At 44.2% G+C, this 57,671-nt stretch carries 51 protein-coding genes (2 of these 51 cut by a window edge); 41 read left to right on the forward strand and 10 right to left on the reverse strand.

Going from position 1 to position 57,671, the window contains the following annotated elements:
* A protein-coding gene (locus tag IPM44_00310) for a leucine-rich repeat protein (protein QQS27014.1) crosses the window boundary here: on the forward strand, positions 1 to 1,110 show its 3' portion. Its footprint begins 1,029 nt before the window's first position; only the last 1,110 of its 2,139 coding nucleotides appear in the window; the start codon falls outside the window, past its left edge; it ends in the stop codon at positions 1,108 to 1,110.
* A 156-nt stretch (positions 1,111 to 1,266) separates the two neighbouring features.
* Here IPM44_00310 and IPM44_00315 read toward each other — a convergent pair whose 3' ends face one another.
* Positions 1,267 to 2,028 carry a hypothetical protein gene (locus tag IPM44_00315; protein ID QQS27015.1) on the reverse strand — a complete coding sequence of 254 codons (762 nt, stop codon included), beginning with the start codon at positions 2,026 to 2,028 and terminating at the stop codon, positions 1,267 to 1,269.
* A gap of 60 nt (positions 2,029 to 2,088) precedes the next feature.
* On the opposite strand from IPM44_00315, the gene IPM44_00320 reads away from it, so the two are divergent.
* The 4 genes from IPM44_00320 to IPM44_00335 all read left to right on the forward strand — a co-directional run bounded on the left by IPM44_00320 (position 2,089) and on the right by IPM44_00335 (position 4,439).
* Positions 2,089 to 2,739 (forward strand): maleylpyruvate isomerase family mycothiol-dependent enzyme, encoded by a 651-nt coding sequence (locus tag IPM44_00320; protein QQS27016.1) that lies wholly within the window; start codon positions 2,089 to 2,091, stop codon positions 2,737 to 2,739.
* Positions 2,740 to 2,809: 70 nt separating this feature from the next.
* Positions 2,810 to 3,310: a hypothetical protein gene (locus tag IPM44_00325; protein QQS27017.1), complete on the forward strand. Its 501-nt coding sequence runs from the start codon at positions 2,810 to 2,812 to the stop codon at positions 3,308 to 3,310.
* Between the two features lie 17 nt (positions 3,311 to 3,327).
* Positions 3,328 to 3,642, forward strand: a complete 315-nt coding sequence (locus tag IPM44_00330; GenBank protein QQS27018.1) for a hypothetical protein — start codon at positions 3,328 to 3,330, stop codon at positions 3,640 to 3,642.
* A gap of 77 nt (positions 3,643 to 3,719) precedes the next feature.
* Positions 3,720 to 4,439, forward strand: a complete 720-nt coding sequence (locus tag IPM44_00335) for a DNA alkylation repair protein (GenBank protein QQS27019.1) — start codon at positions 3,720 to 3,722, stop codon at positions 4,437 to 4,439.
* Between the two features lie 87 nt (positions 4,440 to 4,526).
* Here IPM44_00335 and IPM44_00340 read toward each other — a convergent pair whose 3' ends face one another.
* Positions 4,527 to 5,708 carry a replication-associated recombination protein A gene (locus IPM44_00340; GenBank protein ID QQS27360.1) on the reverse strand — a complete coding sequence of 394 codons (1,182 nt, stop codon included), beginning with the start codon at positions 5,706 to 5,708 and terminating at the stop codon, positions 4,527 to 4,529.
* A 103-nt stretch (positions 5,709 to 5,811) separates the two neighbouring features.
* Between IPM44_00340 and IPM44_00345 the strand changes: the two genes are divergently transcribed.
* Positions 5,812 to 5,979 carry a hypothetical protein gene (locus tag IPM44_00345; protein ID QQS27020.1) on the forward strand — a complete coding sequence of 56 codons (168 nt, stop codon included), beginning with the start codon at positions 5,812 to 5,814 and terminating at the stop codon, positions 5,977 to 5,979.
* Here the strand turns inward: IPM44_00345 and IPM44_00350 are convergent.
* Both IPM44_00350 and IPM44_00355 read right to left on the reverse strand, forming a co-directional pair.
* Complete coding sequence (locus IPM44_00350; GenBank protein QQS27021.1) at positions 5,976 to 7,370, reverse strand: LCP family protein; 1,395 nt, start codon at positions 7,368 to 7,370, stop codon at positions 5,976 to 5,978. The genes IPM44_00345 and IPM44_00350 overlap by 4 nt on opposite strands.
* Positions 7,371 to 7,479: 109 nt before the next feature.
* On the reverse strand, positions 7,480 to 8,058 hold the full coding sequence (locus IPM44_00355) for a hypothetical protein (GenBank protein QQS27022.1): 579 nt from the start codon (positions 8,056 to 8,058) through the stop codon (positions 7,480 to 7,482).
* Positions 8,059 to 8,394: 336 nt separating this feature from the next.
* On the opposite strand from IPM44_00355, the gene IPM44_00360 reads away from it, so the two are divergent.
* The 3 genes from IPM44_00360 to IPM44_00370 all read left to right on the forward strand — a co-directional run bounded on the left by IPM44_00360 (position 8,395) and on the right by IPM44_00370 (position 9,897).
* On the forward strand, positions 8,395 to 9,042 hold the full coding sequence (locus IPM44_00360) for a GNAT family N-acetyltransferase (protein ID QQS27023.1): 648 nt from the start codon (positions 8,395 to 8,397) through the stop codon (positions 9,040 to 9,042).
* Between the two features lie 154 nt (positions 9,043 to 9,196).
* Positions 9,197 to 9,448 (forward strand): hypothetical protein, encoded by a 252-nt coding sequence (locus tag IPM44_00365; GenBank protein QQS27024.1) that lies wholly within the window; start codon positions 9,197 to 9,199, stop codon positions 9,446 to 9,448.
* 17 nt (positions 9,449 to 9,465) lie between these two features.
* On the forward strand, positions 9,466 to 9,897 hold the full coding sequence (locus tag IPM44_00370; GenBank protein ID QQS27025.1) for a hypothetical protein: 432 nt from the start codon (positions 9,466 to 9,468) through the stop codon (positions 9,895 to 9,897).
* Here the strand turns inward: IPM44_00370 and murE are convergent.
* Positions 9,875 to 11,206, reverse strand: coding sequence for a UDP-N-acetylmuramyl-tripeptide synthetase (murE, locus tag IPM44_00375; GenBank protein ID QQS27026.1), 1,332 nt, complete (start codon positions 11,204 to 11,206; stop codon positions 9,875 to 9,877). The genes IPM44_00370 and murE overlap by 23 nt on opposite strands.
* Positions 11,207 to 11,277: 71 nt before the next feature.
* Between murE and IPM44_00380 the strand changes: the two genes are divergently transcribed.
* Genes IPM44_00380 through rpoD form a run of 7 tightly spaced genes read left to right on the forward strand, consistent with a single transcriptional unit; the run spans position 11,278 to position 18,224 of the window.
* Positions 11,278 to 12,183: an arginase family protein gene (locus IPM44_00380; protein ID QQS27027.1), complete on the forward strand. Its 906-nt coding sequence runs from the start codon at positions 11,278 to 11,280 to the stop codon at positions 12,181 to 12,183.
* Complete coding sequence (locus tag IPM44_00385; GenBank protein ID QQS27028.1) at positions 12,183 to 12,785, forward strand: hypothetical protein; 603 nt, start codon at positions 12,183 to 12,185, stop codon at positions 12,783 to 12,785. Before IPM44_00380 ends, IPM44_00385 begins: the two co-directional genes overlap by 1 nt.
* 59 nt (positions 12,786 to 12,844) lie before the next feature.
* Entirely contained in the window at positions 12,845 to 14,011 is a 1,167-nt protein-coding gene (locus IPM44_00390; GenBank protein ID QQS27029.1) for a hypothetical protein, read from the forward strand.
* A 15-nt stretch (positions 14,012 to 14,026) separates the two neighbouring features.
* On the forward strand, positions 14,027 to 14,683 hold the full coding sequence (locus IPM44_00395; GenBank protein ID QQS27030.1) for a hypothetical protein: 657 nt from the start codon (positions 14,027 to 14,029) through the stop codon (positions 14,681 to 14,683).
* Entirely contained in the window at positions 14,671 to 15,237 is a 567-nt protein-coding gene (locus IPM44_00400) for an alpha/beta hydrolase (protein ID QQS27031.1), read from the forward strand. The genes IPM44_00395 and IPM44_00400 overlap by 13 nt, the downstream gene beginning before the upstream one ends.
* A 57-nt stretch (positions 15,238 to 15,294) precedes the next feature.
* Entirely contained in the window at positions 15,295 to 17,058 is a 1,764-nt protein-coding gene (locus IPM44_00405; GenBank protein ID QQS27032.1) for a DNA primase, read from the forward strand.
* A gap of 44 nt (positions 17,059 to 17,102) precedes the next feature.
* The gene (gene rpoD / locus IPM44_00410) at positions 17,103 to 18,224 is read left to right on the forward strand and encodes an RNA polymerase sigma factor RpoD (protein QQS27033.1); all 1,122 of its coding nucleotides are present in this window, start codon (positions 17,103 to 17,105) and stop codon (positions 18,222 to 18,224) included.
* A gap of 26 nt (positions 18,225 to 18,250) precedes the next feature.
* Here the strand turns inward: rpoD and IPM44_00415 are convergent, their stop codons facing one another.
* The gene (locus tag IPM44_00415; protein ID QQS27034.1) at positions 18,251 to 18,604 is read right to left on the reverse strand and encodes a hypothetical protein; all 354 of its coding nucleotides are present in this window, start codon (positions 18,602 to 18,604) and stop codon (positions 18,251 to 18,253) included.
* 53 nt (positions 18,605 to 18,657) lie between these two features.
* Here IPM44_00415 and polA point away from each other — a divergent pair, with 53 nt between their 5' ends.
* Genes polA through holA form a run of 4 tightly spaced genes read left to right on the forward strand, consistent with a single transcriptional unit; the run spans position 18,658 to position 23,694 of the window.
* Positions 18,658 to 21,420, forward strand: a complete 2,763-nt coding sequence (polA, locus tag IPM44_00420; GenBank protein QQS27035.1) for a DNA polymerase I — start codon at positions 18,658 to 18,660, stop codon at positions 21,418 to 21,420.
* Positions 21,407 to 21,856 carry an HAD-IA family hydrolase gene (locus tag IPM44_00425; protein ID QQS27036.1) on the forward strand — a complete coding sequence of 150 codons (450 nt, stop codon included), beginning with the start codon at positions 21,407 to 21,409 and terminating at the stop codon, positions 21,854 to 21,856. Before polA ends, IPM44_00425 begins: the two co-directional genes overlap by 14 nt.
* Positions 21,857 to 21,898: 42 nt before the next feature.
* Positions 21,899 to 22,777 carry a bifunctional DNA-formamidopyrimidine glycosylase/DNA-(apurinic or apyrimidinic site) lyase gene (mutM, locus tag IPM44_00430; protein ID QQS27037.1) on the forward strand — a complete coding sequence of 293 codons (879 nt, stop codon included), beginning with the start codon at positions 21,899 to 21,901 and terminating at the stop codon, positions 22,775 to 22,777.
* Entirely contained in the window at positions 22,777 to 23,694 is a 918-nt protein-coding gene (gene holA, locus IPM44_00435; protein QQS27038.1) for a DNA polymerase III subunit delta, read from the forward strand. The genes mutM and holA overlap by 1 nt, the downstream gene beginning before the upstream one ends.
* A 4-nt stretch (positions 23,695 to 23,698) precedes the next feature.
* Here holA and rpsT read toward each other — a convergent pair whose 3' ends face one another.
* Positions 23,699 to 24,064: a 30S ribosomal protein S20 gene (gene rpsT / locus IPM44_00440; protein QQS27039.1), complete on the reverse strand. Its 366-nt coding sequence runs from the start codon at positions 24,062 to 24,064 to the stop codon at positions 23,699 to 23,701.
* Between the two features lie 186 nt (positions 24,065 to 24,250).
* Here rpsT and IPM44_00445 point away from each other — a divergent pair, with 186 nt between their 5' ends.
* The 7 genes from IPM44_00445 to IPM44_00475 all read left to right on the forward strand — a co-directional run bounded on the left by IPM44_00445 (position 24,251) and on the right by IPM44_00475 (position 32,713).
* Entirely contained in the window at positions 24,251 to 25,195 is a 945-nt protein-coding gene (locus IPM44_00445) for a DHH family phosphoesterase (protein ID QQS27040.1), read from the forward strand.
* 43 nt (positions 25,196 to 25,238) lie between these two features.
* Entirely contained in the window at positions 25,239 to 25,904 is a 666-nt protein-coding gene (gene truB / locus IPM44_00450) for a tRNA pseudouridine(55) synthase TruB (protein ID QQS27041.1), read from the forward strand.
* Between the two features lie 18 nt (positions 25,905 to 25,922).
* A complete protein-coding gene (gene rpsO, locus IPM44_00455) occupies positions 25,923 to 26,201 on the forward strand; it encodes a 30S ribosomal protein S15 (GenBank protein ID QQS27042.1) in 279 nt (92 codons plus the stop codon).
* A gap of 253 nt (positions 26,202 to 26,454) precedes the next feature.
* On the forward strand, positions 26,455 to 28,593 hold the full coding sequence (locus tag IPM44_00460; protein QQS27361.1) for a polyribonucleotide nucleotidyltransferase: 2,139 nt from the start codon (positions 26,455 to 26,457) through the stop codon (positions 28,591 to 28,593).
* Between the two features lie 13 nt (positions 28,594 to 28,606).
* Positions 28,607 to 29,209, forward strand: a complete 603-nt coding sequence (locus tag IPM44_00465; GenBank protein ID QQS27043.1) for a uracil-DNA glycosylase — start codon at positions 28,607 to 28,609, stop codon at positions 29,207 to 29,209.
* 96 nt (positions 29,210 to 29,305) lie between these two features.
* Positions 29,306 to 31,357, forward strand: coding sequence for a ribonuclease J (locus tag IPM44_00470; protein QQS27044.1), 2,052 nt, complete (start codon positions 29,306 to 29,308; stop codon positions 31,355 to 31,357).
* A 108-nt stretch (positions 31,358 to 31,465) separates the two neighbouring features.
* Positions 31,466 to 32,713, forward strand: coding sequence for a glycosyltransferase family 2 protein (locus IPM44_00475; protein ID QQS27045.1), 1,248 nt, complete (start codon positions 31,466 to 31,468; stop codon positions 32,711 to 32,713).
* Positions 32,714 to 32,813: 100 nt separating this feature from the next.
* On the opposite strand, the gene IPM44_00480 is transcribed toward IPM44_00475, so the two are convergent.
* Positions 32,814 to 34,562: an ABC transporter ATP-binding protein gene (locus IPM44_00480; protein ID QQS27046.1), complete on the reverse strand. Its 1,749-nt coding sequence runs from the start codon at positions 34,560 to 34,562 to the stop codon at positions 32,814 to 32,816.
* 166 nt (positions 34,563 to 34,728) lie between these two features.
* Between IPM44_00480 and IPM44_00485 the strand changes: the two genes are divergently transcribed.
* The 5 genes from IPM44_00485 to IPM44_00505 all read left to right on the forward strand — a co-directional run bounded on the left by IPM44_00485 (position 34,729) and on the right by IPM44_00505 (position 40,239).
* A complete protein-coding gene (locus IPM44_00485; GenBank protein ID QQS27047.1) occupies positions 34,729 to 36,900 on the forward strand; it encodes a DNA translocase FtsK 4TM domain-containing protein in 2,172 nt (723 codons plus the stop codon).
* Positions 36,893 to 37,918, forward strand: coding sequence for a helix-turn-helix domain-containing protein (locus IPM44_00490; GenBank protein ID QQS27048.1), 1,026 nt, complete (start codon positions 36,893 to 36,895; stop codon positions 37,916 to 37,918). Before IPM44_00485 ends, IPM44_00490 begins: the two co-directional genes overlap by 8 nt.
* Positions 37,919 to 37,926: 8 nt before the next feature.
* Entirely contained in the window at positions 37,927 to 38,424 is a 498-nt protein-coding gene (locus IPM44_00495) for a YajQ family cyclic di-GMP-binding protein (protein ID QQS27049.1), read from the forward strand.
* 106 nt (positions 38,425 to 38,530) lie between these two features.
* Positions 38,531 to 39,619 (forward strand): recombinase RecA, encoded by a 1,089-nt coding sequence (recA, locus tag IPM44_00500; GenBank protein ID QQS27050.1) that lies wholly within the window; start codon positions 38,531 to 38,533, stop codon positions 39,617 to 39,619.
* Between the two features lie 26 nt (positions 39,620 to 39,645).
* Positions 39,646 to 40,239 (forward strand): RecX family transcriptional regulator, encoded by a 594-nt coding sequence (locus IPM44_00505; protein ID QQS27051.1) that lies wholly within the window; start codon positions 39,646 to 39,648, stop codon positions 40,237 to 40,239.
* Between the two features lie 179 nt (positions 40,240 to 40,418).
* Here the strand turns inward: IPM44_00505 and IPM44_00510 are convergent, their stop codons facing one another.
* The gene (locus IPM44_00510; GenBank protein ID QQS27052.1) at positions 40,419 to 40,958 is read right to left on the reverse strand and encodes a hypothetical protein; all 540 of its coding nucleotides are present in this window, start codon (positions 40,956 to 40,958) and stop codon (positions 40,419 to 40,421) included.
* Between the two features lie 162 nt (positions 40,959 to 41,120).
* Between IPM44_00510 and rpsF the strand changes: the two genes are divergently transcribed.
* The 4 genes from rpsF (at position 41,121) to IPM44_00530 (ending at position 42,871) form a co-directional block, all read left to right on the forward strand.
* The gene (rpsF, locus tag IPM44_00515) at positions 41,121 to 41,471 is read left to right on the forward strand and encodes a 30S ribosomal protein S6 (protein QQS27053.1); all 351 of its coding nucleotides are present in this window, start codon (positions 41,121 to 41,123) and stop codon (positions 41,469 to 41,471) included.
* 21 nt (positions 41,472 to 41,492) lie between these two features.
* On the forward strand, positions 41,493 to 41,933 hold the full coding sequence (gene ssb, locus IPM44_00520; protein QQS27054.1) for a single-stranded DNA-binding protein: 441 nt from the start codon (positions 41,493 to 41,495) through the stop codon (positions 41,931 to 41,933).
* Positions 41,934 to 41,942: 9 nt separating this feature from the next.
* On the forward strand, positions 41,943 to 42,155 hold the full coding sequence (locus tag IPM44_00525) for a 30S ribosomal protein S18 (protein QQS27055.1): 213 nt from the start codon (positions 41,943 to 41,945) through the stop codon (positions 42,153 to 42,155).
* A gap of 155 nt (positions 42,156 to 42,310) precedes the next feature.
* Positions 42,311 to 42,871 (forward strand): elongation factor P, encoded by a 561-nt coding sequence (locus IPM44_00530; protein ID QQS27056.1) that lies wholly within the window; start codon positions 42,311 to 42,313, stop codon positions 42,869 to 42,871.
* 128 nt (positions 42,872 to 42,999) lie between these two features.
* On the opposite strand, the gene ychF is transcribed toward IPM44_00530, so the two are convergent.
* Positions 43,000 to 44,079: a redox-regulated ATPase YchF gene (gene ychF, locus IPM44_00535; GenBank protein ID QQS27057.1), complete on the reverse strand. Its 1,080-nt coding sequence runs from the start codon at positions 44,077 to 44,079 to the stop codon at positions 43,000 to 43,002.
* 81 nt (positions 44,080 to 44,160) lie between these two features.
* Between ychF and IPM44_00540 the strand changes: the two genes are divergently transcribed.
* The 5 genes from IPM44_00540 to IPM44_00560 form a co-directional block, all read left to right on the forward strand.
* Complete coding sequence (locus IPM44_00540; protein ID QQS27058.1) at positions 44,161 to 45,987, forward strand: hypothetical protein; 1,827 nt, start codon at positions 44,161 to 44,163, stop codon at positions 45,985 to 45,987.
* Positions 45,988 to 46,091: 104 nt separating this feature from the next.
* Positions 46,092 to 50,084 carry a hypothetical protein gene (locus IPM44_00545; GenBank protein ID QQS27059.1) on the forward strand — a complete coding sequence of 1,331 codons (3,993 nt, stop codon included), beginning with the start codon at positions 46,092 to 46,094 and terminating at the stop codon, positions 50,082 to 50,084.
* Positions 50,085 to 50,168: 84 nt separating this feature from the next.
* A complete protein-coding gene (locus tag IPM44_00550) occupies positions 50,169 to 56,516 on the forward strand; it encodes a hypothetical protein (protein QQS27060.1) in 6,348 nt (2,115 codons plus the stop codon).
* Between the two features lie 88 nt (positions 56,517 to 56,604).
* Positions 56,605 to 57,642, forward strand: a complete 1,038-nt coding sequence (pilM, locus tag IPM44_00555; protein ID QQS27061.1) for a type IV pilus assembly protein PilM — start codon at positions 56,605 to 56,607, stop codon at positions 57,640 to 57,642.
* A 3-nt stretch (positions 57,643 to 57,645) separates the two neighbouring features.
* Positions 57,646 to 57,671 carry the 5' end (the start) of a PilN domain-containing protein gene (locus IPM44_00560; protein QQS27062.1) on the forward strand. 601 nt of this gene lie beyond the right edge of the window, so 26 of the gene's 627 nt are visible here — the first part of the coding sequence; its start codon is at positions 57,646 to 57,648; its stop codon lies off the right edge, out of view.

Below are 57,671 nucleotides of genomic sequence, written 5' to 3' on the forward strand. Positions count from 1 at the left end.
ATTCAGACCAAACCAGGAGGAACTTCCTACATTGACTTCTGGAATTCGGATCAGAGCCCTCAAAATGGTCAATACTTTCTAGACAGCGTTATCTACACCAACATCTACGCAAGTTCAAGCCAAGTAACGGCTCTTAGCCTTTCAGATAGTGCTATGACAGAATTAGATGACAGCTATGACTACAACGCCGACGGTGACCAAACAGATATAGTCTCTGGCCACCTCATCAACCCTGCTAGAGTAACCGCTACCTACAAAGACACAGAAGGTAACACCATAGCCCCTAGTACTACAGCTACTGGCACAGGCTTGTCTACCTACCTAGCAGTAGATAACCCAACTAATGATCTAGGTTTGTACTACAGAGTTGGTAATAGTTACACAGTACCAACTGCTCCATCTATAGCTGGCTACACTATTACTACTACACCAAGTAACATAGCTAGCCTATCTGCAGGAGATAACCAAATAAACTATGTCTATACAGCTAACAGTAATGGTGACGACAACGGCAACGATGGAGGCAATAACCCCAACACCTCACAACTCACCACCCCCACCAGCCCCATCGCTAACTTCTCTCTAAAACCAGTATCTCTAACCACCCCCACTGGTACTACCATTAACTCTAGCTCTACCGTCCCAGAATCATCCCTTGTAGCTCAAGACAACAATAACCAATACCCACTAGGCCTAGTAAACTTTAGCTTTACCACTAACCAAAGCTCTAACCAAGTAGTCCTAAACTTTGAAACCAACCTCAAACCAAACCAAGTAACACCAAGAAAGTATAACTCTAATACTAATACCTACAACAACCTACCAACTAGTGCTAACCCAACTATTACCGAAACCACTATAGATGGTAAACACCACCTAACCTTAACCTATACCATCATAGACAATGGCGAACTAGACCTAGACCCTACCACTGGCATAATAAAAGACCCAGTCGGCCTAGCGGTAACTAACTCTACCTATGACCAACTAGCAAGTACTGGAGAGAATACCTACTTCTTCCAACTCTTGGCAGGCATACTAGTAGCACTAGGTATTGGCATAGTAGGAGTATGGTATTTTAGGTGGGGACGGAAGAAGGGGTTAGGTTAGTTATTAGCCAGACTTAATGACAAATTTTAATAGTTAAACTACCACCTTAATCATCTTGCCCTTAAGACTTGCATTGATTGAGGTTGGTACTTGCCTAGAGAGTAGTTAATTTAGAAGCTGACCAGATTATTCAACTGACTTAAATTAGCTAGATATCTAGTTGGGGGTTGTTTTATTGAGTGTCTGACGTAATTCGGCGGGGTGGTTAGTGGTAATAAATTCAGCCTGGGTGTTTATCTCGGCCACATAATCTTCCGACTTGCCAAGCCCAGTCCAGATATTAACTGGCTTATTAAAGGCTTGCAGGTGCTCAATGTAGCTCTTTTTTGCTTTGCGGGCGGCAATGGCTAATGCGTCAAAATGATTTACAGTCCACTTAGAGGGTGGCCAACCAAAGACCGGAATAAAGGCCCAGCAGATCTTTACGTTTGGGTTGATTTTTTTAATTTGAATAAGTAGGCGTGGATCAAATGACAAAAACAGAGTGTTGTTAATTAGGTCATGCTCAAGTACGGTATTGTAGACCTGCTGAGCAAAGCTACCAGGAAAGAATTGATAGAATTTTAATTCAACAACATAGTTGGTTTGCTTGCCAAAAGTATTAAAAACCTCCTCGAGAGTTGGTATTTTTTCACCTTTGAAACGCTTACTAAATTTTATGCCGGCATCAAGTTGCTTGATTTCTTGGAGAGTTTTTGTTGCGACTTGGCCACTTCCAGTAGTTGTTTTATTGAGAGTCGGATTATGCATGATGATTAGTTTTTTATCGTACGTTAACTGCACGTCTAGCTCGATGGCATCAGCTCTTTGACGGATAGCCTCTTGGAAGGCTGATAGGGTGTTTTCTGGCGCATCGGCAGACGCTCCACGGTGGGCAATTATCATTGGCTGAGTCCGGTGTTTAAAGAAATTATTCATAGCAATAGTATACTGGAGAGTGATAGGGTTTGTTGATAGCATCAAGATAGGAGAGTTAATTTGGTTGACCGAGATGTAATTTTAGCCGAGCGACAGTTTTTGGTAAAAATTCTGCAGGGACTTACAAACAAGCAGTGGCGAGGAGATACGCTATGTGCTGGCTGGACAGTGGAGGATTTGGCGGCGCATCTGATTGTACGCGAAAGAGGTTCGATACTGGCGCGAGCTGGTATTATGTTGCCTTTTTTACACGACTATCATGATGGGGCTATCAAGAATATGAAGCAAATGAGTCATGTTGATATGATTGAGCGATTGAGTCATCCGCCTGGCTGGGTGAAACGTTTGTCTTATAATGTGGTGGAATTTTATGTTCATAATGAAGATATTTTGCGTGGCGATCTGAAACAGGCACGGGTACCGAGCGATGAGCTGGAATGGGCTTTGTCAGGCTTTGTTATGCAGTTGGGGCGGTTTGCGTTTCGTCGAGTGGAGGGCGGTTTTTGGTTGATTATTCATGATGAAAGTTCTGGTAGTGTGCATGAGTGGCAAGTTGGTAAGAAGTCACAGAATATGCCTGAGCTCGATATTTCGGCTCCAGTCGGGGAGTTGACACTGTTGTTTATGGGGCGAGGCAGGCATGCACGGGTGGATGTGCGTGGTAGTGAGGAGGCTAAGCGGCTGTATCGATTGGCTGATGTAGGGGTTTAATGTCTTGCAATTTTGACAGATTTTTAGTATGATTTTATTTCTGTACCTCAATAGATGAAAGAGAGAAAACTTGCATTACGAACCTGATAGAGATGAGTCCTCGAGTCGAGCGGCTCATCCGTCTGGCCAGGGTAACTTCCCTTGCGAATTTCATGTTTATGGCATGAATGGTGTTCAGGCGCGCATTACGCCAAGGCTTGATTTTGAGCGGGGGACCTTCTGGTTGTCAATCCAGTCCGACGGTAGAACAATACCGTTTGATGCTGGATCGATTGATGAACTGATCGGTGTCATGGAGGCACAGATCCAGCAGGAACTCGGCTATCGACAGCATAACTTTGCCTTTCGGGGATCGACGCTCAGCGTGTTCCCATTGAGTCGCGGTTCCGACCAGACTCGCTGTGTCGGGATTATGCTGGGAGGATCGACGCTACACTTGGATATGGAGGGGGTTGCCAGTCTGAGTGCTGAGCTGAGGCGGGTACGTAATGGCTTGGAAGTGCATGCTTCAACGCGAGGCATGCGACCGCCATCACGTCAGCTTCATTTGGTTGCAACATCCGAAACCTGAAGAAAAAGGAGCTAACCATGCGAGAACCTGATACTGATACCGGTTGGCAGCATCTGTTGACGCTGTGCGATGCAGATGATTGTTGCCCGCAAGTTTTCTATCACGAGAGTGCGCCAGTCGACTACAGTGTCCGGGTTGAGGATGACTATGGGAATGTGGTCTTTTTCAGTCCGGGTGAGTTGTTGGAGGCTCGGCTGATTCCGATGGAGGATGGACCAGAGGCTTGGGCGCTACGTGATTGCTTCGGTAATGAGGCTTACATGACGCCCGATCAGCTGGCCGTCCTGCATACTGCGGACAATCTTCAGCTCATCGGAGATTTGCATAGCTAGAGCTTAAGCTGTGCACTAACCTTCCAGACTTTGTCTGGAGGGTATTTTTTATATCTAGTCCATACTAGAATAAGGGCATGGTTGTAGCTCAAGATTTTATTGATGCACTGTCACGAGTGGGTGATCCGGTTCGCGCTGAGCATTCATTGCGGTTTTTTAAGACGGGACCCGGTGAATACGGCGAAGGGGATAGGTTTTTTGGAGTAACTGTGCCAAATACTCGTAAATTGGTCGCTCAGTATAAGGTGCTACCACTTACGGAAATACAAAAACTCTTAGTCAGCGAGTGGCATGAGGCACGATTGGGTGGATGTTTAATTTTGGTGGCTCAGTTTGAGCGGGGTGATTTGACTCGCCAACAGGAGATTTATAATTTTTATTTAAAGAATGCTCGGCGAATAAATAACTGGGATTTGGTGGATAGTTCGGCGCCAAATATTGTTGGGACTTGGTTAGTCGGTACTGGTAATTGGAGCGTATTAAATCAGCTTGCGATTTCTGAAAATATTTGGGAGCGTCGCATTGCAATGCTGGCAACATTTGCTTTTATTCGCAATGGAAATTCGGAACCAACTTATGAGATTGCTGAGATTTTATTAGGTGATGAGCATGATTTGATACATAAGGCAGTTGGCTGGATGTTGCGTGAAGCTGGGAAGCGAGTGAGCGAGACAGAGCTAGAGCTATGGATGCAGGAGGATGGTAGATATAAGATTATGCCTCGGACGATGTTGCGTTATGCAATAGAGCGCCTGCCGGAAGTTACGCGAAAAAGCTATTTAGTAGGTGAAAAGTAAAAAGCCCGAACAAATTGTCCGGACCACTCCCTTGTCTCGAGTACATACTTAGACTATCAGGTTTGATTGATAATCCCAAGCATAGACTTATTCATCGAAATAAAAGCGTTCATCGGCTAGTTCGTCTGGTAAAAAGCCGTTTGGCGCCTGAAAGTCAGCCTTCCACTGATAGCTTTTGCCATAGCCGAGCTCTTTCATTAGTTTGGTGGGGGCGTTACGTAGACCAAGCGGTACTTGGGCGGTTGGATTATTCTGGACGGCTTTTTTAGCTCGGCTCATAGCATCTGCCACTGAGCGACTTTTTGGTGATTTAGCTAAGGTAATAGTGGTGTGGGCCAGCGCGTACTCACCCTCTGGCAAGCCAATCCGTTCTATAGCCTGAAAGCAACTAACAGCCAGATTGAGCGCAGCCGGAGCAGCCATACCAATATCTTCTGAAGCAAGAATGATTAGGCGACGCGCGATAAACTTAGGGTCTTCACCGGCTTCAAGCATACGAAACAAGTAAAAAAGTGCAGCATCTACATGGCTGCCGCGGATAGATTTTATAAAGGCCGAGATAAGATTGTAGTGGTATTCGCCGGTTTTATCATAGCTGAGGACAAGTGTTTGCATGGCTTGCTTAACTGTTTCGGGGGTGATGTGGGCTGGCGAGACTTGGATGGCACTCTCCAGCCCACCAAGTGCCGACCGCGCATCTCCAGCTGCTAGCTCAGCTAAAAGATCAAGCGCTGACTTATCAACTTTGGTGGTTGGATAGTTTTTTAAGGCTCGTCGAAGTAGTTTGATAAGTTCAGTTTTGGGGATTGCCTCCAAGACAACAACTCGGCTCCGCGATAATAACGGCGCAATTACCTCAAAACTAGGATTCTCGGTAGTGGCCCCTATAAAAGTAATGGTTCCATTTTCGATATGGGGTAAGAAAGCATCTTGCTGGGCTTTGTTAAAACGATGAATTTCATCAACAAAAAGGATGGTTTGCGTGCCTAGCCGTTGCATGGCCTTGGCGTCTTCAATAACATGCATAACATCGGCCTTTGTGGCGGTAACGGCGGAGATTTCGACAAAATGGTAATTGCCAGACCGAGCCAGAATGCGAGCTAGGGTAGTTTTACCACAGCCGGGAGGTCCCCAAAAGATGAGTGAAGATACCTGACCGGACTCTATAAGTTGGCGTATAAAACTACCCTTACTAATGACAGCTTCTTGGCCAACCATCTCTTTCAGATTTTGGGGGCGAAGTCGATCGGCCAAGGGGCGAAACTCAATTTTTTTATGAGAGTTATCCTGAGGCATAAATATATTATATCAGGTAACAACGAAGAAATTGCGAACACTGGAGCTTGTTATTGGATTCCTTTATTATAGAGGTATGACTTTTTATCAGCGCCAACAATCTGGAGGGATTATCGTAATGGCTTTAGTTGTAATGCTGATGATTGCAATGGTGGCGGCTCTTATTTGGTATGCATTTAATGGTGGTAAACAGGCCACTACTCCAAGATCCACTCCAGCTGAAACAGTGATTCCAATCGACTAGTTATTGCGCCGATTGCTTGAGCTACTTGGTGAGGTAGATGGAGTTGGGGCTGGAAGGTAATTACCGTAGTCGGATCCGATGATGATAACAAAATCTTGAGCTGGGTTCTTGACCTCTTTTTCGGGGGTTGTGGCGGTGACTTTAAGGACTCCTTCTAGATATGATTTAGTATTATTCTTCGCGCCACCAGTGTAGTCGATAATTTGCGTGGTGGCGTGATCGCGCTTAAGAGCATTGGTTACTTGGGTGATGGTAAATGGTAGCTTTTCTTTATTGAGCTTGGTTTCAAGTTTTCCACCGAGGCCTGCCGTTGATGTGCCATTTTGAATAACGATGGTAGCATTTTCTTTCCAGATGGGACCGAGCCGGAAAATATCTTGTGCGAAAGTTTGGATAGAAGCAAGGGTTGAGTCGACCGGTAAAAGATCACTCGATCCGGCTGGGTCTGGCTCCAGAAATCCATTTGGCTCAAACGAGAATACAGCATTAATAATTTGATCATCGGCAATATCTTTAGTGAGGTCATTGAGGCGTAACATACCTTGAACCGACATATCAGTTTTAACATTATCACCAGCGGTTTGAATGAGAGCGGTGAGTTTTGCAGGATTTAAGATGGTCTCAGTACTCATGGCTTTAGTGCGGATGGCGGTGATTACCTCTTGCTGCCTGGTGGCTCGGCCAAAATCATCACCACAAGTACCTTTGCGACAACGAGCGTATTTGAGGGCGGTTGCGCCATCAACCTTTTGCCGACCAGGCTGAAGCTTAAAGCCACAGCTTTTCCATTGGTTTTTATCGCAGGGATATTCGGGGTCATGCAATAGGTATTGATTGTCTATTTCAATTCCACCAACAGCATCAACAGCTTGTTTGAGGCCAGTAAAGTTGGCGCGAACATAGTAATGCACGGGCACATCTAGAAAATCTTCAACAGTTTGAGTAGCGAGTGGAATATCGCCGTAGGAGTTGGCAGTATTAATTTTTTGATAACCATGGCCCTTAACTTTTACTCGAGTATCACGCGGTATGGAGATCATCGCGAGCTTTTTTTCACGCGTATTGACACTCAGTAAAATATTGGTGTCCGCTAGCCCCTCGCCATCGTGGCCGGGGTCGCCGGTGCCAAGTAGGAGGATATTGACTCGACCCTCGTCTTCACCCTTGAGCTTAGATTCAAATTTAAAGAAATTTGGGGCGATTTTAGCAATATTCTTAAATGCAAATAAGCCAAAAATTACTAATATAACAGTAAAAATACAGCCCAATACGAGTAGGACTTTTTTCCATCGCGACATGGGCTCTTTTTTGCGTCCTACAACTTTTTTCAAATTGTGGCGTTTGTCGCTGATGGGGTCGTAGATAAAATCTGGCGGTGGTTGCTTTTGCATATTAATAGAAACTGGAGTAGTTTAAGCTAATTTGCTACAGAATGCAATCCAGCCTTTTTATTATAACGCGAACTATGGTGTGGTTATCCAGAAAATTTAGTGTGACTTTTTATAATCCTAGGGCCTGCGCTACGTCTTGCACACAAGCGCCTAGTTTATCATTAATGATGATGCTGAAATTTGGCTGTTGTGATTGAGTATTGGCCCAGGCTCGTTCTTTGGCGACTTCAGCCAGACGTTCGTCTAGAAGTTCTGGATTAATATTGGGTTGACGGTTTAGAATGCGCTCCTTTTGGGCCTGAGTATTAGGAAAATCTAAGAAAATCACCCGTACGGTATAACCAAGTTGGCGATAATTTTCGACACCCCGCGGATCAACTGTTATGATGGGTGTTTTACCAGACAGGATAGCATCTTCTAGGGAATGAGCTAAGGTACCGTAGGCTTCACCGTAAATCTGGGTGTCTTCAGCTAGCTGTCCGGATTGCTTCAGCCAACTAAAGCGTACTTGATCTACAAAATAGTATTGTTTACCAAATAGCTCTTTTGGTCTAGCTGGCCAACGAGTAGTTACGCTGATGATTTGTGTTAGCGAGCGGTATTGACGGACGAGCTCAGCAATAACAGCATTTTTACCGACTCCTGAACTACCAGTAATTAGAAAAATAGGCTTATGAAGACTTGGCAATGAATTCTCCCCTTAAATTACTTAATAGCATAACATATTTCATAATATATATTGACAGTAGTAATAATTAGTGTTTAAATATGATTATTATGAATAATTTACTCAATCACATGATTGGCTATCCGACCTATTCGGCTGATGATAAATCAGCTGGGTTTGCTCACGCACTCAAAATTTCCTGGAGTCTGGTGCTCGAATAAAATAATTTTTCTTTTCAAGTAACTGGCCTCCGAAAGGAGGCAATTTTATTTTAAAACCACCGAACTTCGGAGCTCAATTACTCGACAAGAAACCACTTGTCGAGCGTACCTTACCCAGAAGAGAGAAGAGGATGTCATGGCATTTGGTTGTCAGATGAGTGTCAGTCTTGACGATGGCCGTACGGTTGAGCTGAAGCCCTTTACGCGCGAAGATGTGTCTGATGCGGTAGGTGGCATGCAGCGCTATTCGAATTTGAAGTGGCTCTCAACTAACCATGCCCAGACCATCGAATCCGAACAGGCTTGGTATGATCATATCGCCAGCTCGACCGATGAAGTCATCTTTGGTGTGCATATCGATAACCAGTTGATTGGAAGTTTTGGCTTGCATCGCATTGCTGATCGGCGAGGAACGGCTGGTGCCGTGATGTTCTCGCGTGATCATCAGGAAATGGGTATTGGCACGGCGGTGACACGAGCTGGTCTCTACTACGCTGTGCAGGTGCTTGATATGGTTGCGATTGACTCGGCTGTTCTGTCGATGAATGTGCGGTCCTTGAGTATGCAGGAGTCGGCTGGTTTTGTGGTGACGGGACGCAAGTTGCGTTGTCACATTGTCGATGGTCGTCCCTGTGATGAGCTCATCATGGTTTGGATTAACCCGAATCGACACACTTGGCAGTACATCTGGAGGAATACTAGTGAAGGCAAGCAGTTTGTCGAGGCACGTAAGCGAGCCTGGAGTGTCCTGAGTTGGGCTGAAGAGCACGTTACACTTCTCTAATCTCTTGATGAGTATCTTACGGTCAGGTTTTATGCACCTGGCCGTTTTTCATTTTGAATTAGGTTGCGTTTTAAGAGTGATAATGAATGCTGCTAGCTTTGGTAATAGGAATATTCTGGAATGCTGGTGATGATGGGGTTACAATAAGAAAAGTATGAAGTCCGAAGATAAAGTTTGGTTTAAGAAGCGCTCACATGGGCCTGGTTGGCTACCTAAGAACTGGCTTGGCTGGCTGATAGTATTTGTGTGGCTGATGTTTGTTACTGGTGGTATATCGTGGCTTAACCTGGTATTTGAAAATGTTTGGTTGGCAATGGCTGTTTCAGTTGTTTGGTGTGGTTTCATGCTGGGCGTTCTGTCTGCGGTGGCACATTTAAAAAGTGGTAAGCCAAAAGATATGGAATAGTTAGTAAAAGATTATCTATGAGGCTAGTGCTTTTTGTTCATTTAGTGGCTTTTGCGGTCGGCTTTGGCTCGGTGATGCTGGTTGATATTACTGGTGCATTGTGGGCGATTGGTAGAACCCAAAAAGACCTGGTAGTAAGAGTGGGTGCCATAGCTCAATGGGTAATATGGGCGAGTGTTGCCTTGTTGGTGATTAGTGGATTGGTGTTATTGCCCGACAATATCACCACACAACTCAAAATTAAGCTAGTGGCGGTAGGGATATTGGTTATTAATGGCTTTTTACTAGCTGGATTACACAAGGCTACAGAGGCGGCCCACCAAGATAAATTTATTGAACTGCCACATAGTTTACAGTTGCGGAGTATTATTCTGATCTCGGTCTCTCAGATGATGTGGTGGACAGCAATGTTTATTGGGTTTTTATCTAGCTTTGGTTACGTTTTGTAGCTTTCTTTAAGAGTTTTTTTAATTCTTCGCGAACCACCCGACGGTCATCCCAGCTAGATTTTTTACCATCTATAACAATTGATTGTTCGGCGCCTTTTCCGGTAATCAAAACTAGATCGCCAGGTCCAGCTAAAGATAGGGCATGTGCAATACCGGCTCGTCGATCGGAGATTTGCCAGTATGTTTTATTTAGCTTGCCACCGGATTCTTCAACCCCGCTGGCGATATCGGCGATGATTTTTTCAGGATTATCACGATAGGGATCGACATTAGACAAGACAACAAAGTCGCTGTCCGACATGGCAATTCTCCCCATAATCGGTCGTTTTAACTTATCCCTGCCACCACCTTCTGCCCCCAGCAGGGTGATGACTTTACAGTTTTTCTGCACCATATCTTTAGCACTTTCCATGAGGGCCTGCATGCCGGTTTCCTCGTGCGCATAATCCACTATGACATGAAAATTCTGCCCAGCTTCAATCCGCTCCATGCGCCCCGGTATGACTGTGAGATTTTGTAAGCCACGGGCAATAACTTGGGGAGATTTACCCAGTTCAAGTGCAGAGGCAATGGCACCGGCGGCATTACTAACATTAATTGATCCAGCTATGGGAATTCGATAAGAGTGTTTATTAATAACAAAGTTAGAGCCTGTCGCATCGCTTTCAATGCGTGTTGCGCGATAGTCACTTTTTTTGGTTACCGAATAGCTACGCTTGATGTCGGCGATGTGGTCAAAGTATTGTGTGAAATGTTCAGCATCAGAGTTAGCAATCAAAATCTTTGGCTGTAGTCGGCCTTGGACGGTTTTAGGTTTTTGCGAAAGACTAGCAAATACACGCTTATTGTGTTCGTGGAGGATTTCTAATGAATAGTTATGGCTGGCCATAAGCTCGCGGGTGACATTGGTAAAAATCAACATGTCAAAATGAATGCCAACGTGTCGCCACTGCGCCTGTCCTTCAGACGGCACTTCCATGACGGCATATTGACAGCCAGCTTGTTGCATTTCTGCGAGCACTTTTTGTAGACGGTGGCGACCTGGCATGGTCATGTGATAGGGGTTAAGGCGCTCGGCATGACCAATACGAATATTGGCGGTGCCAACTAAGCCGACTTTTGAACCATCTCCAGATAGAGCCGCCCACAGTAGGTTGGCAAGTGTAGTCTTGCCTTTTGAGCCAACCACACCAATTACAACCATGTGGCGGCTGGGCTGTCGATAGGCAAAGCTAGAAGCAATCGCTTCGAAGTAGTGAAAACTATTAATGGCACTTTGGGGAATTAGTTTTTTAAATTGATGAATCATATTATCCATTGTAAACGTTTTTTGCTCGGTCGTCAGACTTCTCAAGTGGGCTTATATGGTTGATAATGGCTATGATGAGGAAATTAAATATTATCTGTGCCGGAACTTCTGAGGGAAGTGTGAATTATGGTTGTGAGGCTGCGCCAGAAGTAATCTTGCAATCTGGCCTGGAAACGATGCTCAATCGTGCAAATTGGGAGCTTAAAGTGTCTCATGTACCAGCAGTGGATGAAGACGCTCACTATCATGATATAGCGCTCCGTAATGCCACTACGCTAATTCCTTGGTTGCGGGAATTATACCGTCAAATAGGCACTACTACTTCTTATGATGAGCGCGTATTGGTGCTAGGGGGTGATCATTCGGTTGGGGCTTCTAGTTTACTTGCCACCAAACATAGATATCCGGATGCAGTCTGTATCTATATCGATGCACACCCCGACGCACACACCACCGAGACCACTCAAACTAATAATCTACATGGTTTACCACTAAGAATTGCAACCGGCCAGACCCTTACAAAGGAGTTTGCCGGCCCATATTACAAGCCCCAAGAAGTTTTTTTAGTGGGCATCAAAGATATTGATTTGGCTGAAGCTCAGTGGCTCAAGGAACACAATATTGCACACCGAACTATGGATGATAATATTGAACAAGGAATTGGTACAATAATGAGAGAAGTAATCAAGTGGGTAGGTGACCGACCAGTACATATTAGTTTTGATATTGATTCAATAGATGCGGTGTTTGCTCCTGGTACGGGTATTCAGAATATGGGTGGTTTTACATATCGAGAGGCAGAGTATATTGCTAGAAAACTAAGTACATTGGAGCCAGTTGCAATTGACATGGTGGAGGTAAACCCATTGCGCGATATAGATGGTAAGACGGTACTGCTAGCACAAGAGTTGAGCATGAAGCTATTAGGGGAAGAGTGGAGTGCTTATCATAATTATTTACATTCTAGCGTGCAGTAATGCGGGCGTCTCGACATCGTCGAGAAGAGATGCATTCCAGGCTAATTTTGGCTGGAATAGTATTATTGATTGGGCTTTTTTTGGGGTTTTTGGCTTGGCGTTTTTGGGTAGGTCAGAGGGAGATTGTTTCATTTACACCTAAGTCTATTGAATTGGTTGATCGCACAGATATGCAGCGTGTTGAAACAGCCTGCTATGAGATGTATTTACCGAAAGACTTTGAAGTTATTAAGAACATGGATTGCCGCATGGGAGCCTATGCTAGACCTAGGAAACATAGTTATTTTCAGGTATCTCCATATTATGCTGTGAGCAGTGAAGAGGAGATGTTGGCTAAATGGCGCGAGCGCTGGTTAACACTTGGAGCAGAAGAACGTACTAAGGACAGGATAGTAATTGGTGGTCGCTTGGCCTGGAAGCTAGTGGACTATTATCCGCAAAATAAAGAGAGTTTTGTGACATATCTGGTGTTTTTGGATGCCGGAATACAAGTTGACGGCAAAGATTCGATACGGGCTTTTGAGTTACGGGGCTGGAGCACAAGTGAGGCGGATCAAAACCTGATAGCCGGAATAATACAGGACTGGCATTGGCGATTTTAGACCACTACTGAGTTCTAAGATGCTCATGCTATACTACAAACAGCAAGCATTGTTATTTTATGAATCCTGCAGACCCAAATCTACCCCAAGCGAACCCTACTCCTCAGCCACCTCAGCCAGCTTCTCCTGCTGGTGACGTGCCGGTTTTTCATAACCCATTGGCACAAGGCTACGAAAATGGTACAGCACAGCTTCCACCGATCCAGCCAGACTCAGTTCAGCCGGTAATTCCACCACAGACTAGCTCGGTAGCACCCAATCAGCCATCGGTTAGCCCATCACATTCAATTACTGATCCACCAAGTGGCGTAAGTGCGGAGTCAGCCACCACATCATCTCCACAGCCTGTAGTTGGCGTTGGGCAAGCTCAGCCTAGAGTGAGTGAGCTATCCGACTCCTCTATAAAGCCCGCTCCTGTACGTCTAGCTCCAGTACCACGCAGTGACGATATACACGCCGGGGGCTTGCAGGATAGCTCGCAGAGTGCGCCATTTGGATCAGTGCCAACAACCAATGTCGCACCAGCCCCATCGACTAATCAAATACCATCGCAAGCAAATGTTGCAAAACGTAAACCCATTGGGTTAATTGTTGGTCTTGCGGTTGGCGTCGCGGTTTTGCTAGTGGCTGGAATTGGAGGATATGCGTTTTTTGTGTCCAAGAAATCAAACCAACCAGTTGCTTCTAGCTCGGTTGCTGTGGGTTCAGTTCGGGATAAGACTGAAAAGCCAACTCAACCATTTAGTGAGAAGATTTCTACAGACTGCTACATCGCTCAGGCACTTACGCCGGTTGAGACTCAGCAGAATAAAGATTGTGCATTATCAATTACGTATGGTGAACAAAAAGTTTCTTCAATATTCGTATCGGCACTTGGTCAATTTGATCTTACAACAGGAGGACAGACAGATAACAATAGCCAAAATGCTAATAATCATACAGATACTAAAAAGTATTTAGAGGCATTAATTGTTGATATTATTCCTAAAGATTTAGTGACAACTCGGGAGGACATAAAGGTTGGCGGCTTAGATGCTACAAAAGTAGTTGGGAAAAAAGATGCCGCATCAAGTGTTGATGTGGCCTATGTATTTATTATTCTCCCAGAGGGCGATAAGACATTTGGCGATAAGACATTTGTCGCTTTTATTGTTACCGGCGCATACAATGATGACTATAGCCGTAAGGGCTTTGATCAATTTCTATCAACCTGGTCTTGGAAATAATATTAGGAGATAGGTATGGGCAATATTATGGAGTCACAAAAACATGCGCGTAAATATCATTTACTAGCAATTGGATTGGGCTTGATTGCTGTAATAGTAATATCTTTTACTATATATGCTTTTTTAACAAAAAAATCACCTCATGATCAGCAAAAAGGGCAGGGTAGTACGGCTGTAAATGATGTTGTGGGCCAAGGTGAGTTGCAGGGTAATGAACAGAGGGATAAGGGTAAGATTGAAAATGAATGCTACACATTTGAAGTTCCTCGCAGTATAAGTTTAGGGATGAACCAATATTGTGCAGTTGATTTGGGGTATGGCTCGAGTGAAGGGGGAGCATTGGTAGTCGCGCCTCATGCAATGGCCTATAGCGGTGAGAGTGTCATTAATTTCGATAAGAGCCTAGAGGCTTATAGAAAACAACTTCAAACAGAAGGGGTAACGATTGCATCCGAAGTAGCGATTAAATTGGGTGGCCAGGAGGCGGTGCGGTTAACCACTGTTAAAGGCGCTGACAAGAAGATTATTATTTTAGCCAAAACTAATACCTCGACTAGATTTGATAGTGTTGGTCAACCAATTCAAGGGATTCTAATTAGTACACCAAATATGAGCAGAGAAAACATAGAGGTAATTGATGGCGCAGTTAAGACCTGGCAGTGGCGACAGTAACACTAGATACACCACCAATTGCGTTAATTATTCATGGCTGGAATGATGATCCAGCTAGAGGGTGGCTTGGTTGGCTAAATGCCCAATTGACGGAGCGGGGCTATGATGTTCGCTCACCACATCTGCAGATAGGCGAAAGGCCACTCCTCAAGCGCTGGAATAATCAGATTGGGCCTCTTGCTAACGAATTGAGCCAGCAGAGCATAGTGGTGGCTCACTCGCTGGGCTGTTTTTTAACTTTGCGCATGCTTGAAGCGATTAGTTTGGATGACCCAGTTGATAAGGTGATCTTAGTGAGTGGTTTTTATGATGCCCCGAATGATACGGCGTCAAAATTTTTTGCTCCGGAGCCAGACTGGATACACATAAAAGAACAGGCTCGAAAATTTATTTGTATCTATTCTAATGATGATACTATTGTTACTCCTGATCGAACGCGACGGCTATCGCATAAGCTAGATGCAGAGCTCATGATGCTTGCTGATAAAGGGCATTTTTTAGGCAGTCGAGGCCTGAAGACTTTGCCAGAAATATTAGAGTTTATAGAAGAGTAAACGCAGTCTTTTCGTTTACTCTTCGGTTTTGTAGATTTAGCGCATATAATATTAGCTATGAATGATGTTGAGGAAGTCAAGCAACGGCTGGATATTGTAGAAGTAGTCGCAGGATATGTTGAGCTAAAAAAAGCTGGCAAGGATTATCGTGGTATTTCGCCTTTTCGTTCCGAGAAAACACCCAGCTTTTTTGTAAGCCCAGATAAGCAGATTTGGCATGATTTTGGGGCTAATGAGGGTGGAGATGTGATTAGTTTTGTTATGAGGGCAGAAGGATTGAGTTTTCCTGAGGCCTTGGAGATGTTGGCAGCTCGTGCGGGTGTGGAACTTAAGCCTCGTAGTCAGGGCATGGGTAGCGAAAAGAAGGGCCGTCTTTTTGCGGTAGTGGAGCTAGCTACAAGGTACTACCATTATCAACTTTCGCGATCTGATTTAGCATTGGTATATTTAAAAGAAACACGAGCTTTAAAGCCAGCAACCATTAAGGCTTTTCGATTGGGCTATGCGCCATCAGGCTGGACCAGCTTTACGGAATATGCCACCAAGCAGGGATTTAGTTTAGATGAGCTAGTTAAGGCTGGATTGAGCGCTAAGAGTAGTCGTTCGCGTGGTGGTTACGATGTTTTTCGTGATCGAGTGATGTTTCCAGTTTTTGATGCACAGGCCCGTCCAGTCGGTTTCTCGGGCAGAATACTGGAGGCTGACCAGAAAACGGCAAAATATGTTAATACTTCAGACACGCCAATTTATCATAAATCAAGGGTGTTATACGGCTTAGCTCAGGCGAAAGAGGCAATTCGTGATCAAGATACGGTGATAGTGGTTGAAGGTAATGTAGATGTGGTAATCTTGTGGCAGTTTGGTCAAAAAAATGTGGTTGCAGCTAGTGGGACGGCTCTTACTATCGATCAGGTTAAAGCTCTGGGGCGACTGGCTTCCACCATCAAGCTATGTTTTGATCAGGATAAGGCAGGTTTACAGGCAACGTTGCGAGCTATTGAGTTAGGGCAGGAAGCTGGTGTGCGGATTGAAGTTATATCGATTGAGGGGGCTAAAGACCCCGATGAGCTTTTAGTAAAAAGTCCAGAAAAATGGAAAAAATATGTTGATAATTCGCAGTATGCAATTGATTACTTGTTTGATTATGCGGTCAAAACAATAGGTATTGATGCTGGTCCTGCAAAGAAATCTACTACAAAGTTTCTGATTCCAGTTTTGCGTAAAATTCATGATCGCATTGAATTAGAGCATTACATAACTCGGCTCAGCCAATTAGTGCAGGTTGATAATGGCGTTATAAAACAGTTAGTTGAGCAAGAAAAATCTCCAAAAAGTGCGAACACAAAAGTAGCACAAGAGCCTGAAATTACTGCTAAAAAAACTACCACGAAACGCCTTACACGAGGTGCCCGTCTCGAAGAAATGTTTCTGGAGCTACTTATTGCATACCCTGCTACGCGAATGGCGTTAGAAGACTTAGAGTTAGATGATATCTCACATGATAATAAAAAGCTTTTTGAATATTTAGCAAAACATCCACGAGTGGGGGAATCTGGCATCGCTAAAGCCTTGCCAGATGTAGGGGATCGTGTTAAAATGCTGGGGTTACGGGGTAGCCATGAATACTCGGAAATGACCGAGCACGAGAGAGGGCTCGAAGCCTTTACCCAAGTCCATAATTTACTAAAACATACCTATGTACAAAAAAAACAACAACTCCAGCGTGAGATTGCCCAAGCTGAAGCTCAGGGTGATGTGGAGGTCGCTGCAAAAAAATTACACCAATACCAGTCTATTATGAAGCAAATGAGCGAACTATAGATTTAAAAAACTAGTGATTATTTATCTTAAGTAAAGGAGCCTTTATGCCGCGTAAGGCAAAGAACCTAACACCACCACCAACCCCAGAAATACCAGATGAACTCAAGCCTATTGTTGATCGACTTTTAATGAAGGGTCGGGAGCAAGGGTTTGTTACGCAGCAGGAAATTATGGCTGCTGTTCCATCCGCTGAGGAGCAAGTTGAGTTATTGGATGATCTTTATTCAGCCTTGATCGATCAAGGGGTTGAGGTGGTTGATCAAAAAGATAAGCTTATTTGGCAAACTGAGCCAGAGGAAGATGTTGAAAACGCCACCAGCGAAGAATACATTAAAGACATTGCTGATGATTCTGTGCGGCTTTACTTGCGCGAGATTGGTAAGATTCCACTTATTACCGCTGAAGAAGAAGTGGCTCTAGCAAAACGTATTGAGCAGGGTGATAAATCGGCTAAGGATGCCCTAGCTGAGGCAAATATGCGCTTGGTGGTATCGATTGCTAAAAAGTATATTGGGCGTGGACTCGATCTCTTGGATCTTATCCAGGAGGGTAATACGGGTCTTTTGCGAGCTGTCGAAAAATTTGATTACACCAAAGGCTTTAAGTTTTCGACCTATGCCACGTGGTGGATTAGACAAGCTATTACTCGAGCAATAGCGGATCAGGCTAGAGTAATTCGTATTCCAGTTCATATGGTGGAGACGATTAATAAGCTTATTCGTACGCAACGTCGACTTACTTCTGAACTGGGACGTGAGCCAAGCCCGGAGGAGTTAGCAAAAGAAATGGAGATGGATGTCGAGAAGGTTTTGCATATCCAAAAGATTAGTCAGGATACTACATCTCTAGATGCTACAGTTGGTGAGGATGATGACTCGACTCTTTCTGAGTTTATTGAAGACCATGACTCGGTTAGTCCAGTTGATGCCGCGACTTATGAGCTTTTGAAGGAGCATATTGATGAGACTCTAGACCTCTTAACGCCTCGCGAGCAGAAGATTTTACGGATGCGGTTTGGCTTAGAGGATGGGCGTTCGCATACGCTAGAGGAAGTGGGTCAGGAATTTGGCGTGACACGGGAGCGTATCCGCCAGATTGAAGCTAAGGCGCTGGCAAAATTGCGCAAGAATAAAGACTCGAAAAAACTTAAAGACTACATTCAATAAAAAACACCCAGCCTAATAGCTAGGTGTTACTGGAGTGGATCCGGTGCTTCGGGTGGTTCGGGATCTACATTGCCTGGTAGCGGGCCATTGCGCAGTTGATCGCGCGCCTCAGGCAGTCGTCGCTCGGCAATATCTCGGTAGTGTTTACCAATGCGATGCTGTACAGGGGGTTCCTGTGGGCCCCGTGTTTTACCAGATGCTACACGTTCTTGTGCGGCTTGGAGTTCGGCTCGTGCCGCATCGGCAGGGCTGGTTGGCGGTGCATCATCAGGGTTGCTGTGTACCAGCTTACTCAGCGCCTCTTTATAGGCTTTAATTTTTTCTGGGTCAACAATATTATCGCCACGGATATCTCGATCTTTTTCGGATTGTTCGGCCATAACGCCATTATTACACTGATATCGCGAAAAAACCAGGTATAATCTAAAACAGTATGACAAAAAATCGATCACGCATTGCGGTTTTTGATGGCCATGCACTTTTGCATCGAGGCTTTCATGCCATTCCGTACCTATCAACAAAGGACGGTACGCCAACCAACGGTGTGTATGGCTTCACGATGATGTTATTGAATGCAATCCGGGAGCTACAGCCAGAGTTTGTGGTGGTGGCCTGGGATATGCCCGGTAAAACATTTCGACATGAGATGTATGCCGACTACAAGGCTACTCGTAAGGAGACGGATGCTAATCTGATCCCTCAATTTGATACAACTCTGAATCTATTAGAGGTATTTGAGATACCGGTAATTGGGGTTAAGGGATATGAAGCCGATGACGTGATTGGTACTTTAGCTAAGCGATTTAAATCTTCGCACGATGTAGTGATTGTGACGGGGGATATGGATGAGCTCCAGCTCGTCGACGAAAACGTCAGGGTTTATACCTTGCGAAGAGGGTTTTCTGACACCGTTCTGTATGATGTTCAGGCAGTTGAATCTCGCTATGGAGTCTCTCCGCAAGAATTTTTGATTACAAAGGCTTTGAAGGGTGATACTAGTGATAATATTCCGGGCGTAAAAGGAATTGGTGAGAAGACTGCAGCAGATTTAGTTAAAGCCTATCAGACACTTGATGGAATCTATGATCATTTGGAGGATATAAAACCAGCAGTGAGGAAAAAACTAGAGCAAGGTAGGGAGGATGCTTATCATTCTCTAGAGCTTTCGCGCATAGCTTGCGATGTGGACTTCAAATTTGACCTGGAGTCAGCTCGCTTGCATCGGTTTGATCGAGATAAGTTAGTTAAGCTTTTTACTGAGCTGGAGTTTAGGTCGCTGATTGCAAAACTACCTAAAAATCAGACCGAGGCAACTCAACAGCCAAATCTTTTTGATGATATATATGGTGCCGACAGTCAGCCGCAGAAGCTATTGAGAGATCATTTAAAGACTGCTAAGTATGAGATTGTACAAAATACTGATGCACTCGAAAAATTAGCTAAAGCGCTGAGTAAACAAAAAGTTTTTGCCTTTGATACGGAGACGACTGGCCTGGATGTAATGACGGCCGAACTGGTAGGCATGAGCTTTTCTTGGCAGTCGGGTGAGGCTTATTATGTTCCGGTAGGCCACATAGGGGGAGCGCAATTAAGTGTTGCTACGGTGCTGGATGTATTAGGACCAATTCTAGAAAGTTCTACTATTGGTAAGGTGGGACACAATATTAAGTACGATTATCAGATTATGAAGCGAGCCGGTGTTGATATGCGAGGTATTGAGTTCGACACCATGGTGGCAGCCTTCCTAATTAATCCAATTGCGCGGGCTCAAACTCTTTCGTCTTTGGCGCTAGCAGAACTTGGCATTGAGATGATTGAAATCACCGAGTTAATTGGTCTAAAAGGTAAGGAGCAAAAGACGTTTGCCCAGGTTGATATAGCTGAAGCTGGCCAGTATGCGGCTGAAGATGCTGACATTACTTGGCGACTGTATGGGGTATTAAAACTTAGGTTGTCAGAGATTGGCCGACTAACTGAAGTGGGTGAGAAGTTGGAGTGGCCACTTATCCAGGTATTGGGAGATGTAGAGCTTGCTGGCGTGGAGTTGGATGTTGATTTTTTGGCTGACTTTTCACAGAAACTAACAAAGCGACTGCATGATGTGCAAAAACAGATCTGGGATTATGCTGAAGGTGAGTTTAATATAGCCTCAACCCAGCAATTAAAATCTGTCTTATTTGATAAGCTAAAAATTGATCACGCTGATCTGAAAAAAGGTAAGACAGGCATTTCAACGGCTGCTACGGAGCTCGAGAAGTTGCGTGGTCGACATCCAATTATTGAGCTGATTTTTGAGTTTAGAGAAATTTCCAAGCTTAAGAGTACTTATGTAGATGCCTTACCGCTTCTGGTGAATAATACCGACGGACGTATTCATACCAGCTACAACCAAACTATTGCCCAGACTGGCCGGCTTTCCAGTAGTGATCCAAACCTACAGAATATACCGGTTCGTACACCTTTAGGCCATGAAATACGGCAGGCTTTTGTGGCTGGCCGAGGTAAGGTTTTTGTAGCGGCCGACTATAGTCAGATTGAATTACGCCTAGCCGCAGCGATGGCGGGCGATACGCAGATGATTAAAGATTTTAAATCTGGTATAGATATTCATACCCTCACGGCAGCTCAAATGCACGGCATTAAGCCAGATGAAGTAACAAAAGATCAGCGCTATGGCGCTAAGACAATTAATTTTGGCGTGCTGTATGGGATGAATACGCACGGACTATCGGTTGCTACAGGTATGAGTTATGAAGATAGCAAGGCGTTTATTGATCGTTATTTTGAATTGCGCAAGGGTGTAGCCGACTATATTAAGCGCATTAAAAAACAAGCTCATGATGAAGGTTATACAGAGACATTGTATGGTAGGCGTCGACCATGTCCAGATGTAAAGTCGAATAATTTTATTGTTCGTTCTGGTGCTGAAAGGCAGGCCGTTAATATGCCACTCCAGGGTACAGCAGCCGATATGATGAAACTAGCCATGATTCAGCTAGCACCAAAATTAGAACAGCTTAATGGTACGGCAGAAATAATCCTGCAAATTCATGATGAATTAATTGTGGAGTGTGATAGTGGCTTGCAAGACGAAGTTACGAGCATTATGAAGGCAACTATGGAGGGTGTCATTAAGCTTGCAGTGCCAATTGTCGTGGAGGTTGAAGCCGGAAAGGATTGGGGTGAGCTCGACTAAGTTGCCACGTTGGGTGGTATTCGATTTTCTTGGTGTGATTGTACCTCTAGGTGCATATTCTGGCTTGAGCTACTTGGGTGTACACACTAAACAGGCAGTTGATGTAGGAATGGTGGGGCTCATGCGGGATTTGCAGTCTCAAGGGGTGTTGCTTGCAGTTGCTTCAAATAGCGGGAAGGGTTGGATTGAGTCGGTTTGGAAAAAAATAGATAATGCGCCAAAGCTTGATCGACTTATTACTCCTGAGATGGGGGCGACCAAGCCAAATCCAGAGTATTTTTCCTATTTGCTCTCAGAAATACGGGCAAAGCCTGCGGAGGTTATCTTTGTGGACGATCGCCAGGCTAATTGTGAAGGCGCCAGTCAGGTTGGCATGGGGGTTTTCTGGTATCAAGGAGATATTAAGAAATTACGCAAAACTATCGGGTTCAACTAGCATTACCAGATTAAAATTATCGTAGACTGTATAATATAAGCTATGCCTGAGTTACCTGAAGTAGAAACGGTCAGATTGGGGTTGGCAAAGCTTTTGCCAGGCCGGGTGATTGTTGGCCTGGAAAATGATTGGCCAAAGAGTTTTCCAAATAATCCAGATGATGTGGAGAAGTATTTAATTGGTGCAAAAGTTAGTCAAGTTGGACGACGCGGAAAAGCTCTAATTATTCAACTTAATACAGGCTTTAGTTTGCTAATCCATCTAAAAATGACTGGTCAGTTAGTTTTTCGAGATGATCAAGGAGGGGGATTTGGTGCTGGCCACCCAAATGATAGTTTAATTGGCGAATTGCCAGACCGATCGACACGGTTAATCTTTAAGTTTATAGATGGTGCTCACTTGTATTTTAATGATCAGCGTAAGTTTGGCTGGGTTAAATTGATGCCCTCTGAGCAAATTGCGGATGAGCCATTTATAGCCAAACTTGGTCCGGAGGCATTAGCCGAGGACTTTACTTTTGATGAATTCCGTTCGAGGTTGATGCGCCATCCTCGAACTAGTATAAAAGCAGCCATTTTAGATCAGTCAGTCCTGGCTGGGGTGGGTAATATTTATGCTGATGAGGGGTTATTTGCAGCTCGAATCCATCCCTCTACGCCAGTTGAGAAGGTTAGTGCGGTAAAGTTAAAAAGGCTCTATCTGGCATTGCGTGAAGTGATGCAATTATCCATTTCACTGGGTGGCTCGAGTGATCGAAATTATGTCGATGCGGAGGGGCGTAAGGGTAGTTATTTAACTTTTGCAAAAGTATTTCGTCGTGAGGGGCAGGCCTGCTCTCATTGTGGACGACCAATTAGTAAGATTCGTGTAGCCAGTCGAGGAACCCATATCTGTGCCCACTGTCAGCCGAGGGTGGGCTAATGATTTTATTTTTAGGGGGAGATAATAGTTTTACTATAGCGCAGCACATAAAAAAGCTTCGTCAGCAGTATGCTAATAAGTATAAAGATGCCCTCGATGAAGCGGTGGTTGATATGGCTGTAGATGGATTTGCCGAGTTAGAACAATCATTGCTGGCATTACCGATGTTTTTTTCACATCGGCTAGTGATTATAGCTGGCATTTTTAGCTTGAAAGATCAGGTTGAACAGCTTGAGAGCTTACTCGCTAGAGTCCCGGATACTACCGTGGCAGTGATTGATGGGCGTGGACTAGATAAGCGTACTCGGCTGTATAAAGTATTAGCTAGCTTGCCAAAGGCAAAAATTTTTTCAAGCCTTAACCCGCAGGATAGGATTAATTGGATACGTACCGAAGCGAAGCGCCAAGGTGCAACAATTTTACCTGCTGAAGCACAATATTTAATTCAACGAGTGGGCAGTGACGAATGGTTGCTTGCAAATGAGCTATCGAAGCTAGCCTTAGCAACCAATACAATTACGCGTGAAGTCATTAATGAGCATACGCCGAAGAATGTACACGACAGCGTATTTGATCTAATTGAGGCTATGGGTAGGGGTCAGATAGCTCGAGCCATAGCTGTTTATGAAGAATTAAATGCTAGTGGTGCGAATGACCAGCAGATAGTGGCAACTCTAATGTGGCATTATCGAGTGTTGACAATGGCATTGGAGCGAGCTGGTGATGATGAATTAAGGGCCTGTGGTATTAAGCCGTATTCGTTGCAAAAAGCGGGAGCTTTAATCCAGGATATGTCGATAGATGATATCGCTACGGCCTATGAGCTGATTTTAGATGCAGATATTGCCATGAAGACGGGCGAAAAAAAAGCTCACCAGGCCATGGTGGATCTGGTGATGCAATTATCGGAAAAGTGATAGGTTATTTCTTTGGAGCTGGCTTTTTTGCAGTAGAAGACGCCTTTTTGACTGTAGGTTTCTTGGCTGTAGTTTTCTTGGTTTTTGCAGTAGTGCCGTAAGCCTCTTGAGCTACAGCATTATACGAACGAGTTAGCTTGCTCTTACGGCGAGAGGCGGTATTTTTATGCAGAGTGCCTTTTTTAACAGCTTTATCAAGCAGAGAAATGGTCTTGGTAAGTTCAGTTTGAGCAGATACTACATCAGCCGTACTAACATGGCTTAGGGTGGACTTAGTTGATGCTTTAATGCGACGCTTAGTGGCATTGTTTCTGGCGCGGCGTTTTTCTTCCTGGCGAACGCGCTTCATAGCTGATTTGATGATGGGCATAATGGTTTCCTTGCTTAATAAATATCACTAAATTAGATGGATTTTGTGGGTCTACCTAAAATCCATATAGACCGCACAATAATACCTGATTTTATCCGATTTGTAAAGATTGCTCTTTCGAGGAGAGGGGGTATAACACTTATGCCTTGACATAATGGTTAATATTTGGTATATTGATATATTCGTATGCAAACTGCTGAACTTACATCTAAGCAACAAACTGTTGAACTCTTGCGTCAAGCCGAGAGTATTTTAATTGTAACTGGTCGTGAGCCTAATATAGACCAGATTGCAACGGTTTATGCATTACAGCAAATCTTAGCCCGGTTAGGCAAGAAAAGTCATGCTGTAGTTACCGATGCTGCACCTGTGGCGGCCGAAAAACTATTGGACACACGCCATATTAGCCGTACTCTTGATGGTATACGTGATTTTGTCGTTTCGCTCGATCTAGCTCAGGTTGAAGTAGATAAGCTAAAATATGACATCGTCGACGGTCGCTTGGATATTACTATTACACCAGCGGCTGGAAACTTTCAGCCAGATGATACACGGTTTGATTATGGAGCCTATCAGTTTGATTTGGTTGTTGTGGTTGGCGTGCACAAACTAGCGCAAATTGACAGTATGCTAGAGTCAAATCCTACTCTGTTTGATGGCTTACATCTAATTAATATTGATTATCATCGTATTAACGAGAATTATGGCAGTGTTAATTTTATTGATACAGCCGCTAGTTCAGTAAGCGAATTGATTATTGGCACGATTGAGTCATTGGGTCAGGGTATGATTGATGCAGATATTGCCACCGCTCTTTTAGCTGGCATGATGTCTGCCACTAATAGGTTTACTACTAGCTCTACAACACCAAAAACTCTCACTGTTGCAGCACAATTGCTGAGTGGAGGGGCTCGCCAGCAAGAGATAGTACGCGAATTATTTAGCGCAGGAGCAGGAGTTGCTGCGCCAGCAAAAAAAGCTCGAAAAATATCTGAAGCACTATCTTCTCAGTCTTTAAATGAACTTCAAATAGTTGCCGATCAACTAAAACAAGAACAGGATAATCCAGCTGGTAATTTAGTGTCGGGTGGAGTATTTCAACCTGCAGTTGCTCAGTCACCCCAGCAGTAATTGCTAGTATAGAATAAATAATGTATTCAATGGGTGATAGCAAATGAAGTACGGTACAGTCGGCTCGCCAGAGGGTATTTGGCTTGTTCAAAAGCCAAAAGGCCAGAGCTCATTTAGGAGTGTTACTCAGCTTCGTAAGCTAACCAACATCAAAAAAGTTGGCCATACTGGCACGCTTGACCCTTTGGCTACAGGGCTGATGGTGCTTCTTGTTGGTAGGGAATATACGCGTCAAGCCCAGAGTCTCTCGAAGCTCGATAAGGTATATGAACTAGAAATTACTTTGGGGCAAAACTCTACAACCGATGATGAGGAAGGTCAAAAGCAGGGAGTGTCGGATGTCAAGCCGTCCTTAAAAGAAGTGCAGTCTGGGATTGATTACTTAACTGGTGAAATAATGCAAACTCCTCCGATATATAGCGCAATTAAGGTTGATGGCAAGCGGGCCTATAGCTTGGCGCGTAAGGGTGAAGTGCCGGAGTTAAAATCGCGCCCCGTAACAGTGTATTGGTGGAAGAGCGTTAATTATAGCTATCCAAAAATAACTGCCCAAGTGAAAGTGTCGAGCGGTACATATATTCGCTCACTCGCGCGTTCTCTGGGGGAGATTTTACAAACGGGAGCCTATTTGTCGGAGCTAAAACGTACTGAAGTGGGGGAGTTTAGCCTAGCTGATGCTGTGGTACTTGAAAAACTCTTGAAGAACTGATATACTTGTAACCTGATTATGGCAACAGAAGCAAAACAAGAGTCTACTAAGACTAAAATCATCAAAAAGCACGGACAGCACGCCAAAGATACTGGATCAGCTGAGGTGCAGATTGCTATTTTTACTGAAAAAATTGCATCCCTAACAGAGCATCTTAAGCTACATAAACACGACAATCATAGTCGTCGTGGTTTGTTGGCGATGGTTTCTAAGCGCCGTCGTTTGCTAGACTATCTCCAGAAGAATAGTCAAGAGCGCTACGAAGCAATTGTTAAAAAGCTCAAACTTCGTCGCTAATTCGTAGTTGGCCCTAGGGGCTGACTGGGGCTAGATTGGTATGCTTGGTGAGATGTATGATTTAGTACATAAAAAATATCAGGTATGACAAAAATATAGTAAAATAAGTCCGTAGTCAGATTGTACATTATCAAATAGTAACTAATCACACCAGGTGGTTCAGGTGAAAGAGAAGAGTTCATGAGACTTCATGAATTGCTCTCTGGCACCAGGTCCATAGCCTGAGTGTAGATCTATGAGAAAGAAGGAAAATATGATAATTCACCCGTTTGGTGGAAAGACTCAGGTATTTGAAACTGAGTTTGCAGGCAAAAAACTTACGATAGAAACTGGAAAGTTAGCCTTTTTAGCTGATGGTGCTGTAACTGTACGCTATGGTGATACGGTTGTACTGGCTACTGCCGTTGTAGCGCAGGAGCCCAAGCCGGATCAGGATTTCTTCCCGCTACTAATCGACTATGAAGAACGGATGTATGCGGCCGGTAAGATCTCCGGCAGTCGGTTTATTAAGCGCGAAGGTCGCCCATCCGAAAAGGCAATCTTGACGGCACGTTTGATCGACCGACCAATTCGTCCGCTGTTTCCTAAGGGTTATCGCAATGATGTGCAGGTGGTAGTAACGACACTATCGGTTGATGGCGAGCATGAACCAGATGTGTTGGGTATGATTGCGGCATCGAGCGCACTGATGTTAACTGGTGCGCCGTTTCAGGGTCCGGTAGCGGGTCTTCGGGTGGCTGAAAAAGATGGTGAGCTGATTGCTTTTCCTACCACCGGAGAGCAGGAGGATTCTAAGCTAAATCTAACCATTGCTGGTACGGCCGATGCGATTATGATGGTAGAGGCCGGTGCGCGCGAAGTTTCTGAAGAGCTGATGGTAGAAGCTTTTGATCTAGCTATTAAGACCTGGCAGCCAATTATTAAGCTTCAGCATGAGATGGTAAAAGCTATGTCGGTAACTCCTCAGGAGTATGAAATTTTTCGAGCCGATGAGGATTTGGCAGAGAAAATTACCAGCTTTTTAGAGGGTAAGCTTGGCGAAGATATACGTCATTCAGATGGTTTGGAGCGTGAGGATATACTAAAAGATTTACGCAAGTTGGTGATTGATGAGTTTGGCCCACTGCCGGCTGAGATGGAAGATGATAAAGAGCGTTTTCCACTTGGTGCGGTAAAAACAGCTTTTTCTAGTGTGATTGATGCCGAAATTCGTCGGGCTATCTTAGAGGATGGTGAGCGACCAGATCAGCGTAAAACTACCCAAGTACGAACCATTTCTGGTGACACTAGTGTTTTGCCACGCACTCACGGTAGTGCAGTATTTACACGCGGCACCACCCAAGCACTTTCGGTTGCTACACTTGCACCAATTAGCTATGCCCAGCTAATTGATACTATGGAAGAAGATACTACCAAGCGTTACATGCATCACTATAATTTCCCGCCGTATTCAACCGGTGAGGCTCGTCCATTGCGCTCGACTGGTCGGCGCGAAATTGGTCACGGTGCGTTAGCCGAGCGGGCATTAGAACCGATGTTGCCAGCGGTCGAAGAATTTCCATATGCTATTCGTGTAGTTTCAGAGATTTTGAGCTCCAACGGCTCTACTTCGATGGCGTCGGTGTGTGGTTCAACGCTATCGCTGATGGATGCTGGTGTACCGCTCAAGAAGCCAGTAGCCGGTATTGCCATGGGCTTGATGATTGATAAATCTAAACCAGATAACTTTGTGATTCTTTCAGATATTCAGGGTGTTGAAGATTTTGCTGGAGACATGGATTTTAAAGTAGCTGGAACGGCCGATGGTATCACAGCTCTACAGATGGATATTAAGGTGACTGGTATCACGCTTGATATTATGCGGGAGGCGTTGGCGCAGGCTAAAGAGGGGCGAGTCCACATTATGGGTAAGATGTTGGATATTTTACCTGAAGTGCGTCCGGAGCTGTCAGAGTTTGCGCCACGCATTACAAAGGTAGTAATTAATCCTGACAAAATTAAAGAGGTGATTGGTAAGGGTGGGGAGACTATTCAGAAGATTACCGGCGAAACAGGTGCGCAAATTGATATTGAAGATGACGGCTTGATTATGATTTACTCAGATGACATGAAAGCAGCCGAGCGAGCTAAGCATTGGATTGAGTCGATTGTAGCCGAGCCTGAGGTTGGTAAGATTTATGATGCCACAGTAGTGAAAGTGATGGATTTTGGGGCTTTTGTGGAGTTTATGCCTGGTCGAGAGGGCCTGGTGCATATTTCGCAGTTGGCCAATCATCGAGTAGAGAATGTATCTGATGAAGTGTCAGAAGGTGATAAAATTCGCGTTAAATTAGTCGAAAAAGATGACCGTGGGCGGTATAATTTGAGTAAGAAAGCTACTCAAGGCGAGTAATAAAATTATTGGCATGGCGACGCGTGATGAGAAGCAGACAAAACTTACTCAAATTGCCCAGCGCATAGCCTCCTGCGAAGTATGTACCGAGTTATGTAAAACTTGCACCAATCCTGTGCCCGGCGAGGGTGACCCAGAAGCTAAGTTGATGTTTGTGGGTGAAGCCCCCGGGGCACAGGAAGATCGTGAAGGTCGGCCGTTTGTTGGCGCGTCAGGAAAATTTTTGGTAGAAATGCTAGAAACTATCAATCTGACTCGAGATGACGTATTTATTACAAATATTGTAAAGTACCGTCCACCTGGCAATCGTGATCCGAAACCAGACGAGATTCAAGCCTGTTTACCGTACCTTTTAGAACAGATAGACGTGATCAATCCTTTACTGGTAATTTTTTTGGGCAGACATGCAATGAATGTATTTTTCCCAGAGTTAAAGATTAGCACCAGTCATGGTGTGCCAGTACGGCGAACGTATGCACACTCGGGTAAGCAGCGGACACAAGTTTTTTTACCGTTGTATCATCCGGCTGCGGCGTTATATAACGGCTCGATGCGCAAAGCTTTACTAGATGATTTTTCACAAATACCACAGTTACTTGAAAAAAATAACAGTTAATTATTAGGTTGTATGTTTAAGCTCTAGTTCTGAACTAAGGGCGGGGCAAGAGCTTAGACATACTAACAAGTTTATAAAGAAAGGAAAATAACAAACATGTCAGAAGATCTAACAAGCCGTCCATTGTCGGCGGATGATTTAAAACCAAATAATCGGCGGCCTCAAACACCGCGACCAAATAGTACCCGCAAACCCGCACAAAGCCAGAATCAGAGTAGTGCTCAGACTGGTCAGCGACGCAATCAAAGCGCGCCAAATGGGCAGGGGCGACAGCAACGTAATAATAGAAACGGCAATGGTGGTAATGGCCAGCGTCGAGAGCGCGGAAGCTTGGGCCGTCCGCCACGCATGCGCATGCCAAAGGGCCCACAGACTTTTGTGCATGGTAGCTTTAATGCTTCCGGCGCACCATCTAATCGCCCAGGTATTAAGGCTGTGGATGTGAAGGGGGTATCTAAGGCTGATGCTGGTAAACTTAAAATTATTCCACTTGGTGGTCTAAACGAAATTGGCCGTAATATTATGGCCTTAGAGTACGAAGATGACATCATCATTATGGATATGGGCTTTAGCTTTCCGGGTGATGATCAGCCGGGTATCGATCTGGTCGTGCCAGATGTTACATACCTAGAGGAGCGCAAGCATAAAATTCGTGGTATTCTCATTACTCATGCCCACGAGGACCACGTCGGTGGGATTCCATTTATCTTGCCAAAAATTCCAGCTCCGATTTATGCGGCTCAGTTTACGATTAAATTTATCGAGCGCAAGCTAGAAGAATATAAGTTGCCGTTTAAGCCAGAGCTACATATCATCGACCAGGATCGACACGACCGCATTCAGCTAGGTGTGTTTAATGTAGAGTTTTTGCGCACCACGCACTCTATCCCGGACGCTTGCTCGCTGGCAATTCGTACACCAGTTGGAATAATCGTAAACACTGGTGACTGGCGCTTTGAAGAAAATCCACTTGATGGCAAGACGGCCGATAAGCAACGCCTTAAAGAGCTGGGTGATGAAGGTGTGTTGATGTTGATGTGCGACTCTACTAGCTGTGAGACGCCTGGTCGCTCAACCCCAGAAATGGACATTGTTGAAACCCTAGATGAAATTTTTGTTCGCAACTATAACAAGCGTGTTATTATTGGGGCTTTCGGTAGTCAGATTACTCGCATGCAGATTGTGGTAAATGCGGTGGCTAAATCGAAGCGTAAGCTGGCTGTGGTGGGGCGCAGTATGCAAAGCAATCTCGAGCTAGCTGTCAAACTAGGCTATGTCAAAGTACCTCCAGGTGTGCTAATTAAATCTAACGAAGTGAGCCGATACGAGGATGGCCAGATAGTAGTGCTCTCAACTGGCTCGCAGGGTGAGAATTACTCGGCTCTGCAACGCATGGGTACAGGTGAGCACCGCGATGTAAAGCTTAAGCCTAATGATGTGGTGGTGCTATCAGCCTCCATTATTCCAGGTAACGAGAAATCAGTTTGGGGAATGGTGGATAATCTCTTTCGTTGGGGTGCTTATGTGTATCAGCCGGCCACAGCTGCTTTCGATAATTTGGGCAAAATGCACACTGGTGGACACGCTACGGTAGATGAAATTAAGGAAATGCTCCAGTTGGTTCGACCAAAGTATTACCTGCCAATTCATGGTGAGATGCATCATATGTTCCATAATGCAGCGATTGCCAAATCTGAAGGCATGGCCGACGAGAACTTGTTCGTGATTGAAAATGGTCAAACTTTAGTGGCGGATGAAGCTGGTGTTAAAGAAGGACCCAAGGTTACTTCTGGGGTGGTGCTAATTGACGGTGCTGGTATTGGCGATGTTCAGGAGATTGTCTTAAAAGATCGTCTGGCAATGAGTGCCGATGGGGTCTTTATGATTATCGCAACGGTTGATAAGCGGACCGGTAAGCTAAAGACCAGTCCGGACATCATTTCGCGTGGCTTTATCTATATGAAAGACAATGTTGAGCTGTTGCAGAAGAGTCGTCAGCTTGTTCAAAATATTTTTGATAAGCGCGATATCTCTACTCCGCCTTCAAGCCTGATAATCAAAACTCGTATGCGTGATGATGTGGCTAATTATCTATTTAAGGTAACTAAGCGTAATCCAATCGTATTGCCAGTCGTGATTGAGGTTTAGTGTGCGCTTAAAGAGTAAGCGGGGGGGCGATGGCCGCTTGTCGATGGGTGGCTTGCTGAATTATCGCTATTCCTGATAATTGTTTATATTTTAGTCATATATAGATATTTGCCTAGTAGTATAGACTATCTAGCTGTATTACCGGCTGTTATTATTTTTACCATTTTAATAGATGGAATAAAGAGTTTAACAGAGGCTTTTTTATCAGCCAGGAAGATTTTACATATTCCACGCGAAAAGATACAGGGTAATACACAGCTTTCGGTTCTTATAGCCTGCCATAATGGGGAAAGTAAGATTGCACAAACAGTCAAAAATGTAAAAGCTTCACTGCCCGGATCGGTCGTTTATGTCGTTGATGACTGTTCTGATGATCGTACTGGTCTAGAGGCATTACGGGCGGGTGCCAAAGTATTAAAGCTAGCACGAAATAGAGGTAAAGTTGGGGCTTTGCATAGGTTATTATCGCATATTAAGACAGACTTCGTACTGATTATGGATGATGATATGTTGATTGATAATATAAAAATACCCTACGGATTACTCGATAAATTTGATGCTGTTGCATTTAATGTTCTACCTGAGGGTAACTCATTTTTGAGTAGATTACAGAGATATGAGTATCGGAAAAGTATGGAAATCGGTAAGACTTATCATTCGAGCACAGGATCAGTTTTATGTGTAAGTGGGGCAATAGGATTTTTTCGCACCAAGCGATTAATTTATCAGGTTGATAAACATAGCGGTGAGTTTAGTGGAGAGGATTTGGAGCGAACCCTACTCATACATTCAATGGATGGTTCGAGGGGTGTTACATTCGTTGATTATGTAGTTTCGACTGAGGTTCCGCAATCTATACATACGCTTTTCCGCCAGCGTTGTTTAGGCTGGAATCCTGGATTTATGGGTAATGTTGTATTATTGATGAGGGTATTGGTTTCAAAAAATAAACCTACTCAATTGCGCTTTGATGTATTTTATAACTTAGTAAATATTATTCTTGATATATTGAGAGTGTTATCTTTGCCGATACTTGTAAAATATCCTCTCATTATGATAACAATGTATATTCTCTATGTTGCGATTGATACTATTTTATATATAATACTAGGTCGCAAAGATCCGCTTTGGACAGTATTAATTGCGCCATTTTATGGAATTTTTTGCTTAATTACACGATTTATAGGTATATTTGTATATTTTTACCGCGAACTTACTGAGTTAATATGTTGGCACATGAGAAGTATACCTGACTCGTATAAACAAGCTCCTCTATGGATGCAGTTTATAAGTTTTGGAGGGACGGCAATCTTATTGATTGGAGTATTGGCGTTAGGTTTGTGGTATACGATGTAAAAAAATAAATTCAAAATACATATTGATGGTGTATTTTAGCTTGGAGCATATCAATACTTGTATTTTGTGCTAAGGTGGACTATTTACGGGTGTAGGGATTTTACAATTTAGTTTTACCGGTGCTTGATTGAAGTTCGAATAATTTCTTGTAAAGACCACGGGGTTTTTTGATTAGATTGTTGTGGGTTCCACGCTCTACGATTGTACCTTTCTGTAGTACGAGTATTTCATCGGCATGACGAACGGTGCTGAGTCGATGGGCGATAGTTAGGCTTAAGCGCCCTTTCATGAGTTTTTTCAGGCCATCTTGCACAAGTTTTTCAGATTCGGAGTCGAGTGCTGAAGTTGCTTCATCGAGGATTATGAGGTCTGGATCCTTTAAGATAGCTCGTGCAATAGCTACACGTTGCTTTTGGCCACCTGATAGTTTTATGCCACGTTCACCAACGATGGTGTTGTATTTTTTTGGAAGGTTTTCGATAAACTCAGCAGCATGGGCTTGTTCGACGGCAGTCTCCAGATCGGCTTGAGTAGCTTTATCATTGGCTAGCTTGAGGTTTTCTTTAATAGTTCTATTAAATAGAGCAACGTCTTGCATGACCATACCAATGTGTTGACGGACTGATTCGTGAGTATATGTGTCGGCTGGCTGATCGTTAATTAAGATTTCGCCAGCCGTTGGGGCATAGAAGCGTAGCATTAGTTTTGTTATGGTAGACTTGCCAACACCTGAGGGTCCGACGAGGGCAATAGAATTATTTTTATCAATTCGAAAGCTGATATTTTCAATGGCACCCTTCTTGCTGTCTGGATAAGCAAAAGAGACATTGCGAAACTCCAGTGACTCAAGTTTTATCAGCTGAATGGCATTTGGGCTACTAGGGAAAGTTGGCTTTTCTTCAAGCAGTGTAACTAGGCGCTCCACATCATTTTCTACCCGATCAGTATCGGGTATAAATTGTGCAAAAGCACGGGCATTATTTCGTAGTGAGTTATAGTAGGCAGTAACGGCTACAAAAGTACCGGCTGAGAGTCGCCCCTGAATAAGTTCAAAAATAATTATTATGATAGCTAGTATGAAAGATAGCTCATTAAATATTGATACTCGGAAGCCAGATAATTGCCAAGCGTCACGTACCATGAAGGCTTGCTCTAAAACCCTATCTTGCTCTTTACTGAATAGGTTGCGAAATCGATTAACTGAAGAAAGAGTTGAAATTGTGGTCATATTTTGAATAGTTTCGGAGAATATTGCAGAGCTAGCTTCACTATGTTTGCGCCAGGCCAGATTTGCTGGTCGATTACGCTTGCGGGTTATATGAAATTCGAAAGAGGAATAGATTATTATACCGAAACCCAAGAGGCCAATTAAGAGATTAGTTTGCATGAGGATTATAGTAACGATAATCATTGTAAATATTGGACCCAGGAGTGAATAGTTGAGGCTATTTATCCAAGATGCAAAACTATCGATTGCTTGATTGTTTTTATGGATAATTGCACCAGGTCGATGGGTATCAAAATAGTCTGTGCTTAATGAGGTAATTTTGGCGAAGACTTTTTGATGTAGTCCAGACCTGACGGTATGGAAGCTTCGATTGCTTACTATATTAAAAATATATGAAGTTGCCAGTACGATTGCGCTTAATAGTGTTAGAAGTATTAAGTCAGATTTAACATCTGCCCAGCTTAGGCTATTACCTTTGGCGACAACCGTATCGACTATCTGCTTAAATATTTGTGGCTGGATGGCAGTTATGCCAGCTATGATTAAGCTGGCCACCATGATAGTTAGTAGGCGACCATATTGCTCGCGTATATAAGGCAGTATTTTTAAGATATTCTTCATAAGCCTATTTTCCTGGAAATACTCAAGTTTGACAACTCTTTATTTTATTGTCCGACTATGCTATAATGGTTGTAGTCGAGAGGGTGAGAAATAGCCAGAATTCTCTCGTGTTTTTCTCTTTAAACTATCTGGCGTTTAGCGCTAAAGCGAGGCATAATAAAAGGATATGGCAACCGGTTCAAAAAAGGGCGGACGTAAAAAGTCGGCTCGACCAAATACTCGTAAAAAACAAGATGTAGCTGAAAAGAAACCACTTCTTTCCAAAGCTGCAAAACAAGATATTGCCGCAATTATTTTAATTGGGTTGGGTGTACTTTTGATAGTGGCCTTTTTTGGTGGTGCCGGTTCGTTGGGGAACTCATTTATGGGGCTTGTGAAGGGGTTGATTGGGCAAGCAGCATATTTGGTGCCGGCAGCTTTTTTTGGTCTGGCAGTTTTACTCTTTTTACCCAAGCGGTTTGAGCTGAAGGGGCAAAACTACTTTGGCCTGATTGCGTTTTTTATTGTACTAGCCGGGATTTTACAATTTAGCTTAGCTGGGGAGGGTACATCGCTAAGCGAACTATCAAATCAGGGTGGTTTTGTGGGCTATGCGCTATGGATGATCTTACATCCTTTACTAACAACACCGCTGGCTATTTTCCTTTTGGTATTAGTCGAGTTGGTGGTGATTGTGATTGCCACTGGCGTGCGACTAGCTGATATTGCACGTAAACTTTTTGGTCGCGAAAAGAAGACCGATGAGAGCAAGTTAGAAGTGAAACAGCCAGGTTTTGCGGTGAATAATAAACTTCCTTTTAAGGGTGCGATTGGCAGTGATGATGAGTCGAAAGTCGCACCTGTTACGAAGGCAGCAATGACGGCTACGCTTGATAAAGACTGGAAGTATCCACCACTTGATTTACTAAAGGGGATGTCGACTAAGGCGGATGCTGGTAATGAGAAGGAAAAAGCAAAGATCATCCAAGATACCTTAAAAGAATTCAAGATTGACGTTAATATGGTTGGTGTTAATGTTGGTCCGACCGTTGCGCAGTATACTTTTAAGCCACAGAGTGGTGTGAAGCTCAATAAAATTACTGGTCTAGATAGAAACTTGGCCTTAGCCTTAAAGGCTCAACATATTCGTATTGAAGCACCAATTGCCGGGACCGACTTGGTTGGTATTGAGGTGCCAAATGAGAAAAGCGCTCAGGTGCGCTTGCGGGATATTTTAGAAAGCAAAGAGATGCATACCAAGCCGAGTCGCCTGGAGTTTGTGTTGGGGCGTGATGTGGCTGGCGAGATATTAACTGGTGATTTAGCTAGCATGCCCCACTTGCTTGTAGCTGGTGCCACCAAAGCTGGTAAGTCGGTAATGATTAACACGATGTTGACTTCATTCTTATACCGTAATTCACCGGCCCAGCTGAGGTTGATTTTGGTTGATCCAAAGCGCGTGGAGCTTACCCCGTATAATGATATTCCACATCTCCTAACACCAGTTATAACTGATCACGAAAAAGCTATTAGTGCTATGAAGTGGGCAGTAACTGAGATGGAGCGACGACTTAATTTGCTAGCCGATAACGGTAAGCGCGATATTGGTGAATATAACCAGCAAAAAGGTGTGGATGGCATGCCTTACATTGTAATTGTACTCGACGAATTTGCTGATCTTATGGTGGTTGCTGGCAAGGATGTTGAAAGCCTGATAGTTCGAATTGCTCAAATGGCTCGAGCAGTTGGGATTCATTTGGTTTTGGCTACTCAGCGCCCAAGTGTTGGTGTGGTGACGGGACTCATTAAGGCCAACTTGCCTGCTCGTGTGGCGCTAACTACTGCTAGTCAAATTGATAGTCGGACAATTTTGGATCAGAGTGGGGCGGAGAAGCTACTTGGTAAGGGTGATATGTTGTTTTCTTCGCCAGAGTTCATGAAGCCAAAACGAGCACAAGGTGTGTTGATTACAGGCGAGGAAGTTTCAGCGGTGATGAATTTCTTACGTGATGAACGAGCGCCACAGTATAATGAAGAAGTATTGGCGCAGGCAGTTAAGATTGGTGCCCGTGGCGTGATGGCTAGTGGCGATGGTGGCTCAGGCGATGATGACTTATATGATGAAGTGGTGGCTTTCGTGGTGCAGAGTGGTAAGGCATCATCTTCGCTCCTACAGCGTCGTTTTAGGGTTGGTTATGCCCGGGCTGCTCGCTTGATGGACATGCTTGAAGAAAATGGTGTAATTGGGGCGGCTGAAGGATCAAAGCCGCGCGCAATTCTGATGTCTTCAGTTGGTAGTAGCTCGGCAGATATTGGTTTTCAGGAAGATGCAGGGGAGAACGTGAGCGCGGATGAATGAAAGCTCTCGTAAAAATTCTTCTAAATCTCGATTGCAGACACTTGCCTCTATCTTAAAGCGACGACGTGAGAGTTTAGACTTATCTATTTCTGAAGCCGAGCAGGCTACCAGAATTCGAGCTCGCTACATTGAGGCCCTGGAAGCAAGTGAGTACGATATCTTAAAAGATGATGTATATAGTAGGGGGTACGTAAAAAATTATGCTGATTTTTTGGGTCTAGAAGCTAAGCCAATCTTAAAGCTATACGAACAAGAACGAGCTGGGGCGCGCGAGATGAAGCGCCAAAGTCAGCGTGGTCGCAATGTGGCGCTTGGCGTGAAACCAATTAAGTCGACTCGTATGGTGGTAACACCTAAGACATTTGCGCTTTTGTCGATTATGGCGGTCGTAGCTTTGGTGATTGGCTATATTATTTGGCAGGTGATTATTTTGTCGGCACCACCTAAGTTGAGTATTTCGCAGGATGAGGCTCGCAGTGTATCGACTAATTTTGGCTATGTTTCTGGTAGGGTTGAGGGGGGAGCTGATTTATATATTAATGACTCACCAGTTTTAGTAGCAGCCGATGGGGCTTTTCGGGAGCGTATTGCCTTAACTGATGGCCGCAATGAAATAAAGTTGACGGCTACTAATCGACTAGGTAAGAGCGTGACTCAAACCTATGTTATAACTGCTACTCTACAAGACACTACACCAAGCCCCACACCATCTATTAGCCCTTCGCCAAACTCATCACCGACAGTTGAAGCTGGTGCCGTGCAGGCGGTTGTAACTGTGACAGATACCCCAACCTGGCTGGTGGTGGAGGCCGATGGTAAGGAAATTTTTAGAGGCACTATGTTGTCGGCTACCTCGCAAACTTTTTCGGCAGCCGATGTACTGACTCTGGCTACTGGCAACGCTGGAGTAACGCGGGTTGCGCTAACTAATGAGGTGGTGCAGAATAAAGATTTGGGACTGCTGGGGGCACCCGGTGAAGTGCGTCGTGGCGTAGAGTTGCGTCGCGATACAAATTAGGAGGTTTTATGGCTAAAGATGCATCTTTTGATGTAGTAAGTAAGTATGATGTGGCAGATATGATAAATATTGCCGATCAGGTTAAGCGTGAGCTGGCAACGCGCTATGACTTTCAGGGAACTGGTTCGGAGATTGAATTTGATAGAGAAAAGTCTGAGTTGCGGCTAAAGTCAAATTCAGAGATTAAATTACGAGCTATTAAGGACGTAGTTGAATCAAAATTTATTCGTCGCTCGGTGGATTTGAAGTTTTTAGATAATAGCCAGGAAATTACGCAGAGTGGCATGGAGTATAAGTGGACGCTTGCTTTAAAGCAGGGTCTCGATCAGGAAAAAGCTAAGCAGGTATCAAAGATTATTCGCGATCAACATCCCAAGGTTAAGAGTTCTATTCAGGGGGATGCCATTCGGGTGGTGAGTGCAAGCCGGGATGAACTGCAGGCTGTGATGCAGACACTGCGTACGGCTGACCTACCATTTGCTGTAAGCTTTGAAAATTTTCGATAAAAAGTATAAAAACCGAAAAAAGAAGCACAAAATCTCTTGACCTGTACGTATATTGTTCGGTACTATGATTGGTGAACGCAAGAATATAAGATAGGAGAGGTGGATTATGCCAGCTATAACAACCAAGTTAGAAAAAGGAGCAGTAGTGAAGGATTTATCTAAACAATCAGCATCGGAGCGTAATGCTCGCTTGAAGGCAGTTGAGCTGGCAGTAGAGCAGATTGAGCGTCAGTTTGGTACTGGTTCGATTATGAAGTTGGGCGAAGGTATGAAGGCTCATGTTGAGACCATTCCAACTGGTAGTTTGGCGCTAGACTTGGCGTTGGGTGGGGGTTTTCCAAAAGGTCGTATTATTGAGATTTATGGTCCAGAGTCCAGTGGTAAAACCACACTAGCTCTGCATGCTGTGGCTGAAGTGCAAAAGCGTGGTGGCTTGGCAGCTTTTGTTGATGCCGAGCATGCCCTCGACCCTGAGTATGCTGAAAAAATCGGGGTTAATTTAAATGATTTACTTATCTCGCAACCTGATACCGGAGAGCAGGCGCTAGAGATAACCGAAACTTTAGTACGCTCGGGGGCGGTTGATACGGTGATTGTCGACTCGGTTGCTGCCTTGGTGCCACGAGCAGAAATTGAAGGTGAAATGGGTGATGCTCACATGGGCCTGCAAGCACGACTGATGAGTCAGGCTTTGCGCAAGCTTACTGGCGTTGTTAGTAAAACTAAATGTTCAGTTATTTTCATTAACCAGCTACGCATGAAGATTGGTGTGATGTTTGGTAATCCGGAGGTAACAGCTGGTGGTAATGCGCTCAAGTATTATTCTTCGGTGCGTCTTGATATTCGTCGTACGGAGCAGCTTAAAGAAGGTGATCAAAGTATTGGCAATCACGTAAAAGTGAAAGTGGTCAAGAATAAGATAGCGGCACCTTTTAAGATTGCAGAGTTTGACATCATGTTTAATGAAGGTATTTCTAGGCCGGGTGATTTAATCGATTTGGCCGTAAAATATGATTTGGTTAAGAAGGCTGGTGCTTGGTTTTCTTATAAAGAAGATAAGATTGGGCAGGGGCGTGAGGCAGCTAAGCAATTCTTGAAGTCTCATCCAGAAGTAATGGACGAACTAGACACGAAGATTCGTGAGCGAGCCACAGGTGGCAGTCAAGTAGATCTGGCAGAAGATAAGAAAAAATAGCCTAGGTTTAGAGGGGACTGTACGGTATGCCTGTTGTTACAAAGCTTACCTCTCAGAAGCAGAAAGATTTTGTAAATCTCTATGTTGATGATGAGTTCTGCTGTGGATTAAGCCTTAATCAGGTTGCATCCTGGCGCCTGCACAAGGGCTCAGAGCTAACCCATGATCAGCTAGATAGACTGCGTAATGAAGCTCGAGCAAGTAAGGCTTATAACCTAGCAATTCGATACTTGGGATTACGGATTCATTCCTCACAGGAGGTTATGGAATATTTGAGGCGAAAAGAATTTGAAGATGTGTCAATTGCTGTAGTGGGAGATCTTAAGCGAGAGGGATACTTACAAGATGGGGACTTTGCATTACGGTGGAGCGCGATGCGTCAGCAGATGCTGTGGTCGCCTCGTGCAATCCGGGACGAGTTAAGTCGTAAAGGTATTCCTAAAGATATCATCGATGATTGTATAGGTGGTATTGATACCAAAGAGATAATCCTTGGGTTAATCGCAAAGAAAAGTCGTAATCGGACAGTGAACCGTGAAAAGATGATGAGCTATCTCGTTGGTAGGGGGTTTAGTTACCCGGATATAAAACTATGCTTAGATGAGTCAGGCTCTAAGTAATAATTGTGTATTGATTTAATTTGGACTTATCGTGAGATTAGTACAGCACGAATGCAAATCGCAACTGCAATAACCCACAGGCCAGCCATTATTAGCAAAACTTCATACCCTCTTAATACCTCTTATGGTAGGCCATTAATTAAGACGATACAAGCAAATTTTTACCGAACAAAACTATCCTAAGCTGTAGCCGGTTTTATGGCAGTCTTCTTAAATGATCTCATCTCAGATTGTATGATAATCAGTTTTTTATCAGGTATGACATCGGAAATTGTGGAGGCTTGGATTACCAGTAGGCTTTGCTTAAAACTTTTCAGTAGAGGCCTTCTGACGTATATGCGATCCATATGCATGAGAGGTAGTTTGACGGCGCAATCTTCAACTTGTCCAATTTTGCTACCATTCGTGTCGCATACTTTATAGGAAATAAGCCGACAATTATCAGAAAATGCTACTTTATCTCGAATAAAATCAGCTTTTTCCCCAAAACACTCAATTCCCTGTGCGGTAAGTAGGTTATCTACCACGGCGGTTTGGTCGGATCTAATAAAATTAGTCTCACCGGCGACTAAACATTCCAGAAAGGCAAGCTGGAGATTTTCTCGACGAAAAATTGCTCCTTCAATGAGGCCAAGCGGACGTAGTTCGCGACGATCAAAAATAATCATTCCACGCAATTGAGAAAGTAACAATTGCTGGCCCAATGCACGCTTTTTCATGCTTTGCATTATACTCCTAACACTTGATTTATTCTGGTATTTTCGGTAAAATTACGGTGTTTAACAATAAATAACCTTTTTGTTGACGTGAACGCACTAAGTTGTAGTTTAAGAACGTCAGCGAACCTCGCTAAATGTGAGTGAACCAAAGAAAGGATGTCTATGCGACAGTATGAAGTGGGTGTGATTTTACATCCTGACCTCGAGATTGATCTCGATCGTGCCGTAAGCAAGGTCGAAAGTATTATCACTAATCTTGGCGGTAAAGTAGAAAATAAAGATAACTGGGGGAAGCGCAAGCTTGCTTATCGAATTAAGAAGCAGGATTGGGGGATTTACGTATTCTTTCAAGTTAAGCTTGATCCAGCTAAGATTCAAGAGCTTGATAATACTTTGCGCATTACCTCAGAGGTGATCCGTTATATAGTTGTTTCACTTGAAGATGTGCGGCCGGTTAATAAGGGTGCAAAAAATAGCACCAAAAAGCCAGTAGAAAAACCAGAGACTGAATAATATAAGCGTAAGGAGATAGGGATGGCAAAAGATTTTAACCAAGCAATTATAATGGGGAATCTCACACGAGACCCAGAATTACGACAGACTCCCTCGGGTCAGTCGGTGGCGAGCTTTGCGGTTGCGACAAACCGTATTTGGCAAGATCCGCAGAGTGGCGATAAGAAGGATGCAGTTGAATTCCATGATGTAGTGGCTTGGGGTAAGCTGGGCGAACTATGCGCAAATTATCTATCAAAAGGTCGTAAAGTATTGGTTGTAGGTCGATTACAGACTCGCTCTTGGGATGCTGATGGAGTAAAGAAGCAGCGCACCGAGATTGTTGCAACTGATATTAACTTCTTGAGCGCTGGCTCTGGTGAAGGTGGAGCACCATCTTCCTCTGGGGCTAAAAAGACCGACGATCCAGATATCCAGGAGATGCCTGGCGATGATATTAATCTTGATGACATCCCATTTTAAGGAGAAAACATGGCAGAATTTCGTAAGCAGAATCGTTTTTATGCAGAACAAGTAGCGGTAATAGATTACAAAGATGTAAAGCTTTTACAGCGCTACGTTTCTAGTGTAGGAAAGATTGAAAACCGCAAGCGTACTGGTGCTTCAATGAAACATCAGCGAATGTTAGCAAAAGCTTTGAAGCGGGCACGACACATGGCGCTTTTACCATTCGTTGTTAAGTAACCTACTCGACGCGTTTTGAGCGGCATCTGCTGCGTTGAAATTTTGTATCTCGCTTGGATGTACATGAAGTACAACTTGTCCACGAGACTCAACCTCGTCTTGCAGCTGCTCACTCAGAAACACGTCTTAGTACTCATTAATTAAGGAGGTGTTCAGTGTATGGACCAACTGATTTAAGGAAAGAAACATTAGTCGAGATAGATGGCGCACCATATAAGGTGGTCGATTACGCCCAGAAGCAAATGGGTCGAGGTGGTTCGATTGTAAATACTAAGCTGAAAAATCTCATTACTGGCGGAGTGATTGACCGTACGTTTCGTAATGACGAGCGTGTGAAGCCGGCTGATGTAGTGCGACAAAAGTTACAGTATCTTTATACGCAAAGTGATGGGCATAGTCTAATGGACCTTGGAAGCTATGAGACATATGAAGTGGCCAAGGCTATTGATGAAGATCTGCCAAAATATATCTTAGAGGGTGGCGAGATTGAAGGATATCTTTTTCATGGCCGGGTGATTGGCTTTGAGTGGCCAAAAAATGTTGTGCTGACTGTAGTTGAAGCGCCAGGTTCAGATAAAGGAAACTCGGCAGCTGGAGCGACTAAGGCCGTGAAGCTCGAAACTGGTATTGAAGTACAGGCGCCACTTTTTATTAAGGTCGGCGATAGGGTAAAAGTAGATACCCGTAACGGGGCCTACTTAGAGCGCGTTAAATAATATTGATTATTATCCAGGTTCTTCAATCGAGAAGGAGAGAACCTTGGATATCCCACATGTTCCGCAGTCTGGCTGCCGACTGTTTAGCTTGGCGCAATGCCACTGACACACAGTCGGTGGTTTTTTATTTACACGTTAAATTTAAATAGTACGACATCACCATCCTGCATGATGTAATCGCGGCCTTCGAGTCGCACTTTGCCAGCTGTGCGTGCGCCAGCCCAACCGCCACAAGTTATAAAATCTTCAGAAGATACAATCTCGGCTTTAATAAACCCCTTTTCAAAATCGGTGTGAATAACGCCAGCCGCCTCGGGCGCAGTTGCTCCTTGCGGAATAACCCAGGCCCGAGCTTCTTTTTCACCAGCCGTAAAATAGGTTTGGAGACCGAGAGTTGAAAAACCAAGTTGAGCTAACGCATTGAGGCCAGACTCGGTTTGCCCATATTCGGTGAGTAAATCCGAGGCTTCGTCGTTGGGCATATCTTTGAGCTGGGCTTCAAGATCGGCACACAGCACCAGGGCGGGTAGCGGGGCGACGTTGGCACAGAGTTTTTTGTGCAGCTCTTTGTCGGCAAGCCCGGCCTCATCAACATTAAAGACATAAATAAATGGTTTGGCGGTTAGCAGTTGGAGTTCACGAATGATCGGAGGTATTGCATTGGCATATAGAGCGATAGCCAGCGATCCGTCGTCTAATGCGGAGCGTACTTTAGTTAGTTCGGTCATAGCTTCACGCGCTTCGGCAGAAGTTTTGGCTTCTTTTTCAAGTCGCGGTAGGACTTTGTCGATAGTTGTTAGGTCAGCCAAGATTAGCTCGGTCTTAACCGTTTCAATATCGCGCATCGGATCAATCGTGTTATCCACATGAATAATATCGCCCGACTCAAAAGCTCGCACAACCTGTACGATTGCCGAGCACTCACGAATATGGGTAAGGAATTTGTTTCCAAGACCAGCCCCTTCGGCAGCACCTTTTACGATGCCGGCGATATCCGTAAAAGTAACCGGAGCTGGGATAATTTTTTGAGTATTCGCAACATGAGCTAATTTGCTTAAGCGCTTATCGGGCAGAGGCACAATACCAACATTCGGCTCAATAGTGGCAAATGGGTAGTTGGCGGCTAATATATCAGACTTGGTGAGGGCATTAAACAGTGTGGACTTACCAACATTTGGTAAGCCAACAATACCGAGAGATAGGCTCATATGGTTATTTTATCAGATGTGCAGACAGCTATAAAACAAAAGCATTATCAATAAGATGCTTATGGTATTATTTAGTTAATAATGCGCGAGTCCGAAAAACAGTATAGTCCTCAGGATAGACAAGGTGCGGAAAACTTTTCGCGCGCGCAAGCATATCTGTCGCTGAAGGGAGAAGGACTGCAAACGCGTACTGAGCATTCGCGTAGTTTAGAGGATGCAGAGAAGTATCGTGCTCTTGAAACACTCAAGAGTTTGGGGGTACTCATACCGCTGAGTGAGCTAGAGATATACCATGGTCGTGCAGCGCATCCAGGCGAAACTGAGGCATGGGAGGTAGATCCGGCTTTTAGTAATGGCGGTAATAATACTGGTAATTCAAACGTTAATAAACGCTCAACTCTATATACTGGACACCGGGAGATTGCAACCGATTTTGCTAGAGCAAGATCTGGTAGGACTCGAGATGGGTCTATTTCTCAGCCAGAAATTCATCGCATTGATACGCATGATTTGGACGCAACGGTATTTAATCACAACTTTGATATTAGTAAGCTAAGCCCTCAGCAGATAAGTGAATATACCCAAGCCTTGAGTAAGATTCTGGTATCGCCAACTGAAGGATCGCCGTTAGATTTTCAGGATCGAGCCGCTTGGGGGCAGCTTATACCACATATTGCGTCCCTCGGGGAGCGTAGGTTCTTTTCGGATGATGATACGGATAGATTAGTCACTCAGTCAGGTTTATCTACCGAAGTGGTAACGCAATTAATTGGTGCAATAAATTCTCGACAAATGGCTAAAGTTAATCCGGGCTATTTAATATCAAGACTAGTGAATGGCTCAGAAGATCTTAGCCATGGTTATATGGTGTTGGACGGAGAGCGAATAGATATGCCGCTTAATCTAGAATATGTACAAAAGTATCTGCATGAAGCGCATATTGTGGGCGTACAACAGCCCGTTTATTCTGCTACTCTGGACCAAGATATAGAGATTGTATCTTTTTTTGATCTAGATGAAGTTAAGACCAGTCGGTCCAAAGAGCGCGAGCGCGAGCGTAGCTGGACGGCATTTGGTGGGTTGGCGCAGGCCATGGATGGCTTGGTGAGTCCAGAAGCCCAATCAGATAGTCCATTGATGGCACAACTAACTGATACCCATGCAAAGCCCAGAGATATTATGCAAGATGCTCAGCGTGTACCGGGTTATGAGCAGATTTTTGCTGGCTCTGCCGGTGTATGGGAGGGCTTTACACTAGGTGAGCATACCGAAACGGTGTTGCGCAATTTTGATGAAACCTACGCTGATCGGATGCCGGTAGGTTTATTGGCACCGATGCGGTTAGCTATTTTGACGCATGATATTGGTAAGAGTGAGACAGTTGCGAGATTGAGTAAATTAGAGCAATCAAAGATAAATACTCGTCAGGCAATTGATTTTATGGATAAACTTGGCGTAGATGAGCGACATCAGGATGTAATTATTTCTATGGTTGGCTTAGGTGCGGATTTGGCATATTTAATTGATGTTAAGGGTGAGGGAGGTAAGGTGAAGCAGGCTATGTTTCAGCTAGCCCAGGGTACAATGCGAGAATTTTTTGGTCGCGAACCGAGTCGTGATGAAATGCGAGCTTTTGTTGAGATGTGCCGTACTCTACAGCGCTGTGATGGCGGTGCCTATACCAGCATGGCGGTAACACGTTCACGCGATGGTAATGGTTATTATCGTAACGCACCATCTTTTAACGCATCGTTTGCGCAACCAGTTGATGCAGGTCGGCGTAAGGTTGGTTTGCGTAAGCCGGGACAGCAGTCGGCTCAGCTCAGTCAGGCACCGAAGAGCATGGAGCCAGTCTCACGTATTCGAATGCAACCTAGAGGCGTCGCGGCAAAACCGCCAAAGTTATAGTTTTTGCTAATACTTATGTGTAAATCGCTTGCGTTTGCGTATTACAAACGGTAGCATAGAACTTAAGCATTTTACTTGAAAGTAGTGCGTGGAATTATTTATCAATGCCAAATAAATCGATCGATAGCATTGGCCCAAAGCCAAACAAGAATAACATTAAGCCTGTTGCTGAGCATAGGGCTGGTGAGGTTGTGCGTCCAAAGGGTGCCCCCACTCAAGCCGGAGAATCGATTAAGCCAAAAGGTTATCAGGCGCCAAAGAAACTGGAATCAACAGTAGGTAAACCCGACCAGCCTAAGCGACCTGTCAATAAGAAAAAAGTAGCAGTTTTTGCTGGGTTTGTAGGGTTATTTATCCTAGTTTCTCTAGCTGCAGTTTGGTTATTGCGCGGTACAAATTTACTTAATTCAGTCGGTAAGCCAAAGCCGGCTGCTGGTAATTTTGCCGAGGTTGGAGATCAGGCTTCAACTTTGGATGAGTTTAATAAGGTCAAAGATGCTTATCAGGGTTTTAATAAAAAGCAGGCTACACCAGCGGATAGTCAAGTGGTGGCCGCTAATGCCTCTAGAGACCTTATTACTTATCTGGCTCTAAAATCTGAAGCTGTGAAGCAAGGGGTTGAGTGTACTTGGGAAATTGTTGACACGCGCATGGCAACCCAGTATCAGTCTTATGGTGGGAAGGAGGCCTTTTATGCTTATCTAGCCCAAGAATATGGTTGGAGTAAAGAGGTTAGTTTTATGAAGACCTGCACTGAATATTACCGAGAAGTATTGGCGCAAAAAGTGATTGGCGGAACGGATGCTTTTGGAGTATATATTCGCTGGGATAACATGGATAATGATTCCACAGCTCAACAAAGGGCGACTTATGAACAAGAGGCAAAAGCTAGGTTAGAGCGTGATTTCTTGCCTCTATTTAAGAGCGGAGCCAGCAAAGAGGAGATTTATCGAGCTGCTGATATTAGTCCGTATAGTACAGATGTAGAATTTGATAAGAAGATGGAAACACCCGGTAGCCCCTGGGTGCGTACAGTTGAATACCCACGCTTAAATGAAACTACTTATGCTAGCTTTCAGCAGTATCCAGAGGGTGAAAGGGATATTGACTACATATCAAAGCTAGCTGTTGGTGAGAATACAGTCGTATTTAAGTCTAAGGTTGGTTATTATGCTATTTTTCGGGCTACTAATAGGATTCAAGGAGAAGCAGGGTCTATAGATCAAGTTATACAAAAGTATATTGATGGCGCTAAGCTCAGTACAGAATATTATGCATTACCAAAGCCCAGTAGTAATGGACAAGAGCAGTTTGATATGCACGATCTCAAGCAAGATAATACAACCGGCATGCTAGATTCGATGCGACAGGCTTTAGTGCCCACGGCCCGGGCAGTAAATTGCTTTACAAACCATCGGCTGCCAATGAGTATTATTTATACCGACTATGCTACAGGTCAGCTAATACCACTAGAGCAAATACGTACTAATAAGGGTGCGCCAATTAGTACTTTGCAAATATTAAGTACCGGCAATGTACAAGCAGCCTGTAATGATGAGCCTGCCCCAATCCAGAACGCTTATGGTGTATTAAACTTTGGATACTGGGCTGGACGAGCTAGCTGGGATGTTTTTGACCACCGAAATAATCCATGGGCTTTTAATCTGAGTTGTTACACGAGCTGGGAATTTCGCTTTAATAAGGTATATGGCTATGAGCAGGTAAATTATCAAGACGCTAGTCAGTTTGAGGTTACACTTCTAACCAACCAGTGGATCGTTCAAAATAGGGCTTCGGCTTATACTGATCATTATCGGATTCCACCCGATCTATACCAGGGTATTGCTAACGGTGCTCTCGGATATTCCATTAATGTAAGGATGCGCAAAGAGCCTCCGACCACTGGATGGAATCCGCCACTTATGACAGTCTCGGGTGAAAAACAAGAGGAAGATGGAACAACTATCGGTGCATATGCTGACAATACTGTGAGTGAACAGCCGAACAACTTTACTAGCAGTGGTCAACCCTATTCATTTCCTGGCTTGCGGGCCGATCAAGGCCATGTGTTTACTGTAGAGACTGAGCCTAACTATGATGTACTGGGATATCGAATAAATGGCGGGCCAATCAACCAGTCTACAACCTATACTTATGTGGCTGGTACGACTGGCGATGGTACTACATTAGATGTGGATTGGATTTTCCGTAGACGTCCAACTGTCAATCTATCGGTAACCTGTGCGCTTATTTCGGGTAATGTTATTGGTGGTGGCGGTGCAACCATTGAGACATATGCTCGTGTGGGCGGCGCTGATTTGGTGGATGGTGCTGGCCAGCGGATTATTCAGGGGCGAAACTTTAGCTTTACAGTTCCTGAAGCGTATAAAGACGGTGTTGGTCGAACCGTTGAGCTTCGTTTGATTGTAGATGGCGTTGACTGGGGTGCCGCCGCCGCCACCACGCTCAGCTGTAATCGTAACGCATTGTGTAGCAATAATAATTTAGGTACTGTTTTCCCCGGTAATCGTGTAACTATTGGTGTAGGTGGACAAGAAGAGGGAATATCAATTGCCATGTCGAATAATGGTGAGTCGATTTGGAGTACTTATTCTACCGGTACTTATCAACTAGTTCTGACACCAGAGGCAGATATTTACTGGGATATTGTTGCTGGTACATCAGTTCCTGCAGGAGAGAAGATTTATCCTCAGCCTAACCCAATTAGTGGTAAGACTTTTGCACCTATTACCGTTACCCTTACGGCAAGCCCTTCTGATAGCACTACACCACTAGGTTTTCAAATGGCCTTTATACCAGATGGTGGCGGTGCAGCTCAACGATTTGGAACTGCTTGCTCAACTGAGTTACGCGTGCTTTCTTCCTATGGTCCGTGGCTCCGTACGCAAAATGGCAATGTTTCTGCAATGGGTGTTATCAAGGGGCAGGAGGCATTATCGCTAACTGGTGGTAATTTAGGTGGTCGACGAGCCGCCGGTTCAGCTGGAACGACAGCTGATGGGCAAAAAGATGATATCAATTTGGAGGCTACTTACTTATTGCTTTCCAAAGTAGCCGGCAATGGTCCATTCTGTAGCACCAATGCCTATATACTTGGTCGTGATGGTAATGCAGGTACGATGTCTGATTTGAATAGTTGTGATTTTAAACAATATAACTTTGCGCTAAGAGCTAATTTGGAGCGAGCCTTGAGTGCTCAGACGCCAGTATCCGAAGAGCTAATTTATCGGGAAGCTTTTCAGGCTTATGATGATGCCCCAACCAGTTGCCCGTCAACTGGGCCCGAGCCTAGTGGCCCTGCTAGATATGTTAATGGTGGAACTTATGATGGTAGTGGTGCATTGCCGGGTATCTCAGCTAATAACTGCCCCACTATAAGGGTGCTAGATGGGGTGCGTGACGGCAGCTATAAGACATTGGGTGCAAATCCAAGTTTACCTTTACCTGTCGTTCCAATGTTAGTTACGTCTAGGGGTACAGTTTTGGTAGATGGCGATCTTTACATTAATACAAATATTGTAAATGCGCCTTCTGCACCAAGTTTTAATCGAGATGACCTGAATGCCCTCAATCAACTGCCAAACCTAGGGATAATTGTAAAAGGTAATATTATTATCGACAAAGACGTTACTAGAATTGATGCCTCGCTCTATGCTAGTGGCAAGATAAAAACTTGCGAGAACTTATATAATCCAAGCTCATCGACAGAAAACGACCCAAATACTTCTAACGGTTTCAAGCTAGAAGGCGGTACCGTTGCAGAGAATACTCAGGCTGCACGTTGTAGTAAGCAACTCAAAATACATGGCGTGATGGCATCTAAGGGTGGCTTTATGCTGGGGCGTAATTTTGTGGACTTTAGTGCAATGGCTGGGGCTGGACGTATTGGTCGTTCTCGATTTAGTGCCGATTTTGAATATGATGCGCGACGTGGCCTGTATTATGGTCAGCCAGCCGAAGATGTTGTCTTTAATGGATTGATGCTGATTTTGCCGCCACCAGGCTTTGAGCATCTTTCAAACCCAGATTTCTTCCAGGCGCGCTATACGTCTGAGAGCGCTCAACCTCGCTTCTAAAAGCTCCAACCACATCTTGTATGCAATAGTGTGTTCAGGTACGATATACATAAGCGTTTTTGAGGTTAGTTTGTTAGTTTATTTATGAGTCCAAAGCCCATAGACCCCATTTCTCCAAGTCAAAAGGCTTCGGCCGAGTCAGCTGAGTCTATCATTCCACGGAATGCAGATTCAGCTCAGGTTTTAGCAGAAGCCAAATCAAGACTAGAGTCCGCCAAAGAGGAACAATCTAGATCTCGCCGGAGGCTATTATTCTGGGGATTACTGGCTGGTTTGATCATATTTTTGGTTGGTGCTGGAGTTATTGCATATAAAGCATTAGAAGATAAAAAGCTGGCTGAAGATGAGTATGCGGTTATTGAGGGGCGATCCATAAAACAGTCTGAGTTTGAAGCTCTGCGCGACGCATATATTCGTTATGATCAACAAAAAGGGCAAAGTGATAAACGTATATCTGAGAGGCGTGCTGCCGATGAGCTAATGACCAGAGTTGGATTAGAGGTACGGGCTGAGAAGTATGGTATAGGAGTTACTCAAGATGATATTGACTCTTATTTGGCGCCAGCGTATTTGCAGTATGGGTCTAGGGATGGCTTACTAAGATACAACCAACATCTTTATGGCTGGGATGAAAAACCTCTATATCATAAAGCTAAGTTAGATTTATTAAAGCAAAAACTACAATCAAAGATAATTGCGGAGATGGATTTATTGGGTGTGTATATTAGGTGGGATAATCACATGGATAAGTCTGAAGAATTTCAAAAAGAATATGGGCGTAAGGCTGTTGAACGACTGGAAAAAGATTATCTTCCGAGACTCAATGGAGGCCAAGTCGCAGGTGACTTTATTAAAACAACGGACGTAAACGCGTCTCTGCCTGTAGAATTGAATAACGAAAGGCTTAATAAAACTGACGACCCCATAGTACGTTATCTGGAGTTAAAGTCAGCGGTTAATGACCCTAAAAATGATCCTTTTCAGCACGGGCAGAAAGCTAGTGATGCAAAGTCCGCTTGGGCAGAGATAGAGAAGCTTGAGAAAGTAGGGGACACTACGCCGGTTTTCAAATCTGATAGTGGTATGTATTTAGCCTTGCGTATCGAAAGGAAGTCAGAAGGCGAATACATAAGCTATGAGTCATACCTCAAAAAAGCTATACAAGAGGGAAAAGTAGACAGCAGTTATAATGAACTACCAATACCGGATAATGGCCGCAACATTCTACCAACACCAACAAGTAGTGCGGATGTAAGTTTGCTTGCCAAGTTTCTACCAAAAGCTACTGCTTCAGGGTCGAGAGACTGTTGGGCACAAGACCCCCTTCAGTATGAGATGCGGCCAGCAGATGGTAGTGCGGGTTATGCGTCAATTACTAATAATCCATTTACGGTACTTGTAGTTCGTTCTGGATCCGATACGTGTATTCCGTATAATGGTTTTGGTTATTTTATGAATGCGCAAGGAAGACAAGCGTGGACATCTCCGAATGTGCAGCACGGTATGGTGATACCGCTCAATTGTTATGGTGTAGTGTGGGATTTTGCTTGGTCAGCTCCTAGTGGCTACCAGGGCTTTACCGCGGGTGATTATCAGGCTCCAAACAGAATATTAACCGGTTTTGGATCTGGTCTTGTATGGGCACCATCTGACATATCGGGGCTTTGGAGAAATGCGAATATCTATTATGGTATTGCAAACGGCGCTGGTCGCTATGCGGTAGCACCTATCTTTTATCCTGATGCACCACCCCCACCACCACCACCTCTCTACAATATTACCGGATGGAAAGCTGATCGCTACGGCAATGCAACGCCACAAGTTGCTGGTGCTGTAGTTCGAGATACTAGTGTGGGTGATTCAAGTGCGACGCAACCATTTACGCTAAATGGAAGAAATCAAGCTCAAGACCATATTGTCCAAGCTCAGGATACACCAGACTGGACTGCGACTGGCTGGGAGCTAGTGAATAATGGTACATCTGGTAATCAAAACTATTATGGTTTTCCGGCCAGTTCAACACCAGTTAATTCAACCCAATCAATGATTTTTCGTTATGAACCACGTCCATCTAGCGTTAGAGCTGGGATACTTGTAAAAGATCCTTCTACGGGTGCTTTATCAAACCCATGCACACAGTCAGGTTATCAGAATGTACCATGTAGTAGCGGGACGAATGTTACCTTGCAACGTACCTTTAATTTACCGCCTGGTTTAGTAAATTCTTATTCAAATGCAACAATGAGTCAGACTACATCAAATGGGGCAGCTACATATGGGGGTCTTTATACTGGTAGTTATACAGCAACAGCTAGTGGTATTCCGGCAGGCTGGCAGATAGTGGGCACTTATCAGTGTAGCGATAATGCTGATCCAAGCAATTGTTTTCCAGCCGATGGGGCGGGTGTTAGCCCAAATTCTAATGGTGTGATGCCGATTTGGATAGAAGCTAATCGTAGTCGGCCGGTATTTTACGTATTGCAACCAAATCAAATGGCACTAAAGGGAGATAAGAAAGGGCCGGGGACATTTACTAGTACTCAAAATAGCGATACTACCAACTTAGGTGTTGGGACTATAATGGTTGGCGCTCAGACGGTTTCTGGCAATAATCAGGCTGGAGCTTGGAATGCTCCACTTAACTTTAATCCTTCCAGTGGTGCATATAGTGTGCGTGCGGTAGCTCCGGCAGGCTGGCGAATTCGTGGCTATGCATTTTGTGCGTCAGCCTCAGCACTGTCTAGTTGTGCGTCAAATGATGCTGTTTTGGCGCCAAATAATCAAACTCAGGGCCAACTTATTCTTGGCGGCAATGATACAACAGATTATTCATTAAACATTGATTATACAAATCCAGATGGCCAAGCTCGGTTTAATGGTGTAGTAATTCCGGCTGGAGGACAACTTTGGGTAACCTTTTTCTTTAAGCCAGCACCAGTAACAATTCAGGTACGAGGCAAGATAGACATGCAAGGAGGCAATGGTACCGCCAATACCGACCTTAATCCCTGCGCATTCAATGACTATAAAAGAAATCTTTGCACCCAGACTGAACTACAACCCGTGCGCATGAATACGCGTGGTCTCCCTATTACTAGTAATCCAACGATGATTGATATTGATGATCCTGCGGGTGCATCTGGGGGTGGTGCTTGTGCGTCTAAGGATTATGTGCCAACTAAGCCGGGTTATAATTATGGGAGTTTTGCCAGTTCGGGCTTTTACTGTACTAATGAGGGTGGTAACGGCAGTATTACTCAAGCCAAATTTATTACCGGTAACAGTCCTTTGCGCTATGGTATGACTTTAGATGCTAGAACGGGTGGCGTTGGCAATAATACTAATCCAGCAGAGAATAATCTTGCTATTGTTCGCAATGTTTATCCTGGTAAATATAGCTTTCAGATGAAAGGCCTACCACAATATAATGGAGAAGATGCTTACAATGTAGCACAAGCCACCTGTGCGCCAAATCAGCTAGATTGCTCAATGAGCACTGCGCCAATCAATAATGTTGATGGTTGTCTTTTAAATCATCGTCGACAGGCGGAGTATACGGCTGTCACGTATTTTTTGTGGTGGCCTATCTATACACCAATTGTTGCACCTTATAATGCATCTGCCCTAAATGACCCAGCTGGTCAGAATTACTGTACTATTATGTGGTCTGGTGCACCAGGGGCAGATAATTGGCCAAGTGGAGGAACACCACAATCTTGGAATATTTCCGCTCAAAGACCACGCCAATGCCTGCTAACTAATGGCGTGTGGGCTTATAATCCACAATGGAATGCGGGCACGGGTAGCTATGGGATAGATGCAAGTGGTACATCGCCTTGCGGTTATCGTAAGGATGCTAAAACAACTGGCCCAAATACTTTTACAATGGGACTTCCAATAGATACTGGCTTCCGGGAGCAAGTATTCTATTATTCGCCCAAAATATTAGCCACAAATACAAATCTAACTTGTGATAATTATTCAGCTACTGTGGTATTTATGCCGGATCCTTCACGACCAGTGACGACATACTATCGATTTGGGCGGTATGGTCAGCCAGCCACAACTACTTTAATGCGCACCGATAGTTCGACAGGTGGAGATGTGATGTTGGCTACAACTCAGACTAGTGGACCTAATGCGCATCAAATACGTATAGATATACCAAAATATAATGGTCAGGGTGGAGAATTATTGAAGGATGGAGATCGTCGTTCGTTTGAGGTCTATGCTCGCTATGGTGATAGTTCTAGTAATAGCCCAGATGGCGACTTAGTAAATGGCTATGGTTCCGAGAGAGATTGGGGCTCAGCATTTGGATCTTGGAAGTATGCACCAGCTAGAATTTCTTCTTTAACACATCAGTGTCAGAATAATGCAACTTGTGATCAGGCTAGCTTCAATAATCAGCTCAATGCTATTGCTATTATGGATGCAGATGATCCACAAGCCAATACAATCGATGTGACAGTGACGAACACCGGCCATAGCTTTTGGCAACAGAATGTAAATGAGAATGGTGCGTCAATTACAACTGGCCACGAACTGACAGTTACGGGGGGTACCTTACTAGCTGCAAGTATAAATGATTCGCGTGGTTGGTATATTGCTGGGCCAGATTATCGCATGGCTGATGGGACGCAGGTTTATCCAGTCGCTTTAAATCCGAGTGCTTCAACCTATAAATTTACAATGCATATAAATCCGCCAAAAGATGGTGGTAGTAAGTTTACACTTGGTTTTCAAATGCGCCAGTACAAGCCAAGCTCTGGCTATACGGAAGTATTTGGTACAGCCTGCGAAGGGCAAATGGAGATCAAGGTTAGTTATAAGCCATGGTATCGAGTTCAAAATGGTAATGTAACGGCACTGGGGGAGATTCGAGATCAGCCTGAATCTGCTCGAGGTATGTATAAGGCTGAGAATCGTACTAATAATAATCCATATCCAGGTAGTGTGGATAATGTAGCTAAGTTAAAAACTGACAGTGCCAAGCCAGTGATGAACTTGCATGCTCAATTTTCGGTTGTCGCCGAGGGTGGGGGGACAAACTTCTGCTCTACAAACTTTTATATGCTAGGCATTGCCGACCCACCAAATAGTTTTACGCCAAATGCTTCACAGCAGAGTAGAAAGTGTAGTTTTGGTGGTATGGATTTGAATATTCCTCAGGCTGAGGATTCTAATGGTGACGGTACAAAAGAGCTTAAAAATGATCAGCTGATTGTTACGGCTAATAACGCTTATCGCGATAATGGGCAGTGTGTTGATGTAGGAAGCAATCCAGAAGATGATGGTGGCCCATATGAACTTTCAGCACCCACTAAATATTATCGGTCTTGGGAATCAGCGCCTTATGACGTGCCGAGTTTGAAGTGGAGTACTGAGCAAAAGCCAAATAATAGTGACGATGGCCCATTTGGGCGGCATGCTTCTGGTAATCCGGCTGAGCGAGGGTTGTATCTTGTAAATATCACCAATAATCCATTGCATCGTCCTTGCCCAACTATATTTAAGCTTGATACGCCATCAAATCCGTCCAATCAGTTTGTACAAAGTGGCTATCGAAGACTCGGCGGCTTCATTTATGGCGCTGGTCGCTCTACAATTCTTTCTGATCAAACCATATATATTACTGATAATATTACGGTTAGTATTCCGACATCACCACCGTATAGCTTTCAGAGAAATGGAGTGCCAGATATGGCTGGGCTGAATGCAGTGCCAAATCTTGGCATTATATCGGAGGGTGATATTGTGGTGGCTAGTAATGTGGAAAGAATTGATGCCTCATTGTATGCCAAAGGCAGGATTATAACCTGTGATCAATATGTGCCAAACTCTGGGCTAAATGAAGATGCTGGTAAGACCGATCAACCGGGCTCGACCGGCACCAAGTGGATTCGACGCGGTGCTGGCATTGGCTTGGATTCTAACCCACTAGCCAGTGAGACGACTGATCCAAATGTAATTGAGGCACCGAATGCTGATAATGCGGAAGCCAAAAAATGCGCAAACCGACTCAAGATCACTGGCAGTGTGACCGGTGGGTCTGGTTTTACTCTGGGGCGTAATCATATTGATTTTAGTGAAATGGTACAGCGTTGGGGTAATAACGAAGGTGGAGCTTTTGGTGGACAGTCGCCTCAGGAGTTTGGTAAGTTTTGTAATTTGTCAGATGTGATTGGTATCCGTCGGGTATGTAATCTGTATGGTGTGCGCAAAGATTTTGATTCTCCTGATAATACAGGGGCTACCTACTGGCTAGCTGAAAAAGCCGGTTGGCCACAAAATTATTATACTGGTGGACCGGCAGAAGACTTTGTTGGTAACGGTATATCAAGCTTTATGCCACCACCTGGTTTTGAAAATATCAGTACATCTGCGCAAACTGCCAAGTATTATAAGAATACTGCCCGACCTAGGTTTTAGAGGATAGATAATAAATGGAGGCGTCATAACAAAATAGGTGCAAAAGGGGGAGTACTAATTCAAAATAGTTATGCTAAAATAAGAACACATGGAATTATTCGTTGAAGATGAACATTATTTTGGAGTTGACCTCGGTAACTCCGGTATCCGATTGGTTGAGCTTAAACTAATTCATGATAAGCCCACACTCGTTACTTATGGTGATATTGAATTACCGTTTGGACTGATGAGTTCTGATTCTCCAGCTGATCAGGCGCGAATTTCAGAGATACTCAAAAAGCTGGTATCAGACGCTCGTGTGAGTACCAAAAATGTTGTAGCTGGTTTACCGGCTAGCAAAGTATTTGCCAGCGTGCTTAAACTGCCACAGATGGCTGATAATGAAATTGCCCACACTATTCGCTTCCAGGCCGATAAATATATTCCGATGCCAATTGATCAGGTGAAGCTAGATTTTTTCCGTATAACTCGCGATAAGGAAGCTGAAGAGATCGATGTATTATTGGTTGCCACACCAACCAGTATTGCCAATAAATACCTTAATATTTTCCAGCAAGCTGGACTGGAGTTGATGGCTTTAGATATTAATGCAATTGCTCAGTCGCGCTCGATGGTACCAAATGCTGATATTGATGTGGTGGTAGTAGATTTTGCTTCTTTAACCACTGATATTGGCCTAATATCGGCTGGAATTCCGGGACTGATTCGATCGGTTAATGTGGGTGCTAAATCTCTTATTCGAGTGACATCTCAAAACCTTGGTCTCGATGAAGTGCAGGCCGAGCAGTTTGTGCGTAAGTTTGGCCTAACTCAAACTAAGCTAGAGGGGCAAGTTTACCGCTCGATGAAGCCGTTACTTGATAATGTAGTAGAAGAGATTAAGCGCTCAATGGAGTTCTTTTACCAAAGTAACTCTGGCCGTAAAGTGGAGAAGATTGTTATTACTGGTGGTCCGGCAGCAATTCCAGAAATGCCGGTTTATCTTGCAAATGCACTGGGCTTACCCGTTGAAATGGGTAATCCATGGCAGAAGATTAGCTATGCCACTGAGTTTACAGACCGCTTGTCGGGTATGGCGTTAAGTTATTCCACATCGGTTGGTTTGGCGTTAAGGAATATGGTGTAGGCTATGTCGGTTCGGATCAATTTGCTCCC

Source organism: bacterium (assembly GCA_016700035.1).
GTDB lineage: Bacteria > Patescibacteriota > Saccharimonadia > CAILAD01.

Excerpts from the sequence above, each read along its gene's own strand:
- IPM44_00315 (QQS27015.1), bottom strand. The coding sequence starts at position 2,028 with ATGAATAATTTCTTTAAACACCGGACTCAGCCAATGATAATTGCCCAC.
- IPM44_00330 (QQS27018.1), top strand. The coding sequence starts at position 3,328 with ATGCGAGAACCTGATACTGATACCGGTTGGCAGCATCTGTTGACGCTG.
- IPM44_00335 (QQS27019.1), top strand. The coding sequence starts at position 3,720 with ATGGTTGTAGCTCAAGATTTTATTGATGCACTGTCACGAGTGGGTGAT.
- IPM44_00345 (QQS27020.1), top strand. The coding sequence starts at position 5,812 with ATGACTTTTTATCAGCGCCAACAATCTGGAGGGATTATCGTAATGGCT.
- IPM44_00350 (QQS27021.1), bottom strand. The coding sequence starts at position 7,370 with ATGCAAAAGCAACCACCGCCAGATTTTATCTACGACCCCATCAGCGAC.
- IPM44_00360 (QQS27023.1), top strand. The coding sequence starts at position 8,395 with ATGGCATTTGGTTGTCAGATGAGTGTCAGTCTTGACGATGGCCGTACG.
- IPM44_00365 (QQS27024.1), top strand. The coding sequence starts at position 9,197 with ATGAAGTCCGAAGATAAAGTTTGGTTTAAGAAGCGCTCACATGGGCCT.
- IPM44_00370 (QQS27025.1), top strand. The coding sequence starts at position 9,466 with ATGAGGCTAGTGCTTTTTGTTCATTTAGTGGCTTTTGCGGTCGGCTTT.
- murE (QQS27026.1), bottom strand. The coding sequence starts at position 11,206 with ATGATTCATCAATTTAAAAAACTAATTCCCCAAAGTGCCATTAATAGT.
- IPM44_00380 (QQS27027.1), top strand. The coding sequence starts at position 11,278 with ATGATGAGGAAATTAAATATTATCTGTGCCGGAACTTCTGAGGGAAGT.
- IPM44_00385 (QQS27028.1), top strand. The coding sequence starts at position 12,183 with ATGCGGGCGTCTCGACATCGTCGAGAAGAGATGCATTCCAGGCTAATT.
- IPM44_00390 (QQS27029.1), top strand. The coding sequence starts at position 12,845 with ATGAATCCTGCAGACCCAAATCTACCCCAAGCGAACCCTACTCCTCAG.
- IPM44_00395 (QQS27030.1), top strand. The coding sequence starts at position 14,027 with ATGGGCAATATTATGGAGTCACAAAAACATGCGCGTAAATATCATTTA.
- IPM44_00405 (QQS27032.1), top strand. The coding sequence starts at position 15,295 with ATGAATGATGTTGAGGAAGTCAAGCAACGGCTGGATATTGTAGAAGTA.
- rpoD (QQS27033.1), top strand. The coding sequence starts at position 17,103 with ATGCCGCGTAAGGCAAAGAACCTAACACCACCACCAACCCCAGAAATA.
- IPM44_00415 (QQS27034.1), bottom strand. The coding sequence starts at position 18,604 with ATGGCCGAACAATCCGAAAAAGATCGAGATATCCGTGGCGATAATATT.
- polA (QQS27035.1), top strand. The coding sequence starts at position 18,658 with ATGACAAAAAATCGATCACGCATTGCGGTTTTTGATGGCCATGCACTT.
- mutM (QQS27037.1), top strand. The coding sequence starts at position 21,899 with ATGCCTGAGTTACCTGAAGTAGAAACGGTCAGATTGGGGTTGGCAAAG.
- holA (QQS27038.1), top strand. The coding sequence starts at position 22,777 with ATGATTTTATTTTTAGGGGGAGATAATAGTTTTACTATAGCGCAGCAC.
- rpsT (QQS27039.1), bottom strand. The coding sequence starts at position 24,064 with ATGCCCATCATCAAATCAGCTATGAAGCGCGTTCGCCAGGAAGAAAAA.
- IPM44_00445 (QQS27040.1), top strand. The coding sequence starts at position 24,251 with ATGCAAACTGCTGAACTTACATCTAAGCAACAAACTGTTGAACTCTTG.
- truB (QQS27041.1), top strand. The coding sequence starts at position 25,239 with ATGAAGTACGGTACAGTCGGCTCGCCAGAGGGTATTTGGCTTGTTCAA.
- rpsO (QQS27042.1), top strand. The coding sequence starts at position 25,923 with ATGGCAACAGAAGCAAAACAAGAGTCTACTAAGACTAAAATCATCAAA.
- IPM44_00460 (QQS27361.1), top strand. The coding sequence starts at position 26,455 with ATGATAATTCACCCGTTTGGTGGAAAGACTCAGGTATTTGAAACTGAG.
- IPM44_00465 (QQS27043.1), top strand. The coding sequence starts at position 28,607 with ATGGCGACGCGTGATGAGAAGCAGACAAAACTTACTCAAATTGCCCAG.
- IPM44_00470 (QQS27044.1), top strand. The coding sequence starts at position 29,306 with ATGTCAGAAGATCTAACAAGCCGTCCATTGTCGGCGGATGATTTAAAA.
- IPM44_00480 (QQS27046.1), bottom strand. The coding sequence starts at position 34,562 with ATGAAGAATATCTTAAAAATACTGCCTTATATACGCGAGCAATATGGT.
- IPM44_00485 (QQS27047.1), top strand. The coding sequence starts at position 34,729 with ATGGCAACCGGTTCAAAAAAGGGCGGACGTAAAAAGTCGGCTCGACCA.
- IPM44_00490 (QQS27048.1), top strand. The coding sequence starts at position 36,893 with ATGAATGAAAGCTCTCGTAAAAATTCTTCTAAATCTCGATTGCAGACA.
- IPM44_00495 (QQS27049.1), top strand. The coding sequence starts at position 37,927 with ATGGCTAAAGATGCATCTTTTGATGTAGTAAGTAAGTATGATGTGGCA.
- recA (QQS27050.1), top strand. The coding sequence starts at position 38,531 with ATGCCAGCTATAACAACCAAGTTAGAAAAAGGAGCAGTAGTGAAGGAT.
- IPM44_00505 (QQS27051.1), top strand. The coding sequence starts at position 39,646 with ATGCCTGTTGTTACAAAGCTTACCTCTCAGAAGCAGAAAGATTTTGTA.
- IPM44_00510 (QQS27052.1), bottom strand. The coding sequence starts at position 40,958 with ATGAAAAAGCGTGCATTGGGCCAGCAATTGTTACTTTCTCAATTGCGT.
- rpsF (QQS27053.1), top strand. The coding sequence starts at position 41,121 with ATGCGACAGTATGAAGTGGGTGTGATTTTACATCCTGACCTCGAGATT.
- ssb (QQS27054.1), top strand. The coding sequence starts at position 41,493 with ATGGCAAAAGATTTTAACCAAGCAATTATAATGGGGAATCTCACACGA.
- IPM44_00525 (QQS27055.1), top strand. The coding sequence starts at position 41,943 with ATGGCAGAATTTCGTAAGCAGAATCGTTTTTATGCAGAACAAGTAGCG.
- ychF (QQS27057.1), bottom strand. The coding sequence starts at position 44,079 with ATGAGCCTATCTCTCGGTATTGTTGGCTTACCAAATGTTGGTAAGTCC.
- IPM44_00540 (QQS27058.1), top strand. The coding sequence starts at position 44,161 with ATGCGCGAGTCCGAAAAACAGTATAGTCCTCAGGATAGACAAGGTGCG.
- IPM44_00545 (QQS27059.1), top strand. The coding sequence starts at position 46,092 with ATGCCAAATAAATCGATCGATAGCATTGGCCCAAAGCCAAACAAGAAT.
- IPM44_00550 (QQS27060.1), top strand. The coding sequence starts at position 50,169 with ATGAGTCCAAAGCCCATAGACCCCATTTCTCCAAGTCAAAAGGCTTCG.
- pilM (QQS27061.1), top strand. The coding sequence starts at position 56,605 with ATGGAATTATTCGTTGAAGATGAACATTATTTTGGAGTTGACCTCGGT.